This window comes from Phytohabitans kaempferiae, assembly GCF_042433955.1.
Classification (GTDB): domain Bacteria; phylum Actinomycetota; class Actinomycetes; order Mycobacteriales; family Micromonosporaceae; genus Phytohabitans; species Phytohabitans kaempferiae.
Genome location: NZ_JBHLUH010000049.1, coordinates 1 through 56,357 on the forward strand (window position 1 = coordinate 1; position 56,357 = coordinate 56,357).

At 71.6% G+C, this 56,357-nt stretch carries 55 protein-coding genes (1 of these 55 running past the window's edge); 26 read left to right on the forward strand and 29 right to left on the reverse strand.

The features are described 5' to 3' along the window. Positions 1-171 precede the first annotated feature (171 nt). Positions 172-885, forward strand: coding sequence for a FadR/GntR family transcriptional regulator (locus ACFFIA_RS23255; protein ID WP_377253742.1), 714 nt, complete (start codon positions 172-174; stop codon positions 883-885). A 54-nt stretch (positions 886-939) separates the two neighbouring features. On the opposite strand, the gene ACFFIA_RS23260 is transcribed toward ACFFIA_RS23255, so the two are convergent. The 3 genes from ACFFIA_RS23260 to sodN are packed head-to-tail and all read right to left on the reverse strand — an operon-like array spanning position 940 to position 2,280. After that, positions 940-1,347: an ATP-binding protein gene (locus ACFFIA_RS23260; RefSeq protein ID WP_377253743.1), complete on the reverse strand. Its 408-nt coding sequence runs from the start codon at positions 1,345-1,347 to the stop codon at positions 940-942. A 22-nt stretch (positions 1,348-1,369) separates the two neighbouring features. After that, positions 1,370-1,879: a GNAT family N-acetyltransferase gene (locus ACFFIA_RS23265; RefSeq protein ID WP_446686980.1), complete on the reverse strand. Its 510-nt coding sequence runs from the start codon at positions 1,877-1,879 to the stop codon at positions 1,370-1,372. Further along, positions 1,876-2,280, reverse strand: a complete 405-nt coding sequence (sodN, locus tag ACFFIA_RS23270) for a superoxide dismutase, Ni (RefSeq protein WP_377253744.1) — start codon at positions 2,278-2,280, stop codon at positions 1,876-1,878. Before sodN ends, ACFFIA_RS23265 begins: the two co-directional genes overlap by 4 nt. 84 nt (positions 2,281-2,364) lie before the next feature. Here sodN and ACFFIA_RS23275 point away from each other — a divergent pair, with 84 nt between their 5' ends. The 3 genes from ACFFIA_RS23275 to ACFFIA_RS23285 all read left to right on the forward strand — a co-directional run bounded on the left by ACFFIA_RS23275 (position 2,365) and on the right by ACFFIA_RS23285 (position 5,000). Beyond that, positions 2,365-2,676, forward strand: coding sequence for a S24/S26 family peptidase (locus ACFFIA_RS23275; protein ID WP_377253745.1), 312 nt, complete (start codon positions 2,365-2,367; stop codon positions 2,674-2,676). Positions 2,677-2,789: 113 nt separating this feature from the next. Beyond that, positions 2,790-3,974, forward strand: a complete 1,185-nt coding sequence (locus ACFFIA_RS23280; RefSeq protein WP_377253746.1) for an NAD(P)-dependent malic enzyme — start codon at positions 2,790-2,792, stop codon at positions 3,972-3,974. 72 nt (positions 3,975-4,046) lie between these two features. Next, on the forward strand, positions 4,047-5,000 hold the full coding sequence (locus ACFFIA_RS23285) for a zinc-binding dehydrogenase (RefSeq protein ID WP_377253747.1): 954 nt from the start codon (positions 4,047-4,049) through the stop codon (positions 4,998-5,000). A 24-nt stretch (positions 5,001-5,024) separates the two neighbouring features. On the opposite strand, the gene ACFFIA_RS23290 is transcribed toward ACFFIA_RS23285, so the two are convergent. The 4 genes from ACFFIA_RS23290 to ACFFIA_RS23305 form a co-directional block, all read right to left on the reverse strand. Then, on the reverse strand, positions 5,025-5,957 hold the full coding sequence (locus ACFFIA_RS23290; protein ID WP_377253748.1) for an alpha/beta hydrolase family protein: 933 nt from the start codon (positions 5,955-5,957) through the stop codon (positions 5,025-5,027). Beyond that, the gene (locus ACFFIA_RS23295) at positions 5,947-6,762 is read right to left on the reverse strand and encodes an NAD-dependent protein deacetylase (RefSeq protein WP_377253878.1); all 816 of its coding nucleotides are present in this window, start codon (positions 6,760-6,762) and stop codon (positions 5,947-5,949) included. The genes ACFFIA_RS23290 and ACFFIA_RS23295 overlap by 11 nt, the downstream gene beginning before the upstream one ends. Positions 6,763-6,845: 83 nt before the next feature. Beyond that, positions 6,846-7,703, reverse strand: a complete 858-nt coding sequence (locus ACFFIA_RS23300) for an alpha/beta hydrolase family protein (RefSeq protein WP_377253749.1) — start codon at positions 7,701-7,703, stop codon at positions 6,846-6,848. 75 nt (positions 7,704-7,778) lie between these two features. Next, on the reverse strand, positions 7,779-9,977 hold the full coding sequence (locus tag ACFFIA_RS23305; protein ID WP_377253750.1) for an MMPL family transporter: 2,199 nt from the start codon (positions 9,975-9,977) through the stop codon (positions 7,779-7,781). Positions 9,978-10,093: 116 nt separating this feature from the next. On the opposite strand from ACFFIA_RS23305, the gene ACFFIA_RS23310 reads away from it, so the two are divergent. Further along, a complete protein-coding gene (locus ACFFIA_RS23310; RefSeq protein WP_377253751.1) occupies positions 10,094-10,258 on the forward strand; it encodes a hypothetical protein in 165 nt (54 codons plus the stop codon). Here the strand turns inward: ACFFIA_RS23310 and ACFFIA_RS23315 are convergent. From ACFFIA_RS23315 to ACFFIA_RS23330, 4 genes are all read right to left on the reverse strand, one after another. Beyond that, positions 10,232-11,353: an acetate/propionate family kinase gene (locus ACFFIA_RS23315; RefSeq protein WP_377253752.1), complete on the reverse strand. Its 1,122-nt coding sequence runs from the start codon at positions 11,351-11,353 to the stop codon at positions 10,232-10,234. The genes ACFFIA_RS23310 and ACFFIA_RS23315 overlap by 27 nt on opposite strands. Beyond that, positions 11,350-13,428, reverse strand: a complete 2,079-nt coding sequence (gene pta, locus ACFFIA_RS23320) for a phosphate acetyltransferase (RefSeq protein WP_377253753.1) — start codon at positions 13,426-13,428, stop codon at positions 11,350-11,352. Before pta ends, ACFFIA_RS23315 begins: the two co-directional genes overlap by 4 nt. 83 nt (positions 13,429-13,511) lie before the next feature. Beyond that, positions 13,512-15,377 carry a sensor domain-containing phosphodiesterase gene (locus tag ACFFIA_RS23325; protein ID WP_377253754.1) on the reverse strand — a complete coding sequence of 622 codons (1,866 nt, stop codon included), beginning with the start codon at positions 15,375-15,377 and terminating at the stop codon, positions 13,512-13,514. Beyond that, positions 15,374-15,931, reverse strand: coding sequence for an RNA polymerase sigma factor (locus ACFFIA_RS23330; protein ID WP_377253755.1), 558 nt, complete (start codon positions 15,929-15,931; stop codon positions 15,374-15,376). The genes ACFFIA_RS23325 and ACFFIA_RS23330 overlap by 4 nt, the downstream gene beginning before the upstream one ends. A gap of 405 nt (positions 15,932-16,336) precedes the next feature. On the opposite strand from ACFFIA_RS23330, the gene ACFFIA_RS23335 reads away from it, so the two are divergent. The 7 genes from ACFFIA_RS23335 to ACFFIA_RS23365 all read left to right on the forward strand — a co-directional run bounded on the left by ACFFIA_RS23335 (position 16,337) and on the right by ACFFIA_RS23365 (position 23,404). Beyond that, complete coding sequence (locus ACFFIA_RS23335) at positions 16,337-17,239, forward strand: MurR/RpiR family transcriptional regulator (RefSeq protein ID WP_377253756.1); 903 nt, start codon at positions 16,337-16,339, stop codon at positions 17,237-17,239. A gap of 25 nt (positions 17,240-17,264) precedes the next feature. Next, positions 17,265-17,999 carry a sugar isomerase domain-containing protein gene (locus ACFFIA_RS23340; protein ID WP_377253757.1) on the forward strand — a complete coding sequence of 245 codons (735 nt, stop codon included), beginning with the start codon at positions 17,265-17,267 and terminating at the stop codon, positions 17,997-17,999. 126 nt (positions 18,000-18,125) lie between these two features. Then, entirely contained in the window at positions 18,126-19,514 is a 1,389-nt protein-coding gene (ngcE, locus tag ACFFIA_RS23345; RefSeq protein ID WP_377253758.1) for an N-acetylglucosamine/diacetylchitobiose ABC transporter substrate-binding protein, read from the forward strand. 17 nt (positions 19,515-19,531) lie between these two features. Then, positions 19,532-20,416, forward strand: coding sequence for a carbohydrate ABC transporter permease (locus ACFFIA_RS23350; RefSeq protein ID WP_377253759.1), 885 nt, complete (start codon positions 19,532-19,534; stop codon positions 20,414-20,416). Next, positions 20,413-21,231 (forward strand): carbohydrate ABC transporter permease, encoded by an 819-nt coding sequence (locus ACFFIA_RS23355; RefSeq protein ID WP_377253760.1) that lies wholly within the window; start codon positions 20,413-20,415, stop codon positions 21,229-21,231. The genes ACFFIA_RS23350 and ACFFIA_RS23355 overlap by 4 nt, the downstream gene beginning before the upstream one ends. A 42-nt stretch (positions 21,232-21,273) precedes the next feature. After that, a complete protein-coding gene (locus ACFFIA_RS23360) occupies positions 21,274-22,482 on the forward strand; it encodes a family 16 glycosylhydrolase (RefSeq protein ID WP_377253761.1) in 1,209 nt (402 codons plus the stop codon). Positions 22,483-22,489: 7 nt separating this feature from the next. Continuing rightward, complete coding sequence (locus ACFFIA_RS23365; protein ID WP_377253762.1) at positions 22,490-23,404, forward strand: N-acetylglucosamine kinase; 915 nt, start codon at positions 22,490-22,492, stop codon at positions 23,402-23,404. On the opposite strand, the gene ACFFIA_RS23370 is transcribed toward ACFFIA_RS23365, so the two are convergent. Next, entirely contained in the window at positions 23,376-24,065 is a 690-nt protein-coding gene (locus ACFFIA_RS23370) for a cellulose binding domain-containing protein (protein WP_377253763.1), read from the reverse strand. The two genes, ACFFIA_RS23365 and ACFFIA_RS23370, sit on opposite strands and share 29 nt — an antisense overlap. Positions 24,066-24,183: 118 nt before the next feature. Between ACFFIA_RS23370 and ACFFIA_RS23375 the strand changes: the two genes are divergently transcribed. After that, positions 24,184-24,366 carry an RlpA-like double-psi beta-barrel domain-containing protein gene (locus ACFFIA_RS23375; protein WP_377253764.1) on the forward strand — a complete coding sequence of 61 codons (183 nt, stop codon included), beginning with the start codon at positions 24,184-24,186 and terminating at the stop codon, positions 24,364-24,366. Positions 24,367-24,448: 82 nt separating this feature from the next. Here ACFFIA_RS23375 and ACFFIA_RS23380 read toward each other — a convergent pair whose 3' ends face one another. The 6 genes from ACFFIA_RS23380 to ACFFIA_RS23405 all read right to left on the reverse strand — a co-directional run bounded on the left by ACFFIA_RS23380 (position 24,449) and on the right by ACFFIA_RS23405 (position 30,704). After that, a complete protein-coding gene (locus tag ACFFIA_RS23380; RefSeq protein ID WP_377253765.1) occupies positions 24,449-25,486 on the reverse strand; it encodes a hypothetical protein in 1,038 nt (345 codons plus the stop codon). 80 nt (positions 25,487-25,566) lie between these two features. Beyond that, positions 25,567-26,154 carry a GTP-binding protein gene (locus tag ACFFIA_RS23385; RefSeq protein ID WP_377253766.1) on the reverse strand — a complete coding sequence of 196 codons (588 nt, stop codon included), beginning with the start codon at positions 26,152-26,154 and terminating at the stop codon, positions 25,567-25,569. Continuing rightward, positions 26,132-26,560: a DUF742 domain-containing protein gene (locus ACFFIA_RS23390; RefSeq protein ID WP_377253767.1), complete on the reverse strand. Its 429-nt coding sequence runs from the start codon at positions 26,558-26,560 to the stop codon at positions 26,132-26,134. The genes ACFFIA_RS23385 and ACFFIA_RS23390 overlap by 23 nt, the downstream gene beginning before the upstream one ends. A 52-nt stretch (positions 26,561-26,612) precedes the next feature. Next, positions 26,613-27,044 (reverse strand): roadblock/LC7 domain-containing protein, encoded by a 432-nt coding sequence (locus ACFFIA_RS23395; RefSeq protein WP_377253768.1) that lies wholly within the window; start codon positions 27,042-27,044, stop codon positions 26,613-26,615. After that, a complete protein-coding gene (locus ACFFIA_RS23400) occupies positions 27,044-29,641 on the reverse strand; it encodes a sensor histidine kinase (protein WP_377253769.1) in 2,598 nt (865 codons plus the stop codon). Before ACFFIA_RS23400 ends, ACFFIA_RS23395 begins: the two co-directional genes overlap by 1 nt. Continuing rightward, positions 29,628-30,704, reverse strand: coding sequence for a hypothetical protein (locus ACFFIA_RS23405; RefSeq protein ID WP_377253770.1), 1,077 nt, complete (start codon positions 30,702-30,704; stop codon positions 29,628-29,630). Before ACFFIA_RS23405 ends, ACFFIA_RS23400 begins: the two co-directional genes overlap by 14 nt. A gap of 592 nt (positions 30,705-31,296) precedes the next feature. Here ACFFIA_RS23405 and ACFFIA_RS23410 point away from each other — a divergent pair. Next, a complete protein-coding gene (locus ACFFIA_RS23410) occupies positions 31,297-32,700 on the forward strand; it encodes a sigma 54-interacting transcriptional regulator (RefSeq protein ID WP_377253771.1) in 1,404 nt (467 codons plus the stop codon). After that, entirely contained in the window at positions 32,697-34,649 is a 1,953-nt protein-coding gene (locus tag ACFFIA_RS23415; protein ID WP_377253772.1) for a vWA domain-containing protein, read from the forward strand. The genes ACFFIA_RS23410 and ACFFIA_RS23415 overlap by 4 nt, the downstream gene beginning before the upstream one ends. Before the next feature lie 178 nt (positions 34,650-34,827). Here the strand turns inward: ACFFIA_RS23415 and ACFFIA_RS23420 are convergent, their stop codons facing one another. Continuing rightward, a complete protein-coding gene (locus tag ACFFIA_RS23420) occupies positions 34,828-35,859 on the reverse strand; it encodes a potassium channel family protein (RefSeq protein WP_377253773.1) in 1,032 nt (343 codons plus the stop codon). Between the two features lie 128 nt (positions 35,860-35,987). Between ACFFIA_RS23420 and ACFFIA_RS23425 the strand changes: the two genes are divergently transcribed. Beyond that, positions 35,988-36,380: a cupin domain-containing protein gene (locus tag ACFFIA_RS23425; protein WP_377253880.1), complete on the forward strand. Its 393-nt coding sequence runs from the start codon at positions 35,988-35,990 to the stop codon at positions 36,378-36,380. 39 nt (positions 36,381-36,419) lie between these two features. Here the strand turns inward: ACFFIA_RS23425 and ACFFIA_RS23430 are convergent, their stop codons facing one another. After that, entirely contained in the window at positions 36,420-36,869 is a 450-nt protein-coding gene (locus ACFFIA_RS23430) for a hypothetical protein (RefSeq protein ID WP_377253774.1), read from the reverse strand. 95 nt (positions 36,870-36,964) lie between these two features. On the opposite strand from ACFFIA_RS23430, the gene ACFFIA_RS23435 reads away from it, so the two are divergent. From ACFFIA_RS23435 to ACFFIA_RS23445, 3 genes are all read left to right on the forward strand, one after another. Beyond that, the gene (locus tag ACFFIA_RS23435) at positions 36,965-38,932 is read left to right on the forward strand and encodes a phosphotransferase (protein ID WP_377253775.1); all 1,968 of its coding nucleotides are present in this window, start codon (positions 36,965-36,967) and stop codon (positions 38,930-38,932) included. After that, complete coding sequence (locus ACFFIA_RS23440) at positions 38,929-40,098, forward strand: hypothetical protein (RefSeq protein ID WP_377253776.1); 1,170 nt, start codon at positions 38,929-38,931, stop codon at positions 40,096-40,098. The genes ACFFIA_RS23435 and ACFFIA_RS23440 overlap by 4 nt, the downstream gene beginning before the upstream one ends. A gap of 149 nt (positions 40,099-40,247) precedes the next feature. Continuing rightward, positions 40,248-41,144: a hypothetical protein gene (locus tag ACFFIA_RS23445; protein WP_377253777.1), complete on the forward strand. Its 897-nt coding sequence runs from the start codon at positions 40,248-40,250 to the stop codon at positions 41,142-41,144. Here the strand turns inward: ACFFIA_RS23445 and ACFFIA_RS23450 are convergent. Both ACFFIA_RS23450 and ACFFIA_RS23455 read right to left on the reverse strand, forming a co-directional pair. Continuing rightward, positions 41,113-41,898, reverse strand: a complete 786-nt coding sequence (locus ACFFIA_RS23450) for an SDR family NAD(P)-dependent oxidoreductase (protein ID WP_377253778.1) — start codon at positions 41,896-41,898, stop codon at positions 41,113-41,115. The genes ACFFIA_RS23445 and ACFFIA_RS23450 overlap by 32 nt on opposite strands. After that, positions 41,895-42,119 (reverse strand): hypothetical protein, encoded by a 225-nt coding sequence (locus ACFFIA_RS23455; protein WP_377253779.1) that lies wholly within the window; start codon positions 42,117-42,119, stop codon positions 41,895-41,897. Before ACFFIA_RS23455 ends, ACFFIA_RS23450 begins: the two co-directional genes overlap by 4 nt. 138 nt (positions 42,120-42,257) lie before the next feature. Between ACFFIA_RS23455 and fxsA the strand changes: the two genes are divergently transcribed. The 4 genes from fxsA to ACFFIA_RS23475 all read left to right on the forward strand — a co-directional run bounded on the left by fxsA (position 42,258) and on the right by ACFFIA_RS23475 (position 45,751). After that, the gene (gene fxsA / locus ACFFIA_RS23460) at positions 42,258-42,431 is read left to right on the forward strand and encodes an FxSxx-COOH cyclophane-containing RiPP peptide (protein WP_377253780.1); all 174 of its coding nucleotides are present in this window, start codon (positions 42,258-42,260) and stop codon (positions 42,429-42,431) included. A gap of 7 nt (positions 42,432-42,438) precedes the next feature. Further along, positions 42,439-43,605: an FxsB family cyclophane-forming radical SAM/SPASM peptide maturase gene (locus tag ACFFIA_RS23465; protein ID WP_377253781.1), complete on the forward strand. Its 1,167-nt coding sequence runs from the start codon at positions 42,439-42,441 to the stop codon at positions 43,603-43,605. A 44-nt stretch (positions 43,606-43,649) separates the two neighbouring features. Beyond that, positions 43,650-45,383, forward strand: coding sequence for an HEXXH motif domain-containing protein (locus ACFFIA_RS23470; RefSeq protein WP_377253782.1), 1,734 nt, complete (start codon positions 43,650-43,652; stop codon positions 45,381-45,383). 116 nt (positions 45,384-45,499) lie between these two features. Further along, the gene (locus ACFFIA_RS23475; protein WP_377253783.1) at positions 45,500-45,751 is read left to right on the forward strand and encodes a hypothetical protein; all 252 of its coding nucleotides are present in this window, start codon (positions 45,500-45,502) and stop codon (positions 45,749-45,751) included. 11 nt (positions 45,752-45,762) lie between these two features. On the opposite strand, the gene ACFFIA_RS23480 is transcribed toward ACFFIA_RS23475, so the two are convergent. Then, the gene (locus ACFFIA_RS23480; RefSeq protein ID WP_377253784.1) at positions 45,763-46,305 is read right to left on the reverse strand and encodes a TetR/AcrR family transcriptional regulator; all 543 of its coding nucleotides are present in this window, start codon (positions 46,303-46,305) and stop codon (positions 45,763-45,765) included. A gap of 203 nt (positions 46,306-46,508) precedes the next feature. On the opposite strand from ACFFIA_RS23480, the gene ACFFIA_RS23485 reads away from it, so the two are divergent. After that, on the forward strand, positions 46,509-47,831 hold the full coding sequence (locus tag ACFFIA_RS23485; protein ID WP_377253785.1) for a cytochrome ubiquinol oxidase subunit I: 1,323 nt from the start codon (positions 46,509-46,511) through the stop codon (positions 47,829-47,831). A gap of 16 nt (positions 47,832-47,847) precedes the next feature. Beyond that, positions 47,848-48,867, forward strand: a complete 1,020-nt coding sequence (locus ACFFIA_RS23490) for a cytochrome d ubiquinol oxidase subunit II (RefSeq protein WP_377253786.1) — start codon at positions 47,848-47,850, stop codon at positions 48,865-48,867. Here ACFFIA_RS23490 and ACFFIA_RS23495 read toward each other — a convergent pair. Beyond that, a complete protein-coding gene (locus ACFFIA_RS23495; RefSeq protein WP_377253787.1) occupies positions 48,864-49,535 on the reverse strand; it encodes an SDR family oxidoreductase in 672 nt (223 codons plus the stop codon). The genes ACFFIA_RS23490 and ACFFIA_RS23495 overlap by 4 nt on opposite strands. Positions 49,536-49,597: 62 nt before the next feature. Here ACFFIA_RS23495 and ACFFIA_RS23500 point away from each other — a divergent pair, with 62 nt between their 5' ends. After that, the gene (locus ACFFIA_RS23500) at positions 49,598-50,020 is read left to right on the forward strand and encodes a MerR family transcriptional regulator (RefSeq protein WP_377253882.1); all 423 of its coding nucleotides are present in this window, start codon (positions 49,598-49,600) and stop codon (positions 50,018-50,020) included. Positions 50,021-50,278: 258 nt separating this feature from the next. Here ACFFIA_RS23500 and ACFFIA_RS23505 read toward each other — a convergent pair whose 3' ends face one another. The 5 genes from ACFFIA_RS23505 to ACFFIA_RS23525 form a co-directional block, all read right to left on the reverse strand. Continuing rightward, complete coding sequence (locus tag ACFFIA_RS23505; protein ID WP_377253788.1) at positions 50,279-51,256, reverse strand: pirin family protein; 978 nt, start codon at positions 51,254-51,256, stop codon at positions 50,279-50,281. Between the two features lie 79 nt (positions 51,257-51,335). Further along, complete coding sequence (locus tag ACFFIA_RS23510; RefSeq protein WP_377253789.1) at positions 51,336-51,518, reverse strand: DUF6104 family protein; 183 nt, start codon at positions 51,516-51,518, stop codon at positions 51,336-51,338. Beyond that, positions 51,505-55,212 carry a multifunctional oxoglutarate decarboxylase/oxoglutarate dehydrogenase thiamine pyrophosphate-binding subunit/dihydrolipoyllysine-residue succinyltransferase subunit gene (locus ACFFIA_RS23515; protein ID WP_377253790.1) on the reverse strand — a complete coding sequence of 1,236 codons (3,708 nt, stop codon included), beginning with the start codon at positions 55,210-55,212 and terminating at the stop codon, positions 51,505-51,507. The genes ACFFIA_RS23510 and ACFFIA_RS23515 overlap by 14 nt, the downstream gene beginning before the upstream one ends. Positions 55,213-55,385: 173 nt before the next feature. Continuing rightward, positions 55,386-56,216, reverse strand: a complete 831-nt coding sequence (locus ACFFIA_RS23520) for an ABC transporter permease (RefSeq protein ID WP_377253791.1) — start codon at positions 56,214-56,216, stop codon at positions 55,386-55,388. After that, positions 56,213-56,357 carry the 3' portion of an ABC transporter ATP-binding protein gene (locus tag ACFFIA_RS23525; RefSeq protein ID WP_377253793.1) on the reverse strand. 767 nt of this gene lie beyond the right edge of the window, so 145 of the gene's 912 nt are visible here — the last part of the coding sequence; its start codon lies beyond the right edge, outside the window — the gene reads right to left on this strand; its stop codon occupies positions 56,213-56,215. The genes ACFFIA_RS23520 and ACFFIA_RS23525 overlap by 4 nt, the downstream gene beginning before the upstream one ends.

Genomic DNA, 56,357 nt, shown 5'->3' on the forward strand with positions numbered 1-56,357 from the left:
CCACCCCGATTTTCACGCACGGCACGGGCGTCACGACAGAGTCATTGGGGACTAGGCTAGGCGCCCGCGAGGTCACCCCATCGAGTGCCAAAGCGCCTGCCTCGGCCGAACACGACACCCGAACGGATGGCTCTGCCGCCTTTCGCGCGCTGCCGCACCTAAAGTGTCGCCGTGGGTCCAGAGGGGGCAGTGCGGCCGCCGGCGTACCAGACGCTCGCCGAAGACATCCGGGCCGAGATCACGTCCGGGCGGCTCCGGCCGGGCGAGCGGTTGCCGACCGAGCCGCAGCTGTGCGTCCGTTCCGGGGTGAGCCGCAGCACCGTGCGGGAGGCGCTCCGCCTGCTCTCCAGCCAGCACCTCATCGTCACCACACGGGGCGTGACCGGGGGCAGCTTCGTCGCCCACCCCAGCCCGGAAGTCCTCTCCGACACGCTCACCACCGGGCTCAACCTGCTGATCAACACCTCCACGGCGGGGTTGCGCGACCTGCTCGAGGTACGCGAGTCGCTGGAGGTGCCGGCGGCCGCACAGGCGGCGCGGCGGCGCGGTGCGGAGCACCTGGCCGATCTGGAGGCCGCGCTCTTCGACCCGGAGCGGACGGACGTGCCGGGGATGCTCGCCGCGCACCGCGCGTTTCACACGGCGCTGGTCGCCGCTACCCGCAACCCGCTCTTCGAGCTGCTCAGCCGCCCGCTCTACCAGGTCTCCAACGAGCGTGACGTGGCCGCGGGGGCGCCGGCGGGCTTCTGGCGCCAGGTCGACGCCGACCACCGGGAGATCCTGCGTTTCGTCAAGGCCCGGGACGCCGACGGCGCGACCAAGGTCGCGCGCGAACACATCAGCTTCATCCGGACCGCGCTGGCACCGCAGGACGCTCCCCGCTGACCCACGCCGCAGAGGCCGGTCGGGCACGCTTGGGCCGGCAGCGGCCTGCAAAACCTACGGAGAACGGCGCGTCAGCAGGCGGATCGAGGCGCGGTGGCCTTCGACGGCGGCGGAGGCGGCCGTCGTGAGCGCGGTCAGGACCTTCCACGCGAAGGAGGACTCGGCCGGCAGGCGGGCCCCCCGCACCGTGTTGACCGCGACCTCCACGCTCAGCGCGTCTTCGGTGACGGAGAAGCGGCACTCCAGCTCGGCGTCGCGCCTCGCGATCGCCAGCAGCATCGCGCACGCCTCGTCGACCGCGATCCGCAGGTCTTCGATCTCGTCGAGCGCGAAATGCAGGCGCGCGGCCAGGCCAGCCGTCGCCGTGCGCAGCACCCCCAGGTAGCCGACGTCGGCCGGCACGGTGAGCAACACGACGTCGTCTTCGATCACCGGCTCCACATGCACAGTCAGCTGACTCACCCCGCCCAGCGACTCTACCGGTTCACGGTCGATCGGCGGGTTCCCGCATCCCCAGTTTGTGAAGGGCTGGCCCGGAAAGGCGGTACGGGATCCACTCGTCCATGGCAGCGGCGCCGAGCGCCCCGTAGAAGTCGCGGGCCGGATTCCAGTGCAGGACCCACCAGTCGAGCCGCTGGTACCCACGGTCGGCACAGATCCGCGCGAGGGTGGTGAGCAGCAGCCGGCCGGCCCCGGTGCCACGGGCCTCCGGGCGGACGTACAGGTCCTCCAGGTGGATCCCGTGCACGCCTTCCCAGGTGGAGAAGTTGAGGAACCACAGCGCGTATCCGACGACCTGACCGCCCCGTACGGCGACGTGGCCGAAGAGCGCGGGCTGGGGCGCGAAGAGGGCGGCCCGCAACTGCGGCTCGGTGAGGTGGCACTGCTCGGGCGCCCGCTCGAACTCGGCCAGCTCGTGCACCATCGTGACAACGGCCGGCACGTCGTCGGGACGCGCCGGCCGTATCGTGATCTCTGAGGGAGCTGGCGTCACGCCTGCTTGGTCTCCCAGAAAATCTTGGAGATCTCCTCGATCTTGCCCAGCAGCTCGTCGGCCTTGGCCGGGTCGGCCGAGCCCTTGGCGCCGGCTGCGCCCGCGAGCTTGGTGGCCTCGTTGAAGAGCTGGTGCAGGTGCGGGTACTTCTCGAAGTGCGGCGGCTTGAAGTAGTCGGTCCACAGCACCCACAGGTGGTGCTTGACCAGCTCGGCGCGCTGCTCCTTGATGATGAGGCAGCGCGTGCGGAACTCGGGGTCGGTGTTCGCCTGGTACTTCTCGGCGATCGCCTTCACCGACTCGGCCTCGATCCGCGCCTGCGCCGGGTCGTAGACGCCGCACGGCAGGTCGCAGTGGGCGCTTACTACCGTGCGCGGAGCAAGGATGCGTGGAAGTCGCATAAGGACCCTCCATGACGTTTGCGATGATCCGGGAAAGACCCTACTCCTCGTCCGACTGCCCCGAGCGGGAGAGGTGAAACACACATGGCATTCGCCGTACTCGTGCGGGGGCCGTCAATGGTGCCCACACTGCGCGACGGCGACGCGTTGATCGTGCGGCGCGGAGGCCGCGCGGTGCGCCCCGGCGACATCGTGGTGGCGAGATTCCGATCCCGCCCCGACCTGCTCGTGGTCAAGCGCGCGGTCCGCGCACAGGACGGCGGTTGGTGGATACACGGAGACAATGACCTGGTCAAGGATGATTCCCGGGCGTACGGGGTAGCAGACGTGGTGGGTCGGGTGGTGGTGCGCTACTGGCCCCGGCCGGGGTTTATGCTCAAGTTTCGGACCGGGTGACCCCCGCACCGCGCGCCGCCCCCTCGCGCACCCAACGTCGCGTGCAGAGCAGGGCGGGCCGCACCGTTCGACGCCAGGCGCGAGCGATGGATACACACGTGGGGAGTCATCGCATGTCACCGTCCTCTTCGGATCCCGTTTTCGAGCTGCACCGCGGCGGCAAGATGGCCGTCGCCGCCACCGTTCCGCTGACCAGCCGCGAGGATCTCTCGCTGGCGTACACACCCGGCGTGGCCCGGATGTGCGAGGCGATCGCGGCCGAGCCTGACCTGGCCGACGAGTACACCTGGGCCGGCCACACCGTCGCGGTCGTGACCGACGGCAGCGCCGTGCTGGGCCTGGGCAACATCGGACCGCGCGCCGCCATGCCGGTCATGGAGGGCAAGGCGGTGCTGTTCAAGCAGTTCGGCGGCGTTGACGCGGTGCCGATCTGTCTCGACACGCAGGATGTCGACCAGCTCGTCGCGGTCGTGACCGCGCTGGCGCCCTCGTTCGGCGGGATCAACCTGGAGGACATCTCGGCGCCCCGGTGCTTCGAGATCGAGCGACGGCTGGACGAGGCGCTGCCGATCCCGGTCTTCCACGACGACCAGCACGGGACGGCGATCGTGGTGCTCGCCGCGCTGCGCAACGCGATCACCCTGCTCGACCGGAAGATGGACGACCTGCGCGTGGTCGTGAGCGGCGCGGGCGCGGCCGGGGTCGCGGTGACCAAGATGCTGATCGCCGGTGGGGTCGACGCCGACCGGGTCGCGATCGCCGACTCGCGCGGCATCATCCACGGCGGGCGGAGCGACCTCACCCCGGTGAAGGCGGAGCTGGCGGCCACCACCAACGGTGCGTTCGGCCACGGGCCGGTCGTCACCGGAGGTATCGAGGAGGCACTGGCCGGCGCGGACGTGCTGATCGGCGTCTCCGGCGGTCAGATCCCGGAGCGGGCGGTGGCCGGCATGGCACCGGAGTCGATCGTCTTCGCGCTCGCCAACCCGACTCCCGAGGTGCACCCCGACGTCGCGTCCAAGTACGCGGCGCTGGTCGCCACCGGGCGCAGCGACTTCCCCAACCAGATCAACAACGTGCTGGCGTTCCCGGGCGTCTTCCGCGGCGCCCTCGACGCGCGGGCGACGACGATCACCGACGGCATGAAGGTGGCGGCGGCCGACGCCATCGCCGGCGTGGTGGTCGACGCGCTCCGGCCGGACGCGATCGTGCCCTCGCCGCTCGACCCGCGCGTCGCGCCGGCGGTGGCCGAGGCGGTGGCGGAAGCCGCCCGGCGTGACGGAGTGGCCCGCGCGTGACGGTTGTGGCCTCCGTCGCCCAGTGCGGCGGAGGCGTCCACCTGCCGCCACGCCTTTGCTAGCGTCACGATCATGCGTGCCGCCTACGCCTCCGCGTTCGACGACGACAACCCACTCGCCGTGCTCGGCGTGGGGGAGCGGCCCGAGCCGGCGCCGCCCGGCCCGGACTGGGTAACGGTCGAGGTCAGGGCCAGTTCGCTCAACCACCACGACCTCTGGTCGCTGCGTGGCGTGGGGCTCTCCGCGCAGCAGTTGCCGATGATCCTCGGCTGCGACGCGGCGGGCGTCGACCCGTCCGGCGCGGAGGTCGTGGTGTACCCGGTCATCGACGACCCGGGTGACCCGCGCGGCCACTCGATCCTCTCCGAGCGCTACCCCGGGACGCTGGCCGAGCGGGTCGCCGTACCCCGGGCCAACCTCGTGCCCCTGCCTGCCGGAGTGTCCTTCGCCGACGCCGCCTGCCTGCCGACGGCGTGGCTGACCGCGTACCGCATGCTCACCACGCGGGGCCGGGTCGGCGAGGGCGAGGCGGTGCTGGTGCAGGGCGCCGGCGGCGGTGTGGCGACCGCGGCGGTGGTGCTGGCGGCGGCCCTCGGCAAGCGGGTCTACGCCACGAGCCGCGACGCGGCCAAGCGCGAGCGGATCGCCGAGCTCGGCGCCACCGCGCTGGAGCCCGGCGCGCGCCTGCCCGAGCGGGTCGACGTGGTGATCGAGACGGTGGGCGCGGCGACGTTCGACCACTCGCTCAAGTCCACCGCGCCCGGCGGTCGCATCGTGGTCTCCGGCGCCACGTCCGGCCACGAGCCCAAGGTCAACCTGCGTCGTGTCTTCGCGATGCAGTTGGAGATCCTCGGCACATCCATGGGTACCCCCGACGAGCTTGCCGGCCTGCTCGCCCTCTGCCAGGAGCGGGGCATCCGACCGGTGGTCGACAGCGTCCATCCGTTTTCGTCGGTGGAGGAGGCGTTTGCCCGCCTCCACTCCGGCGAGGTCTTCGGCAAGGTGGTCGTCGACCACACGCGCTAGCCGCGCGTACGGTGGCGGGGCCGCTCATCCGAGCTGGTTGTCGAGGCGGGCGAGCCCGGACGCCCCCGCGTCCTGAGGCAGCCGGCGCTTGGCGTCCGCGTCCTGGTAGAGCGACCAGCGCCAGAAGTCGAGTGTCGCGCCGGCCACCACGTCGTACGCCCGGTTGCCCGTGTCCAGCAGCGTCTGCCCGTGATCGCCGCCGGGCAGCGTGAGGAACGCCTTCGGCCACGGCACGCTGTCGTAGGCGGCCTTGCCCGAGGCGTACGAGACGACCGAGTCCCGCTCGCCGTGTACGAACAGCAGCGGCGCCGGCGGTCCGGTGAAGCCGAGGCCCACGCCCAGCGCGCTGCCGGCGAGCACGATGCCCGCGTCGAGGCGCTCGTCCCGGGCGACGCTGAAGAGGCCGACCGTGGTGATGCCGCCCGCCGAGTGCCCCGCCGCGGCGACGTGGTCGGTGGCCAGCCGCCCGCGCAGCACGTCGCCGGCCCGCCGGTCGAGCGCGAGGACCTGGGTAAGTACGTACGAGGCGTCGGCCGGCTGGTTGATCACGTCGAGCGCGTCGAACCGTTCGGCGTCGCGGCTGGTGTGCGGGTACACGGGCGCGGCGACCACGAACCCGGCCGACGCCCAGTCCGCCAGCAGCGGCGCGTAGTCGGCCGGGCGACCCTTCAGCCCGTGGCTGAAGAGGATCACCGGGAAGCGGCCGGTGGCGGCGTCGGGGTACCAGATGGTCACCGGAAGCGGGCGGCCCTCCCGGTTGAGGCTGAGCTGCCGGGTCTCGACGCCGAACGTCTCGGCCGGGGCCCGACCGGTCGCGGCCGGCGCGGGCGCCGTCGTCGTCGGTGCCGGCGTGCCCGTCGGCGATGGTGCCGGAGTGCTCGCCGGTCGCGGCAGGGACACCGAGCAGCCGGCGAGGAGAAGCACCGCGACGAGCAGGGCAGTACACCTAGCGCGCAACGACGCCTCCCGCGCCCACCAGCCGGACCAGGTCGGGCAGCACCGTGCCGAGCGGCGCGTCGAGCGTGAGCGTGGCGTATCCGTCGCCGCGCGTCACGCCGCGGTTGACGATCGCGACCGGGATGCCCAGCTTCGCCGCTCGCAGTACGAACCGCCGGCCGGACATGACCGTCAACGACGAGCCGAGTACGAGCAGGAGCCGGGCGTCCTCCACCAGCGCGAAGCTCGCGTCGACCCGCGGCCGCGGCACCGTCTCGCCGAAGAAGACCACGTCCGGCTTGAGCGTGCCCCGCCCGCAGGCGCGGCAGCCGACCAGCCGGAACCGCTCCACGGCCGCCTCGGGCAGGTCGACGTCGCCGTCCGGATTGACCGCGATCACCTGGGCGTGGAACTCGGGGTTGACCAGGCGCAGTCGCCGGTCGAGGTCGTCGCGCCCGGTGCCGTCGCCGCAGTCGAGGCAGATCACCCGGTCGAGGTTGCCGTGCAGCTCGATCACCTCGGCGCAGCCGCCCGCCTGGTGCAGGCCGTCGACGTTCTGCGTGATCACGCCGCGCAGCAGCCCGCCGGCATGGAGGTCGGCGACCGCCCGGTGCCCGGAGTTGGGCGCGGCGCGGGCGATCGTGCGCCAGCCGACGTGGCTGCGTGCCCAGTACCGGCGGCGGGCGGCCGGGTCGCCCGTGAAGGTCTGGTAGGTCATCGGGGCGCGCCGGACCTGCGCGCCGTCCGGTCCTCGATAGTCCGGAATGCCGGAGTCGGTGGAGAGCCCCGCGCCGGTCAGGACGGCGACGCCACCTTCCGCGACCATCTCGGCCAGCCGCTCGGTCCCGTCGATCACCCATCCATGGTGCCTCAGCGTCCGCGCGCCCCGCCCCGCTTCGCGGCGCCTGGTCAGCGACCTCGGCGAGCCTGGCCGAACATCGCGGGCCGGGGCGAGCCGTAGAGCGTCCACCGGAGGAAGTCGAGCGTGGTCGCCACCACCTCGGCGAACCCGGGCCGCCCCGGGCTCAGGTAGGCACCGTGGTCTTGCCCGGGCAGCGCGAGGAACGCCTTCGGCCAGTGCACCCGGTCGTACGCCGCGCGGGCCGCCTCGATCGGCACGGTCGGGTCGTCGGTGCCGTGCACGAAGAGCATCGCGGCCGGCGCACCGGCGAACGCGCCGGCCATCCCCGCCCCGGCGATCACGATGCCGCCGCGCAGCCGCCGGTCGTGGCCGGCGGTGAAGAGCCCGGCCGTGGTGTAGCCGCCGGCCGAGTGCCCCGCAGCGCCGATCCGCCCGCCGTCGAGCCGGCCGGCGAACGCGGCGAGCGCCAGCACCTTGCGCACCACGTACCACGCGTCGGCGGGCTGGTTGCGCACGTCGGCACGGCTGAAGCGGGGGGCGCCCTCGCGGGTCCGGGGGTAGGCGGGCGCGGCGACCACGAAGCCGGCCGAGACCCAGCGGCTGATGATCTCGGCATGGTACGCGGGGAGGCTGTGCAGCCCGTGGCTGTAGATCACGAGCGGGAAGCGCCCGGCCGCGACCGGAGCGTCCCGGCCGGCCTGTACCGCCGGGTACCAGATGGTGGTGGGCAGCGGGCGGGCCGGCCCCCGGCTGAGCGCGATCATGCGGACCCCGACCGGAAACGGCACCTCCGGAGGAGGCACGTAGGAAGCCACATAAGTAGCGGCGTGTGGCGCCGAAACGCCACACGCCGCCGAAGCGAGCAGCAGGACCACGCCGACGAGCCCCGCTGTGAACCGCTTCATGTTTTGACGGTACGGACGGACCGCCGTACGGGGGCCGGCTTTCCGGTTCCCGTACGGCGGCCGTCAGGACGCAGTTCAGTTGTGCGAAAGGCGCGGCAGCCAGCCGAGCCAGCGCGGCAGGTACCAGTTGCGCTCTCCGAGCAGGGCCATCACGGAGGGGAGGAGCACCGCCCGCACGATCGTGGCGTCGATCAGCACCGCGATCGCGAGCCCGAAGCCCATCTCCTTCATCGCGGTCAACGGGGCGGTGGTGAAGAGCGCGAAGACCGCCACCATGACCACCGCGGCGCTGGTGATCACGCCGGCCGTGCTCTGGATGCCGCGCGAGACGGCGAGCTTGGTCGGCCAGCCCCGGTCGTACCCCTCGCGGATCCGGCTCAGCACGAACACGTGGTAGTCCATCGAGAGGCCGAACAGGATCACGAAGAGGAACAGCGGGATCCAGCTCGTGATCGTGCCGCGTTCCTGGAAGTCCATCAGCCCCGAGCCCCAGCCGTGCTGGAACGCGAGCACCAGGGCGCCGTACGCGGCGGCGACCGAGAGCAGGTTGAGCACGATCGCGGTCACCGCCACCACGACCGACCGGAACGAGACCAGGAGCAGGACGAACGCCAGCCCGAGCACGAACGCGAAGACCAGCGGGACGCTCCGGGTGAGCGCGTGGTTGAAGTCGACCGACTGGGCCGCCCCGCCGGTGACCGCCACCTCGGCGCCGTCGACGCTGCCGAGCGAGCCGGGGATGACGTCGTCCCGCAGCGTGCGTACCGCGTCTTCGGAGACCTTGTCGGTACCCGTGCCGGAGAGCCCGATGCCCACGCGGGCGACGGTCCGGTCGGGGTTGACCTCGACGGTGATCGGCTCGTGCAGTTGGCCGGTGGCCAGCGCCTTGACCTTGAAGTCGGCGATCGCCGCGGTGACCGCGGGGCCGGTGACGTCGGGCGCCTTGATTACCACGGTGGCGGGGTCGGCGCCGCCGGGGAAGGCGGCCTGGACCTGGTCGTACGTCTTGATCGCGGCCTTGTCGTGCTTGACCCCCTCGATGCCGTCCGAGGCGGGCCGCATGCCCAGCGCCGGCAGCGCCAGCGCGATCAGCGCGCCCGCCGCGAGCGCCGCGGAGATGCCGGGGCGGCGCAGCACGACGCGGAGTACGAAGCGCCAGAACCGGCCGTTGGACTGCCGCCGGTACAGGCCCGGGATGCGGCCGAGGTCGACCCGGTCACCGAGCTTGGCGAGGATCGCCGGGAGCACCGTCAGCGAGCCGATGGCCGCGACCGCGACGACGAGGATCGTACCGGTGGCGAGGCTGATGAACGTGGTGTCCTGGGTCAGGAACATGCCGGACATCGCGATGACAACGGTGATCGCCGAGATCAGCACCGATCGCCCGGAAGTGGCGGCGGCGGTGGCGAGCGCCTGCTCGGGGCTGGCGCCGGCGGCCCGCTCCTCGCGTTCCCGACGGATGTAGAAGAGGCAGTAGTCGACGCCGACGGCGAGGCCCATCAGCAGCATCAGGTGGGTGACGGTGGTGTCCGCCGGGAAGAGGCGCGAACTCGCCGCGAGCAGGCCGAGCGACGCCAGGAACGCGGTGACCGCCAGGCCCAGCGGGATCACGGCGGCCAGCAGCGCGCCGAACGCCACGAGCAGGATGCCGAGCGTCACCGGGAGGGAGAGCATCGACATCGTGGCGAGCGCGCCTTCGACCTGCGAGTCGATCGCCTCGTCGACGCTGACCTCGCCGGTCTGCGCGATCATCAGGTCGGGATGCCGCTCCTGCACGCCGCTCACCGCGTCGTGCACCGGTTCGATCCGGTCGGCGGCCGTCTCCGGGTCGCCCTTCATGGCGAACGTGACCAGCGCCGACCGCCCGTCCTCGGAGACCGCGTCGGTGTTGACGTTCTCCACCTGCCCGGTGGCCTCGACGGCGGCGGCGACGTCGCGGACCGCGGTCTGGAACTCGATCGAGTCGGCGGTGAGCGTGCCGCTCTGCACGATCACCATCTCGCCGGCCCGATCCGGGAAGCCGGCCGCGTCGATGATCTGTTGGGCCCGCTTGGATTCGCCGTTGCCGTAGTCGCTGTCCTCGGCGCCGATCGTGCCGATCACGGCGCTGAGCGCGGTTGCCACGACCACGAAGAGGAGCCAGCCGACAATCGCCGTGGCCCGGTGCCGCGCGCTGAAGCGGGCGATGGTGGCGGCCAGGTTGCGCGGCCGCCGGTGACTGGTCAGGTTTTCGTCCGGCCTGATGGCGGGCGGTCGCAACATGGATGTGGTCATGCCGATGACGCTATGAGCGGGGCTGATCCACTTCGATCCAGCGCGCACCCCACTTTCCGGTGGGGCACACCGCGCCTTCGTGGTAGGGGCAGCCCTACCACGCTATGGTCATGGCCATGTCTGACGAGTACGTGGACCCGAGTGGCAATACGGAGGCGTTCCGTTCCTTCGCACAGAACGCGGACGCGGACGCGGCGCCATCCCGCCTGCCGTTGATTGTCGGCATCGCGGTGCTGGCGGTCATCCTGATCGCACTAGTGGCTTACCTGGCCGTCGGCTGACGCGCCCCCGCCGGAGATCACACCGCGCGCCTGCACGGCGATCTCCAGCTCTTCGTCGGTCGGCACCACGCAGACCGTGACCGGCGCACCGTCCGGCGAGATGATCCCCTCGCGCACGCCTTCGTTGCGCTTCGCGTCGACCTCGATGCCCAGCCGCGCCATTCCGGCCAGGGACTCGGCACGCACCGCCGCCGCCCGCTCGCCCACCCCGGCGGTGAAGGTGATCGCGTCCAGCCGTCCCAGCAGCGCGTAGTACGCGCCGACGTACTCCTTGATCCGCTGGCAGTACACGGCCAGGGCGAGCGTCGCGGCCGGGTCGCCGGCGGCGCGTCGGCTCAGCACCTCGCGCATGTCGCCGGCGCCGGCCAGCCCTTTCAGGCCGCTGCGGTGGTTGAGCAGGTCGTCGAGGTCGTCCACGCGCAGCCCGGCGGTGCGGGCCAGGTAGATCAGCGCGCCCGGGTCGATGTCACCCGAACGAGTGCCCATCACCAGTCCTTCGAGTGGCGTTAGTCCCATCGAGGTGGCGACCGACCGTCCACCCTCGACAGCGCACGCGCTGGCCCCGTTGCCCAGGTGCAGCGTGATCGTGTTGACCGTCTCCAATGGACGCCCGAGGAGGGCGGCGGTGCGGCGCGAGACGTACGCGTGCGAGGTGCCGTGGAAGCCGTACCGGTGTACGCCGTGCTGCCGCGCCAGCTCGGCGTCGATCGCGTACGTGGCCGCCTCCGGCGGCAGCGTGCGGTGGAACGCGGTGTCGAAGACCGCCACCTGCGGCACACCGGGCAGCAGTTTGCGCGCCACCTCGATGCCGGCCAGGTTTGCCGGATTGTGCAGTGGCGCCAGCGGGATCAGCTCGCGTACGGCGTCGACGACCTCGTCGGTCACCAGAGCCGGCTCGCTGAACCGCAGTCCACCGTGGACGACCCGGTGCCCCACACCGTCGAGCCCGGACAGGTCGAGCCGCCGGGTCACCTCGGCCAGTGCCGCGTCGTGGTCGGTGACCCGCTCGACGATTCCCTTGTCTACGACCGTGTCGCCGTCGTACAGCCGGTACTTGACCGACGACGAGCCGCTGTTGAGCACCAGGATCTTCATGACGCCGCCTGGATCGCCGTGATCGCCACGGTGTTGACGATGTCCTTGACCGTGGCGCCCCGGCTCAGGTCGTTGACCGGCCGCCGCAGCCCCTGCATGACCGGGCCGACCGCCACCGCGCCGGCCGACCGCTGCACCGCCTTGTACGTGTTGTTGCCGGTGTTGAGGTCCGGGAAGATGAAGACCGTGGCGTAGCCGGCGACCGTGCTGCCGGGCAGCTTGGTGCGGGCCACGTTCGGGTCGATCGCCGCGTCGTACTGGATCGGCCCCTCCACGGGCAGATCGGGGCGGCGCTCCCGGACCAGCGCGGTGGCCGCCGCGACCTTCTCCACGTCGGCGCCGGTGCCGGACGCGCCGGTGGAGTACGACAGCATCGCGACCCGCGGCTCGATGCCGAACCGCGCGGCGGTCTCGGCCGACGACAGCGCGATGTCGGCGAGCTGGGCGGCGTCGGGGTCGGGGTTGACGGCGCAGTCGCCGTAGACGAGCACGCGGTCGGCGAGCAGCATCAGGAAGACGCTGGAGGCGACCGACACGCCCGGCACGGTCTTGATGATCTCGAACGCCGGCCGGATCGTCGCCGCGGTCGTGTGCGTGGCGCCGGAGACCATGCCGTCCGCCCGCCCGGTGTGCACCATCATCGTGCCGAAGTAGCTGACGTCGCGCACCACGTCGCGGGCCAGGTCGAGCGTGACGCCCTTGTGGCTGCGCAGCTTCGCGTACGCCGCCGCGAACTCGTCCAGCCACGGGCTCGCCGCCGGGTCGACGACCGACGCGCCGTCGATGGCGAGCCCGAGGTCCTTGGCCTTGCGGGCGATCTCGTCCGGGTCGCCGAGCAGCGTGAGACCGGCGACGCCCCGGCGCAGCAGCGTCTCGGTGGCGCGCAGGATCCGCTCCTCGGACCCCTCCGGCAGCACCAGGTGGCGGCGGACCAGCCGGGCGCGGTCGATCAGCTCGTACTCGAACATCAGCGGCGTCATCCGGGGCGCCCGCGCCACGTCCAGCCGCCGCATCAGCTCCTCGCTGTCCACACTGGACTCGAACGCGCCGATCGCCGCCTCCACCTTGCGCGGGCTGGCTGCGGAGGGGCGCCCCTCGATCCGCCCGACCGACTCGACCGTGTGGTAGCTGTCGGCCGCCACCGAGAGCACCGCCAGCCCGGCGCCGAGCGACTCCACGAGGCGCATCGCGCGCGGATCGGGCCGTACGCCGAGCGTCAGCACCACGCCGGCGATGGCGGGGGAGCCCGCGGCCCGGGCCGCACCGGCCGCGACCAGCAGGTCGTCGCGGTCGCCCGGCATGATCAGCAGGCATCCGTCGGTCAGGTGCCCGAGGACGAGCGGCACGTGCGCGGCGCCGACCACGAAGTCGAGCACGTCCCGGTCGAGCGCGGCGTCGTCGCCGGCCAGCCGGGTCGCGCCGAGTGCCGCCGCCACCTCGGCCACGGTCGGCGCCGAGACGGTCGGGACCTCGGGGATCGCGTACGCCGGCACGGGCAGCTCCGGCATCACCGTGCCGGGCGGCACGCGGTTGGCGATCACGGCCAGCACCGTCGCGCCCAGGTCGCGCAGGCTGTGGTATCCGCCACCGGCCGCCGCCGCGATCTCCGCCGGCTCCCGCTCCAGCCCGTCGACCACCGCCACGACCACGCTGCCGAACTCGTTGGCCAGCCGCGCGTTGAATGCCATCTCGTCGGTCTCGTCGTCGGCCCGCAGCCCGTTGCCGACGATCACCATCGCCTCGTGGCGCCGCTCCACCTCGCGGTAGCGCCCCACGATCAGCGCGATCAGCTCCTCCCGCCGCCCGCTGGTGAGCAGCTCACCCGCTTCGGCGTACGTCGCGCCGTACAGCTCCTCGTACGGGTCGCCGATCCGGTAGCGCTCGCGGAGAAGATCGAGGATCGGGTCGTGGCCGGTGGTCTCACTCCCCGCGGGGGAGCCTGCCGGCCCGGGGGCGAGTGGGCGGAACACACCGATCCCCTCGACCTGGCGGGACAGCAGCTCGGCCAGCCCGAGCGCGATCGTCGACTTGCCGCCGCCCGGGCCGAGGCCGGCGACGTAGACGCTTCGTGTCACCGCCCCAGTCTGTCGGGTCGGCCTGACCGCCCGCGCGCCGGCCAGGAAAAACTACCTCGGCGAGGTGCCGGACCGGCCGGTCGCTACGCCGTCGGGTCCATGCGCAGGTCGAGCTCGATGGACGTGCCGGACGAGGCCGGTGCCCCGGCGATCGGCATCGGCGGCCCGACCCGGTAGCCCTGCGCGAAGTCGACGCCGAAGCCGCGCAGCAGCTCGATGGTGGCGTCGTCCTTCACGTACTCGGCGGCGGTCAGCACGCCGTGCGCCTGGCACGCCTCCACAATGGAGCGCACCAGCGCCTGGTCGGTGGGGGAGTTGACGATGTCGCTGATGAACGTACCGTCGATCTTCACGAGGTCGATCGGAAACGCCTTGAGGTAGATCAGCGAGCTGTAGGCCGTGCCGAAGTCGTCGAGCGCGAGCTGGCAGCCGAGTTCGCGGATCGCGCGGGCGAAGTGCAGCGCGCCGGAGCGGTTGTCGATTCGCGCGGTCTCGGTGATCTCGAAGGTGATCCGGCGCGGGTCGACGTCGTGCTTGTCGAGCAGGTCGTGTACGCGGCCGAGCAGCCCCGGCTCGCCGAGCGACCGCCCGGAGACGTTGATCTGGTAGTGCGGCGTCGGCGGCCCCTGCGCGATCAGCTCGAACGCGTTGTCCATCACCCACAGGTCGATCGGCAGCGTCTCGTCGACCCGCTCGGCGATGTCGAGCAGCGCCGAGGGCGGCACCGGGTTGCCCGCGTCGTTGAGCGGCCGGAGCAGGATCTCCTGGCGGGTGATCTGGTTGAGCCGCAGGTCGAGGATCGGCTGCGTGTACAGCGTGAAGCCGTTGCCCGCGACGGCCGCGCGCACGCGCGTGCGCCAGGTCTCCTGGCGCTCGTCGGCCGGGGCTGGCCGGGGGAACGCCTTGAGGACCGCGCCGGTCTCCTTCGCGTGGCGCCAGGCCGACTCGGCGTCGATGAGCAGGTCGATGCTGCTGCTCTCGTCGTGCGCCTCGAAGCGGACCAGGCCGCCCCAGGCGTCGACGCGGGCGCCGTGCGGGCCGGCGACGAAGAGCTGGTCGCGGAGCTTCTCGACCATCGTCTCGGCGAGCGAGGTGGCCGGCCGCAGACCGGTGTCTGGCATGAGCACGCCGAGCTGGCCCGGCCCGAGCAGGCCGCAGATGTCGGTGCGGCGGGCCAGCGTCATGACGAAGTTGGCGATCACCTCCGACAGCCGCTCGGGCTCGATGCCCCCCTGCGGCTCGGTGGCGACGACGAGCAGTACGCCGCTGCCGGTGCGGCGCGCGCGGTCGATCTCGTCGGTGAACCCGCCGCGGGTGCGCAGGCCGTTGCCGGGGGTGAGGTTGCCCGACTCGCGCTCGACGATCGCCCGCCGGCGCGCCCGCCGCTCGCGCTCCCGCCGGGCCAGCTCCAGCTCGGTGACGTCCTGCGCGGTGCCGATGATCCCCTGGGGCGTGCCGTCGGCGCCGGTGAGGATCTCGATGTAGCAGTGGACCCAGCGCGTGATCCCGCCGGGCCGGATGACCCGGCAGGTCAGCTCGCTGGCGGACAGCTCGCGCCAGGCCGAGGCCGCCGCCCTGCGGACGCGGCGGGCGTCGTCGGGATGGATCAGCCGGTAGAGCGTCTCCACGCACGGACGGACCACGCCGGGCGGCCATCCGAAGATCAGCGACATCTCGTCCGACCAGGCCATCTCCCCGGTCGCCGCATCCCACCGCACGGTGCCCTGCTTTGCGACCTGTGCGGCCCGGGTGATCCGGGGCACCTCGCCCGTGTCGCCGCGCAGCGGGTCGTGCAGGTCGACATCGCCGACCAGGTCGCGGCCGTCGGCCTTGGCCCGCGCGTACTGCTGCTGGACCCAGCGCGTGTTGCGGCTGGCGCTGGCCCGCTCGAAGGCGGTGGGCTTGTGGCTGGCGGCGAGGGCCAGGATGTCGTCGAGGTCCACCGTCACCGCTCTCGGTCGGGCGAGGTGAACCCCGCCTCCTCGGCGATCTCGCGCAGGCGCCGGCGGGCCGCGGACTTGTACGACCGGACGGTGTTGTCGGCCATGCCGAGGATCCGCGCGACCTCCGGGTCGCTCCAGCCCTCGAAGAAGAGCGCGAACACGGCCGCCTGGCGGGGCGGGATGCGGCGCAGCCACTCGAGGAGCTGCTCCTGCGCCTCCCGTGAGTCGGTGGGCGGTGCCACGAGACGTTCGATCGGCACCTCGTCGAGCGGTGCGGCCGCCTCCCGGCGCTGGCGTGCCCGCTGGTTGAGCAGCTTGTACCGGGCCGTCTTGTACATCCAGGCCAGCGGCTTCTCGTAGCCGCTGATCTCCTCCCACTTGTCCCGGGCCGTGATGAACGTTTCCTGCACGGCCTCCTGGACCAGCTCGCGGTCACCGCACTGGCTCCGGAGGAACCGCTCGACCGCGACGATGTTGTCTTTGCAGAACTGCTCGAACGAAGCCTCCAGCTCGACCAGCCGCTGTTCGGCGGCGGTCGTGCTGGGCTCGACTACGGTCACGCCGCTTCCACCTCGTCGGATCCGCGCGCTGACACGCTGGTTCCCCCAAGCGTCAAAAGATTGATCATCGTTCGCTCCCCGCCCCTCATGGTCCCGCATATCACTGTCGGTAGGAGTTGGTTGAGAGGTGCGTTGAGCGGCACAACTTCCCTACAAGATCGGTGGTCATGCGTACTACCAGGGGTCATTAGGCTGAACGGCCAAACTAGACAGTACGAACGGTCGATAGTGGAGCTAGCGATGAACCATTACGGAATGTAGCCGCAGGCACACGCTTGGTCCTATGTGGTCAAACAGCTGGGTTGGGCCGCCCGTGCCCATCAAAATTTTTACGCTCGCTCTTGACGTGACCCGCTCGTCAATCGTAATTTTCTTCATCACTAGGCAACGATGAAAGGAATTACGGTGGCGGTGCAGACCCAGGGCGTCATCGGGCGGCTCCGGATGGAGCTGTCCTCGCTCCCCGACGCGCTCCAGCGCGTGGCGGAGCAGATCCTGGACGACCCGGCCGTGGCGGCGCAGGCGTCCATCGTGGACCTTGCCGAGCGGGCCGGCACCTCCACCGCGACGATCACGCGCTTCTGCCGCGTGCTGGGCTTCCGGGGCTACGCGGCGCTGCGGGTCGCGCTGGCCGCCGAGATCGGTCGGCAGGAGCAGGCCCGATGGGACACCGACATCGATCGCGAGATCGAGCCCGGCGACCCGCTCGACCGGGTCCTCGGCGTCATCGCCAGCGCCGACTCCCGGGCCATCCAGGAGACCGCGGCCGGTCTCGACCTCGACCAGGTCGCCCGGGTCGCCGACGCGATCGCCACCGCCGGCCGCGTGGAGCTTTTCGGGCTCGGCAGCAGCGGCACCGCGGCCCGCGAGATGGCCTTCCGGCTGGAGCGGATCCGCATCCCGGTGTGGTACCGGGAGGACGCGCACAAGGCACTGACCAACGCCGCCCTCCTCGGTCCCGGCGACGTCGCGATCGCCCTGTCGCACGGCGGGCGCACGCGCGAGGTGATCGAGATGCTCGCCGAGGCCGCCTCCCAGGGGGCGCTGACCGTGGCGGTCACCTCGTTCGAGCGGTCGCCGCTGGGCGAGACGGCCGACATCACGCTGACCACGGCAGTGCACGAGACGACGTTCCGGGTCGCGGCGCTCTCCGCGCTGCACTCCCAACTCGTCGCGCTCGACCTCATCTACGTCGCGGTGGCCCAGCGCACCTACGAGCGCACCACCGAGGCGTTCGAAGTGACCGCCCGCGCGGTCGAGGCACACCGGCTGCGCGACGAGCCCGGCACACGCCGCCGTCGCGGCTGACTCCACCGACCGACACGGAGGACAGATGACCGCCCAGGCGTACCTCTCGATGATCACTGAGCTCGTGGCCAAGGTCGGCACCAGCCAGGCGGACGGCGTCAAGAGCGCCGCGACCCTGATCACCACCGCCCTGGACCGCGGGGGCGTCGTGCAGGCGTTCGGCTCCGGCCACTCCGAGGCACTCGCCATGGAGATCGCCGGACGGGCCGGCGGGCTCGTGCCGACCAACCGCATCGCGCTCCGGGACATCGTGCTGTACGGCGGGCAGCCGCGGGCGGTACTCGAGGATCCTGGCCTGGAGCGCGACCCCACGGTCGCCCGGCGTCTCTACGACCTGGCTCCGGTCGACCCCCGCGATGTCTTCGTGATCGGTTCCAACTCCGGCGTCAACGGTGTCGTCGTCGAGCTGGCGCTGCTGGTCAAGGAGCGCGGGCACGGCCTGATCGCGGTGACCTCGCTGGAGCACAGCGGGCGCGTGCCCGCACCGCACCCCTCCGGCAAGCGCCTGCGCGACCTCGCCGACGTGGTGCTCGACAACGGCGCGCCGTACGGGGACGTGGCCCTGCCCGGCCAGGTCGGCGCGGTCTCTTCGGTCACCGCGGCGGTGCTGGCGCAGATGGTCGTCGCCGAGGTGGTCGCCCGCCTGGCCGAGGCGGGGCAGACGCCTCCCATCTACCTGTCCGCCAACATCCCCGGCGGGCACGAGCACAACCAGCTCCTCGAAGCGCGGTACGTCGGCCGCATCCGGCGCACCGCGTAACCGCTTCGGCATCCCCATCGCGGCCGCGTCCGGCGGACCGCCAGCCCGCCGTGCTCATCGGCGGATCCCCCATACCCGCCGGCCCGGGTCCGGCGAGACCGCACAGCCCTCGAAGGGAGGCACACCGTGAACGCACATCCCACCAGACGCACGCTCCTGCTCGGGACGGTCGCGGCGGCGGCGCTCAGCGCCTGCGCCACGAGCGGCGCCGACGACGACGATACGAGTGCCAAGGGCACCACCACGGCCGAGAACCCGCTCGGCGCGCCGGAGGACGCCCCGCTGGAGGTGGTCGTCTTCAAGGGCGGCTACGGCGACCAGTACGCCATCGAGGCCGGCACGCTCTACGAGCAGCGCTTTCCCAAGGCCACTGTGGACCACAAGGGCATCCAGCGGGTCGGCGAGGTGCTCCAGCCGAGGTTCATCTCGGACGACCCGCCGGACGTCGTGGACAACAGCGGCGCCGGCCGGCTCGACCTGGTCACGCTCGTGTCGTCCGGCAAGCTCACCGACCTCAATGAGCTGCTCGACGCGCCGAGCCTGGACGACCCGTCGAAGAAGGTGCGCGACACGCTCATGCCCGGCGTGATCGAGGAGGGCACGTTCGACGGGAAGGTGCTCGTGCTCAACTACTCCTCGGTCCTCTGGGGGATCTGGTACTCCAAGTCGCTCTTCGCCAAGCACGGCTGGACGTACCCGACCACCTGGGCCGACATGCTCGCCCTCGGCGACGAGATCAAGAAGGCCGGCATCGCGCCGTGGACCTGGCAGGGCAAGTTCCCCGAGTACATGAACGACCCGCTGGTGTCGCTCGCGGCCAAGGCCGGCGGGCACGAGCTGGTCAAGTCGGTGGACAACCTGGAGCCGGGCATCTGGAAGAGCCCTTCGATGCTCGCCGCGGCCGACGCCGTCTACCAACTCGCCGCGCGCGGCCACATCATGGCCGGCTCCGAAGCGCTCTCGCACACCGAGGCGCAGAACGCGTGGAGCAAGGGGCAGGCCGCGTTCATCCCCTGCGGCTCCTGGTTGGAGGGTGAGCAGCAGCAGGTCACGCCGGCCGGCTTCGACATGGTGCTGGGCACCGTGCCCGCGCTGACCGCCGGCGACAAGCTCCCGGCCGGTGCGGTGATGGCGGCCAGCAGCGAGTCGTTCCTCGTACCCGCCAAGGCTGGCAACGCCCGCGGCGGCCTGGAGTACCTACGGATCCTCTTCTCCCAGAAGGTGGCCCGCGGCTTCGCGCAGAACTCCAAGGCGCTGCCGGTCGTCGCCGGCTCCACCGACGGGCTGACGCTGACCAGCGGGCTCGCCTCGACGGCGGAGACCGCGAAGGCGGCCGGCGCCAACATGTTCGGGTACCGCTTCCGCACCTGGTACCCACCGCTCGCCAAGGCCCTCGACGACGCCACCGGGGAGCTGCTCACCAAGCGGCTCACGCCGGACAGGTGGGCGGAGCGCGTGCAGAAGGCGGCCGACGGTGTCGCCGCCGACTCCTCGGTCACCAAGCACAAGCGCTGAGCGCGGGAGGGTGACCCATGCGGCACGGCCGGTACCGGTTTCTGGCCGGGGCGATGCTCCCGCCCCTGCTGCTGTACGCCGTCTTCGTCGTGTCGCCGTACGCGCAGGCCTTCTATCTGGCCTTCACCGACTTCAACGGCGTGTCCAGCGAGGTGAACATCGTCGGGCTGGACAACTTCGCCCGGCTCTGGAGTGACCCGCTGTTCCTGTCGGCGTTGCGCCACAACGGCCTGATGCTCGTGGTCGTGCCGCTGGTCACCATCGCGCTGGCCCTCTTCTTCGCCGCCTCCACGCGGGGCAGCCGCCTCCTGCGGGCGTACCGCGTGGTGTACTTCTTCCCCCAACTCCTGTCGGTCGCCATCATCGCGGTGCTGTGGCAGTTCGTGTACACGCCCAACAGCGGGCTGCTCAACGGCTTTCTCGACCGCGTCGGACTGTCCACGCTGGAGCGTTCGTGGCTGGCCGAGCCGCGGTTGGCGCTCTGGTGCGTGATGGCGGCGGTCATCTGGTCGGCGGTCGGCTTCTACGTCGTGCTCTTCGCGGCGGCGATCGAGTCGATCCCGGCGGACATCACCGAGGCGGCGCTGATCGACGGCGCCGGGCCGTTAACGCTCTTCCGGCGGATCACGCTCCCGCTCGTGTGGGACAGCGTGCAGGTCGCCTTCGTCTACCTGGGGATCATCGCGCTCGACGGCTTCGCGCTCGTGCAGATCATGACCGTGGGGCCGGGCGGGCCGGACAACAGCACCGAGGTGATGGGGCTCTCGCTCTACCGCAACGCCTTCACGTACGGCAAGTACGGCTACGCGTCGGCGATGGGCGTCGCGCTCTTCTTCCTCACCCTCACGCTCGTCCTGCTGATGCTCCGCGTGACAAGGCGCGAGCGGGTGGAGATGGCATGAAGACAAGTCGCCTCGTACACGTGGTGCTGCTCGTCTGGGCGCTGCTGGTCACGCTCCCTCTACTGTGGGCGTTCGTCTCCTCGCTCAAGACCGACGAGGAGATCTTCGACAGCCCGTGGTCGCTGCCGGCCACGCCACAGTTCGACAACTGGGCCCGCGCCTGGGCCGAGGCGTCGATCGGCCGCTACCTGTTCAACACCGTGGTCGTGGTCGGCGGCGCGCTCCTCCTCACCATGCTCTTCGGCGCGCTCGTCGCGTACTGCCTGGCCCGCTATCCCTTCCCGGGCAACCGGGTCATCTACTACACCCTGGTCGCCGGGATGCTCTTTCCGGTCTTCCTGGCGCTCGTACCGCTCTTCTTCGTGGTCGACCAACTGGGCATGCTCGGCAGCTACCACGGGCTGATCCTCGTGTACGCCACGTACGCCCTCCCGTTCACCGTCTTCTTCCTGCACGCGTTCTTCCGTACCCTGCCGACCGCCGTCGCCGAAGCGGCGTTCCTGGACGGGTGCTCACACGCCGCGGTGTTCTTCCGCATCATGCTGCCGATGGCCCGCCCCGGGCTGGTCAGCGTGGGCATCTTCAACTTCCTCGGCCTGTGGAACCAGTACCTCCTACCGCTCGTGCTCAACCCGGATCCCGACCGGTACGTCCTGGCCCAGGGACTCGCCTCCCTCGCTGTCAGCCAGGGCTATCGCAGCGACTGGAGCGGCCTGTTCGCGGGTCTCGTCATCGCGATCCTGCCCGTCCTGGTCGCGTACATCCTGTTCCAGCGCCAGATCCGCGACGGCCTCACCGCCGGCGCGGTGAAGTGACGCGCCTTCCCCCAGAGTGTGTCCCCAAGAAAGGAGCACGCCGTGAAACGCCTCACCGCTGGTCTCGCCGCGACCGCGGCCGTACTCGCCACGGGCACCGTCGCCGCAGTGGCGAGCAGCAGCCCCGCCGTCGCCCTCGCCCCCTGCCAAGTGCTCTTCGACGACTTCAACTACAGCGGACCGGCTGACCCACTGATCAGTCAGCGGGGCTGGACGGTGCGTACCAACGCCGGCGGCCCGGGCGTGCCCGGCGCCTCCTGGCCGGCCTCCAACATCTCGTTCCCCACAGTGGACGGCGCCAAGTCGCTCCAGCTCCAGGCATCCACCGACGGTACGTCCGGCGGCACCAGCCAGGCCGAACTCTTCCACCAGCGCAAGTTCTTCGAGGGCACGTACGCGGCCCGGGTCAAGTTCACCGACACGCCGGTGAGCGGCAACGACGGCGACCGCCTTGTCGAGACCTTCTTCACCATCACGCCGCTCAACTCGGCCATGGACCCCAACTACGGCGAGATCGACTTCGAGTACCTGCCGAACGGCGGCTGGGGCGAGCAGGGTCCGATCTTCTACCAGACCACCTGGGAGACCTACCGGCCGGAGCCGTGGGAGGCGGTGAACACGCACACCGCGCAGCGGCAGAGCTTCGCCGGCTGGCACGACCTGATGTTCACCGTCTCGGGCGGCCACGTGAAGTACTACGTGGACGGTGTGCTCTTCGCCGACCACAGTGGCATCTACTACCCCGAGACGCCGATGTCCATCAACTTCAACCTGTGGTTCATCGACACGGTGGCGCACACGGGCGGCATGTCCACCTACCGCCAGCAGGTCGACTACCTCTACCACACCGTGAACGAGACGCTCACGCCCGCTCAGGCGGCGGCGCGGGTCGCGGCCTTCCGCTCGGCCGGCACCACGCACACCGACACGGTCGGCAGCGGCGGCTCCTGCCCGACGCCGAACCCCACCACCGCCTCGCCGAGCGTGTCGCCGTCGGTCTCGCCGTCGGTCTCGCCCTCGGTCTCGCCGACGGTGAACCCGACCGGTGGGCCGGGCTGCTCCACCGCCCCGTTCTGGAACATCAACTCGGTGTACCAGGGCGGCAACCTCGTACGGCACCAGCGCAGCGCCAACGGCGTGCCCGGCGGTCCGCCCTCCGGTGACGGCGTGCACCTGTGGCGGGCCCGCTGGTGGACGCAGGGCAGCGAGCCCGGCTGGACCCAGCAGTGGGAAGACCTCGGGCGCTGCTGACCCGTACATGACGCTCGTCCTCGGTATCGACATCGGTGGCACCGCGACCCGTGCGGTCGTCACCACCCTCGGCGGCACCCGTGCCGGCTCCGGCCGCGCGGGTGCCGCCAACCCCGTCACCGTGCCCGCCGCCGAAGTGGCTGCCAACCTGACCGCCGCCCTGACCGAGGCACTGTCCACTGTGGACCGTGCGGAGGTGGGGGCGGCGGTCGCCGGCGCCGCTGGGGCGTCCCGCCCCGCCGTGCTCCGGGCCGCGTTCGACACCCTGGGGGTACGGTGCCCGCTGCACGTCGTCGGCGACGCCGTGGTCGCCTTCGCCGCCGGTACGGACGCGCCGGCCGGGAGCGTGCTCATCTCCGGCACCGGCGCGGTCGCGGCGGAGGTGCGCGAGGGCGACCTCGTGCGTACGGCCGACGGCCTGGGCTGGCTCCTCGGCGACCTGGGCTCGGGCTTCTGGATCGGCCGCGCGGCCGCCACCGCCACCGCCCGCGCCCTCTACCGCGGCGCCCCGCCCGGCCGGTTGGTCGAGCTGGTCTGCGCCGAGGTGGGGGAGCGCGCGGGCGACCCCTTCGTGGCGGCCGTCTACGAGCGCCCGCCCCGCGAGCTGGCCGCGCTCGCCCCGCTCGTCACGACCGCGGCCACTGCCGGCGACCCGCTGGCACTCTCCATCATGGACGAAGCCGCCGGCCACCTCTGCCGGACTCTCGCCGGAGTCCGCGAGCCCGGCGACCGCAGCCCGATCGTGCTCGCCGGCGGCGTGCTGCGCCAATGCCTTCCACTACGGCAAGCGGTCCACGACCGGCTCACGGCGGCGTGGCCCGACGCACCGCTGCGCACCGCCGGCCCGGCCGAGGAGGGGGCGGCTCGCCTGGCCGCCCGCCTCCTGGAGGCTTCTAGTCGTCGTCGACCTGCCAGAAGTTGACGATGTCGGAGGCGTAGCCGTCGACAATGAGCGTGAAGACCGCGCGGTCGTCGACTGTGTCGGCGTCCTGCATGCTCATCACCGAGTAGGACTGCGGCGTGTGCCAGTTCGTCGGCGTGAAGATCAGGATCACGGGCGGCGATGCCCAGGTGCCCGTGCCGGTGATGGACATCCGTAGCGACACCTGCTGGGCCGGCGGGTGGCTCAACCGCACGGTGAATGAGCGGCTGGTGCCCTCGGGAATCATGATGAGGTCGGGCTCGGCGATGACAGCGGGTGCGCCCGGCGCGACGCAGGGCACCCCGTTGACCCGCCAGTCGACCGGTGGGTTGTTGGGTCCGAAGACGGAGGCGGTGAAGCCGAAGTACGCCGTCCCGCCGGGCGCCACCGGCGGTACCCAGGGCAAGCTGGTCGCGGTGACGGACTGGCCGGACTGGGTCCAGGTGTGGTTCCACATGGACGCGATGGTCTGGTTGCCGGTGAACCGGAAGCCGACGGTGGTCCCGTTCCAGGTTTCGTCGCCGGTGTTCCTGATCTGGACGTTGGCGGTGAAGTTGGGAGGCCAGCTGGAGATCGAGTAGCTGACCTCACAGGCCACCGCGGCGTGTGCGGCAGTGGCGGGAGCGACCACGGCAAGTGCCCCCGCGAGTGCCGCGACCACTACGCGACACCCGAGCTTTAGATACATGAGAATCAATATAGTTTTGGCTTGAGCTGTTGCGCCACGGCCGTTCGTACCAAGGGTCAGCAGCCAACAGAAAGGCTTGTTCCCAATGGCGGTGGAGTGGTTGGAAGCGGTCGGTACGCGACTGAAGGTCACCAACCTCGACAACGACAAGTCGATCACCGTGCGGGTGACCGGGCCGTCGGGGAGCTGCGTGCTGCTCAACAACGCGGCGTTCGAGAAGGTACGGGAGCCGGGCAAGTTTCTGATCCGCCGGGCGGTCATCGAGAAGGTGTGAACGCCTCACTCACGAAGCCGCCGAGGGCTCGGCCGGCTCGCCTGGAGAGCGGCCCGCCTGGAAAGCGGCAGTCGCGGAGGGCTCAGAGGTCGTCGGGGCTCGCCAGCAGCGACGGGTCTTCGCGGATCATCGCGGCGAGGCGGGCGGCGGCGTTGTCGTCGGTCTCGGCGGTCCAGGCGCGCGGGGCCGCCAGCCTCGGCGGCTCCCCGCCCCGGGTCGGCTCGGCCGGTGCCAGCCCGCCGGGGTCAGGCAGGAAGCCCGCGTCGGCGGCGTGGCTGGGCTCGGGGCGGAAGACCGGGTCGGTGGCGCGGCCCGCATCGGGGAGGACGCCAGCGTCCGCGGCGTGGCTGGGCTTGGCGCGAAAGCCCGGGCCGCCGGCACGGCGTTCGTCGAGAAGTGGATGTCCGCGCGGCCCGTGGCCGAGGTCATCGAAGCGCTGGCCGGGATCGGGCAGGAAGCCACCGCCCGCGGCGTGCCGGGGCTCGGCACCCCGGCCCTGCTCGGGGAAGAAGTCGCCCTCCGCGGCACCCCGCGCCTCCGCGTGAAGGCCGCCGTCAGCGGCGCGCCGCGCCTCGGCGTGAAGGCCGCCCTGCTCGGGCAGGAACTCGGCCTCCGCGGGTCGCCGGGGCTCGGCGTGAAGGCCCTGATCGGGGAGGAAGCCGGCGTCAGCCGTGCGGCGGCGGCGCCGGTCGGCCAGCCGTGGCTCGGGCATCGGCGAAGGCTCGGGGTGCCACGCGGCCGGATAGGCCTCGACTCGCGCGCGGCTGCCGTCGGTGATCGGCCGGGGCAGGTCGGACATGGGCGGGATCTCGGCGGGCAGCACCGGCATCGGGCCGTCGCTCGGGCCGAAGGCGGCGCCCTCCGGCCCTTCGACCGAGACGATTTTGGCCCGGACGACCCCGTCCTCCCAGCCGATCCGCACCTCGGCACTGCCCTCGCCCTGCTCGCCGTAGAGCGTGATGTTGAGGTCGGGATGCCGCTCGACCACGCGCCGCACCGCCTCGATCGCCTCGGCCAGGCCGTGTGCCGTCGGCAAGCTGCCGGACGTGCCCTCGGCACGCCGGCGTAGCTGGTCCATGCGGGCCAAGCGCTCCAGTGCGTCGTCGAGTCCACCGCGCACTCTCCGAACACCTCCCTAGGCCGTCTGGCGGTGTGGCCAGCGCCCTGTGTCGTCAAGGGGCCGGACGGCAAGCTCGCTCGCTATGCCGTCTGCCCGCGTACCGCGTCGTCCAACGCCCGGTCGAGCAGTACGAGCAGTGCGTCTCGTACGGAGATCCGATTTCGGGCGTCGAAGGCGACAACGGGAATCCGCTCGTCGACCGCGAGGGCCCAGCGGACCTCGTCCAGGTCGTGGGCGAGTCTCCCGTCGAACGCGTTGACGGCGACGACGAATGGGAGCTTCGCCCGTTCGAAGTAGTCCACCGCAGGGTAGCAGTCATCTAACCGACTGCTGTCAACTACGACGAGTGCGCCGAGTGCACCGTGGGACAAGTCATCCCACATGAAGCCGAAGCGGGATTGTCCGGGCGTACCAAAGAGATAGAGCTTCAGGCTGCGGTCGATGGTGACGCAGCCGAAGTCCATCGCGACGGTCGTGGTGGTCTTGCCGGTGGCCTGGCCCGGGTCGTCCACGCCGACGCCGGCGGAGGTCATGACCGCCTCGGTGGTCAGCGGGGATATCTCGCTGATCGCGCCGACGGTCGTGGTCTTGCCCACGCCGAAGCCGCCCGCGACCACGATTTTGACGGGGATGGGAGGTGCCTGTTCAGGAGATCGCACGAAGTCCACGGATCACTCGCAGGATGGTGTCGGGGTCGGGACGCGCGGCCTCCCGCGCGTGGACGTCGAGGTAGCCGGCGGCCCGTAGGTCGCCGACGAGGATGCGGGTCACGCCGAGGTGCAGCCGCGCCCGCGCGGAGATCTCCGCGACCGAGATCGGCTCCGCGCACAGGACCACGATCGCGCGCAGCTCGGGCGCGAGGTTCGCCACCGGTACGCCGGTTCGCAGCGGCCCGTCCGACCGGGCGGTGACCTGCGTCTCCAGCCCGATGTCCGGGTCCACGCCGTCCACGCGTCCCGAGGTGAGGACGAACGGCCGCAGCCCGGCAGGGGTGGCGTCGCCCGCCGACCCCAGACCGGAAACGCCCAGGAAGGGGCGGATGCGGGCCGGTCCGATCGGTTCGTCGGGCGGCATCGAGCTCACGGCATGTCCCCTCCCCGGCGGTTCGACGCGTGGCGGGGAGCGGTCACGACTGGGCGGCGTTCTTCAACTCGGCGATCAGGCGTGGGGTGAGCGCGCCGCCCGCCCGGCTGGCGAAGAGCGTCATCTCGTACGCGACCGTGCCGAGGCTCGCCGAGCGGTCCGCGATCACGCCCAGCACCGAGCCCGCGCTGATGGCGGTGACCAGCAGGTATCCGCCCGTCATGTCGATGACGACGCGGTTGAGCCCGCCGAGGGCGTACCAGTTGGCGGCCCCGCCGGCGAGGCTGGTGAGTCCGGAGACCACGGCGGCGAGCCGTTCGGCGTTCGCGCGGTCGGCGATGTTGGACATCGCCATCAGCAGGCCGTCGGCGGAGACCGCGATGGCCTCCCGTACCCCGGCGGTGCTGGAGGTGAACGAGTCCAGGAGCCAGTTGAAGGTCTGCGCCTCGGGGCTCAACTGGATTGAGTTGTTCACTACTGGGTTCCTTCCTGCTGCAAGGCGCGCGCGACGCCGGATTCGAACTGCTCGAGCGAGTCCCGGGCCGCCTCCGGGTCGGGCGACCACAGGTCGGGCAGCACCTGTGCCGGTGGCTGGGACGGGAGGTCCGCCGGCAGCGTGGCGCCCGGAACCCGGCGGGTGAGCGGGGCACGTTGCCCCGTCGCCGGCGGCGCGATCACGGGCGGTACTTCACTGTGGACGACCGGAGCGGACACAGTGGACTCGGCTCGCCGTACCCCCGCTTCGAATTCCTCGACAAGCGCGCGGGCGGTCGCGGCATCGACCCCCGTGGGCGTTGGCGCCTTGCTCTCCCTGGGCGACGTCCCCTCCGGGAGCTGCGCTCCCGGAACCCGCTGCCGGAGGCCACCAGGTCCGGTCCCGGTGGCCGGCGCGGTCGGGGCCGCCGTCGTGTGCGGCGGGGGTGCGACGGGAGCCGACCGGATCACCGGTGCCGGCTCCTCCGTGGTACGCGGGGCGAACGCGTTCCAGCTACGCCCACTGCCGATCGTCCGCGTGGCCCGGTCGAGCGCGACCACGTTGAAGGAGGTCTCCTGGTCGCTGGTGGCCACGATGGCTCGCGCCACCGCCTGCTGCACGATCGCCGGCTCGTCGCCGCCCTGCGGGGCCGCGTGCAACTGCCGTACCGAGGCCAGCCCGCGCGCGGGCTTGGGCGGCTGCGGCGGGGCTACCGTCTCCGGCTCGGGGATGGCGCTGCGGATCAGGTGGTCCTGTCCGATGTCGACGGTCACGGTCACGCCGCCGCCGGGCGTCTCGGCCAGCGCCACCGCCAGCCCGTGCTTGCGGGCCAGCCGGCCGACCACGAAAAGCCCCAGCACCTCGGTGGGCGCGAGGTCGAGCCGCTCGCGGTGGGCGAGGCGGTTGTTCTCCTCGGCGAGCCGTTCCGGCGGGAGCCCCAGGCCGTGGTCGACGACGCGGACGCGTACGACGTGGCCGGTCGCCATCGCGGAGACGGTGACTCGCGTGTGCGGCGGCGAGAAGACGGTGGCGTTCTCCATCACCTCGGCGAGCAGCAGCACCAGGTCGCCGGTGAGCGCGGGCGAGACCGCGATGCCGGCCGGCACCTGCACGTCGACCCGCGTGTACTCCTCGATCTCGCCGAGCGCGAGGCGTACGACGTCGGCGAGCGGCAGCGGCGTGATGTGCTCCTCCGCGCCGGAGACCCCGGCCGAGCCGGAGAGCACGACGAGGCTGCCGGCGTTGCGGCGCAGGCGGCTGGAGATGTGGTCGAGGCGGTACAGCTGCTGGAGCCGGGTCGGGTCGGTCTCGTCCTGCTCCAGCCGGTCGATGAGAGCGAGCTGGCGGCCGACCAGGTTCTGCGTACGGCGCCCGACGTGGCCGAACATCTGCGCCACGTTGCGCCGGCTGCTCACCTGCCGCTCGACCAGCCGGGCGGCGGTGACCTGCACGCGGTCGAAGGCGCGCGCCAGGTCACCGATCTCGTCGGCCGAGCGGACGTCGACCGGTTCGAGGTGGATCGGCTCGGCCTCGTCGTCCGCGTCCTCGTCGGCCACGCGCCGCAGCTCGGTCTCGGCGACGGTGGCGACGCGTTCGGCCGAGCGCGTCAGGCTGGTCAGCGGCCGGGCCACCGCACGGGCCACGACCACGCTCATCAGCACGACGCCGATCAGCACGAGGAGGGCGAGCGTGATGACGCCGTACGCGGTGGTGAGGACGACCCGCTGCTGCCGCTCGACCTCGGCAGTGACGTCGGTGACGATCTTGCGTTCGACGAAGCGGCCCAGGACGATGAACGACTCCAGCGACGGGTAGAGCTGCTCCACCTGGAAGCGGGCGAGCGACTGGAGCGGGTTGGTCTGCACGGTCACCGGGAGGTCGGCGCCCACGCGGTCGTTCAACGCCTGCTGCACGAGCTGGAAGAGTTCGCTCTGCTCCGCGGTGGCGTACGCGTTGAAGCGCGTGATGATCGCCTGGAGCGCGGCCAGGTTGGCGGTGTAGCCGGTCATCGCCGCGGGGCTGCGCTCGGCGACCATGACCACCATGAGCGCGGCGCCGGCGCTGATGAGGTCGTTCATCTGGAGGACGGTTTCGAGCGCGACCACCTGCCGGCCCTCGGTGGTGCCCACGTCGATGTTGTCGAGCAGCCGCAGCGAGTCGAGGATGCGCGCGGTCACCGCGCCGTACGCGGCGATCACCTGGTCGGCGCGGAGGGCCTGGCCGAGCACGCCGGCGCGCACCTCCTCCAGGCTGTCGATCGCGTCGATCGCGTCGGAGACCCCCTGCGGCAGGTCGCTGCCGAGGTTGGCGCGCAGGTCGGTGGTGCGGTCGCCGACCGCGGTGGTCTGGAGCGTCAGGCTGGAGCCGTCGACGGTGCCGAGCAGGTAGCCGACCGACAGCATCCGCTCCTGCTGGAGGTCGCCGACGAGACCGCCGACCTCGCTGGCGACCCGTACGGTGCGGGCGGTGTCCGCGGCACGACCGGCCAGGCCGGCCCGGTTGATCACGAGTGGGACGGTGAGCACACCGACCAGGAGCAGCGGCACCATGACCAGGACGGCCAGCTTGCCGCGGACGCGCAGCCTACCGAGCAGCACCGGTCGGCTCCCACCGGTACGCGACCGACTCGGGCGTTGCCGGCTCGGTGCCCGCGGGGCGGGGCGGCACCGTCCGCTGTGGATTGCCGAACGGCCGCCGGCGTCGCCGCCGCTTGCGCAGCGCGAGTGCCGTGGGTACGGCACAGCCGAGCACCGCCACGACCAGCGCGGTGAGCGAGATCAGCCGCTCGGTCTGGATGTTCGACTGGCGGTCCTCGATGAGGACGTCCAGCTCGGCGAGGATCGCGTTGGAGAGTTCGGAGGCGGCGGCCTGCACCTCGACGCGCGCGGTGTTGAGCCGGTCGGGCGCGGGCAGCGGCGCGCGCCCGTCGAGCGTGCCCGCCGAGGCGGCCAGCCCGTCCATGCTCCGCCGGAAGCGGTCCAGCCGGCTCAGCAGGTTGCTGCCGAGCCGCCGGCTCTCCGTGCTGTCCACAGCGGACTGGAGGCCGTCGGCGAGGTCGACCGCGGGGTCGAGGGCGATTTCGCGGGCCGCGTTCAGCTCGGCGATCGCGGCGGTACGCTCCGCGGCCGGCCGGGTCGAGGCGATGCCCACCAGGTCGGCGAACTGGCCGGCGGCGACCACCGCCTCGGGCAGCTCCTCGGCCGCGCCGTCCTGGAGGAAGTACGTGTCCGCCTCCGGGTCGCGGATCAGCTGCGAGTTCTCCCGGATCTTGCCGTACAGGGCGAGCAGCAGGTCGGTCACCTCGCTGTACGCCGCGTACACGCGCGTCTTGTCGCCCGTCGGTACGGAGGCGAGCGCCTCGATCTTGACGCGCAGGCCGGACCACCGCTCGCTGGTCCGCAGGTCGTCGCCGAGCCGGTCGTCCACCTTGGTCGTGGCGTCGACCGCGCGGGTGAGCGCGGTCCGGTCCACCGCCCGCCCGGCCACCGCCGCCGACTGCGCATTGGTGAGCGCGGTCGTGACCTGGCCGAGCGTGACGAGGTACTCGATGCCCTGCCGCTCCTTCGCCGCGAACGAGAGCCGTTCCGACTGCCCTTGCCACGCCTGCCCGAAGAGCACCCCGGCGGGGATCAGCAGCGCGAACACGAGCAGCGGTCCCACTAGGGATGCTCTCGCGGGCGCGTTCGGCGTGGCAGCGCTCATCGTCCACCCTCCCGGCGGCAGCGACGGATGGGATGGCAGGGCCCCCACAGCTCACGCGACCGGTATCGCGGTGCCACCCGCCGAGGAACTTAGGCCGGCTAACAGCCGTAGCGGAACCGTTCCAGAAGGTAGGTGTTGCAAACGGGAGCGCTCCCAGCGCAGAGCGTAGATGTTCGTTTATCGCAGCGTCGTTGCCTGGGCATGGCAAAGGTTTGCTGCACCTGGTCTGTCAGTAAAGGTCGGAATGTGCGACATCCGAATTGGTCTGTGCCGCGCTGTGTGTCCGGTCAGTCAGGGTGCGCCGCGAGTTGATCGATTACGCGCCTCTCGTCACCCTAGTCCGCCCGGCTGGCCGACGCGGGGTCAACCGATCCGCTTGGTGCCTGCCACGCTCCGTCGCTCGGCGCTCGTCCGCCGTCGTGCTCATGGTCCGTAGCCTCGCGACTCCCGCTTGGTGCCTGCCACGCTCCGTCGCTCGGCGCTCGTCCGCCGTCGTGCTCATGGCCCGTAGCCTCGACCGCTGGTAACAGACCCGAGCTAGCGTTGGCCGGTGACATCAACGCCTGAAACCATCAGGACGGTCGGTGAGCTGCGCGCCAGCGGCCACCGGCACCGCACGGTCAAGGAAGAGCTTCGCGACAACCTTCTGGCCCGGATGCGCGACCGCAGCCCCCGGTTCCCCGGCATCGTCGGTTACGACGAGACCGTGCTGCCCGAGGTGGAGCGCGCCCTCCTGGCCGGCCACGACATGGTCTTGCTCGGCGAGCGGGGCCAGGGCAAGACCCGGGTCATCCGCTCGCTGGTGGGGCTGCTCGACGAGTGGACGCCCGTCATCGCCGGCTCCGAGCTCAACGAGCATCCGTACGAGCCGCTCACCCCCTCGTCCCGCCGCCAGGCCGAGGAGCTTGGCGACGACCTGCCGGTCCGGTGGCTGCACCGGTCCATGCGATACGGCGAAAAGCTCGCCACCCCGGACACGAGCGTCGGCGACCTGATCGGCGACGTCGACCCGATCCGCGTGGCCCAGGGGCGCACGCTCGGTGACCCGGAGACCATCCACTTCGGACTCGTACCCCGTACCAACCGGGGCATCTTCGCGGTCAACGAGCTGCCCGACCTGGCCGAGCGGATCCAGGTCTCGCTGCTCAACGTGCTGGAGGAGCGCGACATCCAGGTGCGCGGCTACCAGTTGCGGCTCCCGCTCGACGTGCTGCTCGTGGCGAGCGCCAACCCGGAGGACTACACCAACCGCGGGCGCATCATCACCCCGCTGAAGGACCGCTTCGGCGCGGAGATCCGCACGCACTACCCGCTCGACCTGGCGCTGGAGCTCGACCTGATCCGCCAGGAGGCGCAGCTCGTGGCCGAGGTGCCGGAGCACGTGCTAGAGGTGGTCGCCCGTTTCGCCCGCGCGGTTCGCGAGTCGCCGTCGGTCGACGCGCGCTCGGGCGTCTCCGCGCGGTTCGCCATCGCGGCGGCCGAGACGGTGGCGGCCTCCGCGCTGCGCCGCGCCGGCATCCTCGGCGAGCCCCACGCCACCGCCCGCGTCGGCGACGCCACCTCGATCACGAGCACTCTGCGGGGCAAGGTGGAGTTCGAGAGCGGTGAGGAGGGGCGGGAGATCGAGGTACTGGCCCACCTGCTCCGCACCGCCACCGCCGAGACGTTCCGGGCCCGGCTGGCCGGGCTCGACCTCTCCGGCTTCACCGACCTGGTGGCCGACGGCGAGATCGTGGAGACCGGCGAGCTGGTCGGCGCCGAAGACCTGCTCCGCCAGGTCGGCACCGTGCCCGGCCTCGCCAAGGTGCTCGCGCGGCTCGGCTTCGACGACGCGCCGACCCCGGCGCAGGCGGCGGCCGGCGTGGAGTTCGCGCTCGAAGGGCTGCACCTGACCCGCCGCCTCTCCAAGGCCATGACCGACGAGGGGCGCACCCTCTACGGGGGCCGCGAGTGAAGTCCAACCGCTTCCGGTACGGCGCCTGGCGCGGCGGGCCCGACCCGCTCGCGCCGCCGTACGACGTGCGGGCCGCCGTCGACCAGGTCGGCGGCGAGGTGCTGGCCGGCGGCAGCCTGCGCGAGGCGCTGCGCAACCTGCTCCGGCGCGGCCCGGACGGCGGGCGGGGCCTCGACGACCTGGCCGCCCGGGCCCGGCGGATGCGCCGCGAGGCGATGCGGAGGGGCAACCTCGACGGTGCGGTCACCCGCGCCCAGGCGCTGCTCGACCAGGCTCTCGCCGCCGAGCGCGAGGAGTTGGGCCGGCGCACTGACGACGCGGCCCGGTTCAGCGAGGCGCGGCTCGACAGCCTGCCCCGCTCCACCGCCCGCGCGGTGGAGGAGCTGGCCGACTACGAGTGGGCCAGCGACGAGGCGCGCCGCACGTACCAGCAGATCCTCGACGGCCTTCGCGACGAGGTGCTGGAGCAGCGCTTCGCCGGACTGCGGGAGGCGCTCGGCAACCCAGACCCGGCCGCCCAGCGGCGCGTGGCCGAGATGCTCGCCGACCTCAACGCGCTGCTCGACCGGCACACGCGCGGCGAGGACACGACCGACGCGTTCAAGGAGTTCATGCGGCGGCACGGTGACTTCTTCCCGGAGAAGCCGGGCTCGGTCGACGAGCTGATCGACGCGCTCGCCCGCCGCGCCGCGGCCGGGGAACGGCTGATGCGCTCGCTCTCCCCGCAGCAGCAGGAGGAGCTGTCCCGGCTGATGGCGCAGGCGCTGGGCAACGCCGGCCTCGCCGACCAGATGGCCCGCCTCACGGCCAACCTCCGTACGCTCCGACCCGACCTGGGCTGGGACCGGCGGACACAGGTACGGGGCGAGCGAGGGCTGGGATACGGCGAGGCGGCCGGCGCGCTGGCCGAGATCGGCGACCTGGACGAGCTGCTCGACCAGTTGGGCCAGGAGCATCCCGGCGCCACGCTGGACGACATCGACGTCGAGTCGGTCGAGCGCGTCCTCGGCCGGGACGCGGCCGGTGACGTGCGGCGGCTCCAGGAGCTGGAGCGCGAGCTGCGCCGCCAGGGCTGGCTCGGCCGGGGCGCGGAGGGGCTCACGCTCAGCCCCAAGGCGCTGCGCCGGCTGGGCGGCACCGCCCTGCGCCGTGTCTTCGCCTCGCTGGAGACCGGCCGCCGGGGACAGCACGACCTGCGCGACGCGGGCGCGGCCGGCGAGATCACCGGCGCGTCCCGCCCCTGGGAGTACGGCGACGAGCAGCCCATCGACGTCGTACGTACGGTGGCCAACGCGGTCCGTCGAGGTGGTGGGGGCCGGGTCTCGCTACAGGTCGACGACTTCGAGGTGGTGGAGACGGAGCGGCGCGCCTCGGCGGCGGTGGCGCTCTGCGTCGACCTGTCGTACTCGATGGTCGCCGAAGACCGCTGGGGGCCGATGAAGCAGACGGCGCTGGCCCTCTCGCACCTGGTGGCGACGAAGTTTCCGCAGGACGCGTTGCAGATCGTCGGCTTCGGCCGGTACGCGATGCGACTCACGGCCGAGGAGCTGGCGGCGGTGGAGCCCGACTACGTGCAGGGCACCAACCTCCAGCACGCCCTTCAACTCGCCGGCCGCCACCTGCGCAAGCACTCCGGCTCCGAGCCGGTGGTGATGGTGGTGACCGACGGCGAGCCCACGGCACACCTGGAGGAGGGCGGCGAGGCGGTGTTCTTCTGGCCGCCGCTGGCCGAGACGGTGCAGGCGACGGTCGCCGAGGTGGACGCCCTGACCCGCTACGGCGCCACGCTCAACCTCTTCATGCTCGGCGAGGACGCGGGGCTGCGCCGCTTCGTCGACGCGGTGGCCCGCCGTAGCGGCGGCCGTGTCTTCACCCCCGACACCGAAGACCTCGGCCGCTACGTGGTCTCCGACTACATCCGCGCCCGCCGGGGCCGCGTGGCCCGCTGACCTCCGCACCGTCCGGGCTCGCGCGGGCGGCGAAAACCGGGTCGGCGTGCGGCGCCGGCTCGGGCGTGTGGACGCGGAGGGCGCGGCCGCGGGAGCGGCGGTCCGGACCACGACGGCCATCGCGGCAGCCCAAATGGATCTGGTGCGGGCGGGCCAGAGGCCGGCGGGTCCGCTTCGGCTAGGCGTGGTCGCGGGCGGGCTGCGTGTCGATCGTGGCCGGCGAGTCGTCGCGGACGTAGACGAGCAGGTCGCCGGTCTCGATCGTGGCGCACTCGGGCGAGGCGAGCGACATCACGCGGCCGTGCCGCACGATGGCGATCACCAGCTCGCTCACCTTGCGCGGCGACTTGCCCACCTCGGCGCGCTCGGCGGAGCGCAGCGCCAGCGCCATGCCCCGGCCGGGCGTGAGCAGGTCTTCCACCACGTCGATGAGTGGCGGTGCGGAGGTGGAGAGGCCGAGCAGGCGGCCGGCGGTCGCGGACGAGACGATCACTTGGTGGGCGCCGCTCTGCTTGAGGAGCGGCGCGTTCTCCGCCTCGCGGGCGGCGGCGATGATGCGTACCTTGCCGGCGGTGATCTGGCGCGCGGTGAGCGTCACCAGCACGGACGCCTCGTCGGTGTCGGTCGCGATGATCACGGCCTTGGCGTCTTTGATGTGCGCGTCGGCCAGGATGGACGAGCGGGTCGCCGACCCCTCCAGCGTGACCAGCCCGTCGGCCGTGGCCTGGCGCACCGCGCCCCGCTCCGACTCGACCACCACGATGCGCTTGATGTCGAAGCCGTTTTCCCGCAGCGCCGCCACGGCACTGCGCCCCTTGGTGCCGTATCCGCAGACGATCACGTGGTCCTTCAAATGCTTTCTCCACCGGGTGAGGCGAGCGTTTGTCCGGTACTGCTCGGTCAGCACCTCCAGTGTCGTGCCGACCAGGATGATCAGGAACAGCACGCGCGCCGGTGTGACGACGAGGATGTTGACCAGTCGGGCATCCTCCGACATGGGCGTGATGTCGCCGTAGCCCGTGGTCGAGAGGGAGACGACCGCGTAGTAGAAGCAGTCGAGCAGCGTGATGCCGTCGCCGTTGACGTCTCGGTAGCCGCCCCGATCCAGGTAGACGACGGCGACGACGCCCAGCACGAGGGCAACGGCGGTGAAAAGGCGCACGCCGAGGGCGCGCAGCGGTCCCCGCGTGGGGACAGGCAGATGGATCACGGTATGTCTCGGACCTGCACGCCTACACGATAGATCAGCCGCTCTGCCTCTGACCTGCACCCATCCGACTTCGGAGCGGTCATCGCGGACTTGCGTTGATCAAGGAGCAAATGGGGTACGAAGAGGACATGGAGCATTTCACGATCGCGACCGTCGCCGAGGAGAACCCGGACTTCCGGCGGGTGCTGTGGACCGGGCAACACGTGCAGCTAGTGATCATGACAATCCCGCCAGACGGTGAGATCGGCGAGGAGGTCCACGAGACCACCGACCAGATCCTCACGTTCGTCAGTGGCGTGGGCGAGGCGAAGGTCGGCGGCCAGATCCGCAAGGTGGCCCAGGGCGACCTGGTCGCCGTGCCGGCCGGCACCAAGCACAACTTCGTCAACAAGGGGCCCAATCCGCTGGTGCTCTACACCGTGTACGGCCCGCCCGAGCACGCCGACGGCGCCATCCACCAGACGAAGGAGGAGGCGGAGCAGGCCGAGGAGTCAGGTCAGGACGAGCCGCCCACCGCGTGACGCCGTTCGGACGGGCCGCCCGCTGGTCGGACAGGATCGTCAGTCGGTCTTGAGTTCGCGGCGTGCCGCCTGGATGAGCCGGCGCCGTGCCGCGCTCACCGCCTCCAGTTGGGCGGGACGGTCGGCCAGCGGTGCGTCGCGCAGCTCGCGATGCTTGATCAGCAGGTCGACGCCGGCCGTGCCGACCTTCTCGGAGGCGAACAGGCGCAGGCGGGTCAGGTTCATGCGCAGCTCGGCGAACGCGGCCTCGATGGCGCCGTCGAGGCGCGCCGCGGCGGCCGGGTCGAGCGGCTGGGGGCCCAGCTCGTGCCGGTCGTGGGCCGCGTCCGAGCTGCGCCAGCTCGCCTCCAGCAGGGCGACCAGCGTGTCCGAGAGAGCCTGGCGGGACCAGCCCGTGCGGTCGCGGCTGCGGGTCAGGAGTGTGGTCACGACGATGTTCGCCCCGCTGATGAACGCGGCCGTGAACGCCGCCCACTCGCCGAACCCCATCGCTGGCGATCCCTTCCAAGTACGCCGACCCGCAGAGTAGCGAAGCGGGCACGAGGCCGGTAGACCAGACAATCTGGGCGCGGCTAGCATCGGCCGTGACCCCCTCGTTCTTGTCGTCTGGAGACTTCGTGCCGCCCCGGCTGACCGTGATCGGCAAGCATTCCGAACTGACGGCCGGCGATGTCCGGCGCCTGGTCCACTTGGTGGTGGGAGAGCAGCAGCCGAAGAGTGATTCGAGAGCCGGCGCGACCATCGACGTGCGCGTGCTCCAAGGCGGTTACAGCGGCCTGCTGGTCGCGATGGTGTACGCACCGGGGCGCGGGCTGTTCATTCTGAAAGGCGGCCCGAGCGACGAGATCCGGCTCGAGCACCAGAACCGCGTCGCATTTCTCGGCTCCGCCGACGAATGGCTTGTCAACAACCAGCTCGACGGCATTTACGGCCCGGTCGACGTGGAAATCCGCGACCAGTCGGAGAGCTGGAGCGCGATGGCGTACCGCTATATCGGCAGCCGCACCTACCGCGAGCTGGCCGATTACAGCGAGTTCGGCGAATTCCTCCAGTCGTTCGTGCGGATGCCGATGGCGGAGGGCACGCCGCCGGAGCGCACGGTGCGGGCCTGCCTGTACAAAGTGGCCAGCCTGCTGGTGCGCAACGCCGACCTGCAAAACGAGGAGGAGGGGCGGCCGCTCGTCGAATACCTGCCGGACGTCGACTGGGATCGGGACATCAACGCCAGCCTCACCACCGCCGCCGCGCTCTGGTCCGACATCGAAGACCTGCGCGACTTCCGGGCCTGGTACACCGAGGCGGCCGCGGCGGTGCGCGTGGCGCCGGTGGCCGACCGTCGGCTGATCCACGGCGACGCGCATCTGGCCAACATCCTGGTCAACAGCGTGCGCGCGGAGGTCGACCTGATCGACTTCGGCAAGGGGCGGCAGGCGCACGTCTTCGAAGACCTGGCCCGCTTCGAGGTCGACCTGATCCTGCACACCACGCCCCGCCACGCGCACGGCGGCGCGCTGGTGCAGGACGAGCTGCTGGAGACCGTCAACCTGGTCGGCGACGACGACTTCGCGCTCCGCGACTCGCCCGACGAGCCGCGCCACCGCCGCGGCCTGCGGATGTGGCGGCAGGAGCTGTGTGCGGTGCTGCGCGGCACGTCGCTGCCGGGCGCCGCGATGATGTACCGCTGGTTCCTGCTCAGCGAGTGCCTCAAGCGGATCCGCTGGGTCACCAAGAACGGCCCGGTCGCCGCCGGCGTCGACATGCTCTCGCTGCTCCGGATGATCACCGCGCTGCGCCGCATGCTTGACGGCCATCGCTACGCTCCGGAGACGGTGATATCGACCACTGCCGAAGCGTTGACCCTGCTGCGCTGCACCGCCGCGTACGTACCGATGCACGGTCACGAGCTGTTGACGAACGAGAAGCGCAACCGCGCCAAGGAAACCGCACTGCACGCCTCCGCCGACCGCGGCGCGTCCGTGCGGATCACCGCCGAGACCGGTTACTCGTACCTGGCCACGCGGGGGGTCTTCAACTCCCGGATCAAGCGTCTGCTGGCGGCGGGAGCGAGCCTCCAGATGGTCATCTGCAACCCGTACTTCCTGGAGGCGTACGGGATCTCCGCCAGCTACGACCCCGACGGGCGCCGGCTCGGCTCGGTGGTCTCCGACCGGCTGGAGCTCCACGCCGACCTGGCCCGCAAGTTCGAGGCGAGCCTGCGCGGCTACGAGATCCTTCGGGAGGAGTACAAGAACCTCGTGGAGGTAAGGCTCGCCCGGTTCGGCATTGGCGCCACGGTGCTGCTGACCGAGCAGGCGTACTTCTTCGAGCCGTACTTCCACGCCTCGCGCAACCGCCGCGAAAGGGTGCTGTTCGACACGTTCGAGCTGCAGTTCGAGACCGGTGGGCTGCACATGAAGCGGCTGCTCGAAGAGACGTTCTCGTTCCACTGGAACAACGCGGACGCGGTCACCGACGCGAGCCAGTTGGAGGAGCGATGCAGGAGGGCACGCACGAGCGTCTTCGAGGCGTGGGAGGCGACGGAAAGCCAGTGACCGCCGCCGTCGTGCCGCTGGTGGCGGAGCACGACTCGTGGATCACGGTGGACCCGATCCTCGGATGCCCGGCGGACTGCGCGTACTGCTACCTCGGCCCGCTCGGCCTGCGGGCGGCCCGGCCGGCGGTGCGGGCCACTCCGGAGATGGTGGTCGCGGCCGTGGAGGACTACCTCTGCGGGCGGCGCGCCGGGGTAATCGACCCGGCGACCGACCAGACGCCGCTGTGCGTGGGCAACTACACCGACATGGTGCTGACCCGCCCCAACCGCGAGGCCCTGGTGCGGATTGTGGCGCTGCTCGCCGAGCGGATCCCGCGCCGGCCGCTCGTGGTGGTGACCAAGGGGCGGCTCGATCCCGACCTGCTCGCCGCGGTCGACGGGCACGGCTTCCCGATCTACTGGTTTCTCAGCCAGTCGCTGGGGCGGCACGCCGGGCTGCCGCTGGAGCGCGGCCCGATCGCCGACCTGGACACCACGCTCGACAACGCCCGCCTGGTGTCGCGCACCGCACACCAGAAGGCGGTGCACTTCTGGCGCCCGTTCGTGGCCGAGCTGCGGCAGAGCCGCGCCGAGCTGGAGACGCTGGTGGGGCGGCTGGCCACCGCCGACATGGCCTGCTCCGTCGTGGTCGGCCTGACGCGTGGTCCCGGGGTACCGACACGGGAGGAGCGCCTCGTCACGCTCCTGCCGGAGTCGATGGCGGCACCGGCGGGGCAGTGGGAGGTCTTCGACGAGGAGGGCTGGACGGACGCGCGGGCGACCGCACTGGCCGCCGGCTACCCGTTGTACCGCAACACCTCGTGCGCGCTGGCGTTTCTCGGCGGAGAGCCGGAGGCGCTGGGCACCTGGCGGCAGCCGTACAACGCGCACCGCTGCCTCCCCGCCGCCTGCCCGCTCGTCCAGCGGGGGCGGTGCGCCGTGGCGGCGGCGGGCGAGTGGACGGACGCTGCGACGCTGGCGGCCAGAGTGGCCGCGTATCTGGGTCTCGGCGCGGGACAGGTGTCGGTCACCGCGGGGGAGCTGGTGATCGGTGACATGATCGACGAATTTGACTACAATACACTCCTGCACGGCTACGGTCGGCATTTGGCGATTCGAGCCCAAGGAGTGCGGCGACAGAAGGCCTGGCTGGGGTCGTTTACCGAAGGGGGGCTCGCGGCGTGACGGTCGTTTCCCCTGTTTCGGTGCCCAGCGGTTACAGCACCGTTCGGGCGGTTCGTCGCTTGCGTCGCGTCACGGGTTTTGTTTCGGTGTATGGCGAAGATCGCGATCCGCGCACGTCGGCATTTGCTCGGATATGGCACGTCGGCCGCATGGCCTGGGTCGCTCGCCGCCTCGCCGAGCGCCAGCCCGGTGTCGATGTCGAGCGAGTCGTGCGGCTCTGCCTCCACCACGACCTCAACCGCTGGCCCTTCGCGCACAACACCGAGTTGGGGCGCTTCGACCAGGCTGGCAACATCCGCGTGTTCACCAAGTCCCTCGTCGACGCGCGGCTCTCCGACGAAGACTTCGCCGACCTCGAAGGCGTGCACCACAAGCGGATCGACGAGCTGAGCCCCGAGGGGCGCATCGTGCTCGGCGCCGACGCCATTACCGGCGTGGTCGAAGATCCGCTGCTGCTGGTGACCGGGCTCAACGTCCGGCCCGACTACATCCCCGACCGGGTCTCCCGCGTGCTCGGCTTCACGCTGCGCGCCGAGCCGTGGCGGGGTCGGGCCCGGCGGCTGGCCAAGGAGTTCCACGGCAGCGGCACGCCCGATCCGGCGCTCTTCCGCGCGGAGTTCGCCCGCCTCTTCCGCGACCTCATGGCGACGGTGCTGGAGCGCGAGACCCGTCCCGAGCGCCTGCTCGACGTCGCGGCCAGCGTCAAGACAGCCTTCGTCCGCCCGCACGTCTTCCCGGTCAACAACGAGATGGTGTGCCGGTCGAGCTGGATGCGCGAGCACGTGATGCCGCGATACCTCGCCCGATACGCCGACGTCGACCTTGTGCTCATCGACGAAGACGACTTCGTGCGGCGGGCGGTGCGGATCGGTGCCGCCGCCAGCGCCGACGACTTCCGCCCCCGGCTCGACGCGGTTCGCGAGCACTTGCCCGACCTGGCCTTCGTAGGCGGCCGGGCGGCGGTGGTCGAGCGCGGGCGGGTCGCCAGGGCCAGCCAGGTGCGCCGCCCCCGGCTCAGTCCCGTGCCGCGACTAGCGACTCGGTGAGCTGCCGCAGCCGCTTGCGAAAGTCCAGGTCGTATGCCTGGTCGAGCGCCCGCGATTCCTGCTCGCCGTTGAAGTAACGCCCGGTCACGCCGGCCAGCGCGGGGTCGATTACCAGTCGTAGCGTCGCGTGGAGACCGCGCTCCAGCGTGTCGACCTGACCCCGGCCCGCCTGCGCCACCATCGCCGTCGGCATCAGCGTCGCCGGATGCAGGCAGTTGACCGTCACACCGCTGCCGGCCAGCTCCTCGGCGAGGTCGAAGGTGTGCGCGACCAGGGCGAGCTTCGCCCGGCGGTACGCCTCGGTGCCGTCGTAGTCGCGCTCCATCATCGGATCGTCCACATCGAACGGTCGCTGACCGATCGAGGCCACGTTGACGATCCGGGCCGGCGCCGCCCGCTCGATCCGGGGGAGCAGGAGCCGGGTCAGCAGGTACGGCGCGAGGTAGTTGACGGCCAGCCGCAGCTCGTATCCGTCGGCGGAGAGCTGCCGTGGCTCGCCGGGCGGGCCGAAGCCGACGCCCGCGTTGTTGACCAGCACGCCGAGGTCGCCGTCGACCGACTCGGCCAGCCGCCGTACCTCCGCCAGCGACGACAGGTCGGCCCGGATCGCCTGTGCGCCGGTGCGCTCGGCCACCTCGTCCAGCCGGGCGGCGTCACGGCCGTGCACGATCAGCTCGTGTCCCCGCTCGGCGAGGGCGTACGCGAGCGCCCGCCCCAGCCCGTCCGACGCTCCCGTGATCAAGATCCGCGTCATGTCTCCACGTTATCCGGGTACTTGAGCCCGGTGCCGGTGTTGAGCACCACCGCCTCCTCGTCCTCACCCAGCCAGCCGGAGGCGCGCAGCGCGCGGGCGGCCGCCAGGTCGTACCGCGCGAGCAGCGGAGACCCGCACGCGCAGAGATTTCGCGGCCGGCTGGCGTCGTAGCGGGTCTCGCACCGCGGACACTCGAGGTCGAGTAGATAGGTGGCAGTCACCAGGCAATCTTCGCTCGACACGCATCGTCGTGTCTGGACGTTGGGTGAACGGCGGAGTAGGTTGGCGACGCGAAGGACGCTGTCCGGTGGACTGCCGTCGCCAGCGCACTCATCGTCCACAGAAGGATACTGGTCGGGATGGATGCCACCGCCGACGACAGCCAGTTCGACCTCGTCGATCTCAATGCCATCAGCCTGGCCGATCTGCGAGGACTCGACGGGTCGGCCTTCGGCCAGTCGCTGCGCCGCATCCTCGACGACATCGACCGCCCGCAGGACGCGGTCGCCGGCTGGAACGCCGCCATCGGCTGAGCCGGGCATGCGCGGGATCACCTGGCGTCCCACCCCGTTCCGGGAGTTCGTGCTCAAGGTGCATTCGCGGTGCAACCTCGCGTGCGACTACTGCTACATGTACGAGCTGGCCGACAAGAGCTGGCGCGGCACCAACGCGGTGATGGGCGACGACGTGCTCGACGCCGCGTGCCGGCGGATCGGGGTACACGCCACCACACACGCCATCCCGGCACTCCGCATCGTGCTGCACGGGGGAGAGCCGATGCTGCTCGGCGCGACCCGGCTGGCGCGCGTGGCGGAGCGGCTGCGTGCGGCCGTGCCGGCAGCGACCACAGTGGACGTTCTGGTGCAGACCAACGGCCTGCTGCTCACCGACGCCGCGCTGGCGACCCTCGCCGGGGCGGGCATCCGCGTCGGTGTCTCGTTCGACGGCGACCGCGCGGCGACCGACCGGCACCGCCGGTACGCCAACGGGCGCAGCAGCTACGACGCCGTCGACCGGGCACTGCGGCGGCTGCGTGACCGGCCCGCGGCGTTCGCCGGCATCCTCTCCGTCGTCGACCTGGCCAACGATCCGGTGGCGACGTACGAGGCGCTGCTGGCGTACGAGCCGCCGATGGTCGACTTTCTGCTCCCGCACGCCAACTGGGGCAGCCCGCCGCCGGGCAGCTCGGCCGGGGCCGGCGCGCCGTACGGCGACTGGCTGGTGGCCGCGTTCGATCGGTGGTACGGCGCACCGGTGCGGGAGACCCGCGTGCGCTTCTTCGAAGAGGTGCTCAACCTCGTCCTAGGTGGACAGAGCCGCACCGAGGTCGTCGGGCTGAGCCCGGTCGCCACGCTCGTGTTCAATGTAGACGGTTCGTACGAGCAGGTGGACACGCTCCGCTCGGCCTATCCGGGCGCGGTCGACACCGGGCTCAACGCCTTCGCCCACGACCTGGACGAGGTGCTGCTCCATCCCGCGATCGTCGACCGGCAGCTCGGTGTGGTGGCGCTCTCCGACACCTGCCGCTCGTGCGCGCTGCACCGGGTCTGCGGCGGCGGCTACTACCCGCACCGCTACCGGCCCGGCAGCGGATTTCGCAACCCGTCGGTCTACTGCGCCGACCTGGGACGGCTCATCACGCACGCGGCGGGGCGGCTGCGGGCCGACGTCGACCGCCTTCGTGGCCGAGCGAAACAGCCCGCATGAGCGGGGGTCGCGAGGCCGGAAGGGTGCACCAGCTCGCACCCTCCATGTTGGACGCTCTCGGTGCCGGGCACGGTGACGCGGAGACCGTGCGGCGGCTGCGGGCGGGACAGGTCAGCAAGCGGCTGCTCCTGCTCCGTACGCTTCTGGAGGCGGCCTCCGCGCCCCGCCTCGACGACCACTTCGCGCTGCTGGCCGAGGCGCAGCGCCGCTCGCCCTCGGCGGTCTCGGAGGTGCTGGCCGAGCCGCACGTCGGCGCGTGGCTGGCGTCGTCGCTGCGCCGGCTGCGCGGTGCCTGGACCGGCACGGAGCCGATCGAGACCGACCTCGGCCACCTGGGCGGCATCGCGGCGGCGGCCGCGGTCCGAGCCGGGCTGGAGTTCACAGTGGACATACCGGCGCGCGGCGGCTGGGTCACGCTGCCCTCGCTCGGTCGCGCACGGGCGGGCGGAGCCGGCGAAGTCGCGGTGCGGCACGCGGGCGGGCGGCTGACGGTCGGCGCGGTGCCGGCCGACCCCGGTCCCGACTGGCAGGAGCTGCGCGTCCTGCACTGCACGGCCGACGGCCTCGACCTGCGCGTACGGCTCGACGACATCGACCCCTTCCGCGACTGCCACCGCCTCTCCGCGGCCGGGCGGCTGACCGACGAGGCGGCCGGGGAGTGGCAGCGGCTGCTCGCCGAGGCGTGGCCGGTGCTGGCCGCGCACCACCGCCGGTACGCCGAGGGGATCGCCGCCGGGCTCGTCACGCTCGTGCCACTGCACACCGAGCGCACCAACCACGGGGTCAACGTCACCAGCCTGGACGCGTTCGGCGCGGTGTCGCTGACCCGCCCGGTCGACGGCATCTCGCTGGCGGTGGGGCTGCTCCACGAGTTCCAGCACGCGAAGCTCGGCGCGCTCATCGACCTCGTACCTCTCCACGAGCGGGACGACCGTCCCCGCTACTACGCGCCCTGGCGCGACGACCCCCGCCCACTCGGCGCGCTGCTCCAGGGCGTGTACGCGTTCCACGGCGTCACCGACTTCTGGCGCGTGCAGCGGCACCTGGCCAGCGGCGGGCAGGCCCGGTACGCGCAGGTGGAGTTCGTGCGGTGGCGCGACCGCGTGTGGCGCACGCTGGGCGTGCTGGAGGAGTCGGAGCGCTTCACCGGCGTGGGGCGGCGCCTGCTGGCCCGGATGCGCGCCGTGCAGCGGGAGTGGTGGGACGAGCCGGCGCCCGCCGACGCGGTGGAGCTGGCTCGCGAGGCGGCCGAGGACCACCTCGTCGGCTGGCGGCTGCGCAACGCGCGCCCCGACGCGGCGGCGGTGTCCCGGCTGGCCGAGGCGTGGCGGGCCGGGCGCGCGTGCCCGGCGGAGGCGGTCGCGGTCGAGGTGGCGCCCAGCGCGCGGGCGCTCGCGCAGAGCGTCCGACTCGACCTGGTGCGGCTGCGCGTGGTCGACCCGAGCCGCTTCGCGAGTCTCGTGGCCGATCCGCGGGGACTGGGCCGGGTCGTATCCCATGCGACCGGTGCGGACCTGGCGCTGGCCGGCGGTGATGCGGTGGCGGCACGCGATGCCTACGCGGCCGAGCTGGCCGCGGACCCGGACCGGCTGGATGCCTGGATCGGTCTGTCGCTGGCGTGCCAGCGGCTGGAGCCGCGGCTGTTCGACTTTCCGGAGCTGTGCCTCGCGGTGCACCGTCACCTGCGCGAGTCGGGCGATCCGGCCCCTGACCCGGTCGCGCTCGGCCGGTGGCTGGTGCCCGTACGAAGGACCGACGCGGCGGGGCGCGGCCACTAACATCGACGCGTGCGCCTGAGAGCCGGCTCGTTACTGCGCGGCAAGCGCCGGATCATCTACCAGAACACGTGCGACCGCGCCCGGGGCCAACCCCGCGCGGGCCGGCACGCCGGGCGGTGGCAGCGGCGGCGCGATGTACTTCGACGGCGACCGGATCACCGTCCGGGTCGCCGGCACGCTCATGGAACGCAACCACGCGCGAGGGCGGCGGCGCGGTCTTCTTCGTCAGCAACGACCGCACGGGCAGCCTGAAGATCGAAAACTCCACGCTGCGGCGCAATCCGAGCGACGGGTTCGAGACGCTGCCGGGGATCTTCTATCTGGGTACGGCCGAGCGTCCCTCGATCACCGGTCCCAAGCCGAGCTGATGCCTTCGGGCTCAGCCGGCGCGGTGCCGTAGCCCGTCGACGAGCAGGTCGAGGAGGCGCCCTGCCTGCGCACGCTCGCCAGCAGCCATCGACACGCCGCCGAGGCCGACGAGCACGTCGCCGGGCTGGGCGTCCGGCCGGATCACGCCGGCCGCCACGCCTGCCTCCAGCAGCGCCGACATCGCCGAGGTGAGCCGGTCGCGGCTCTGCGAGTACGGGTTGACGCCCGACGCGATGACCACGCGAAGCGCGTCCGACATGCCGCGTTTGGTGGCCATGTAGTCGACGAACCGGTCCATCCAGGTGCGCAGCGCCTCGTCCGGCGGCTGGGCGGTGAGCAGATCGGCGACCGAGTCGCAGAGGCGGGCCAGCTCGTTGCGGTATGCCGCCTCGATCAGCGCCTCCCGGGTCGGGAAGTGGCGGTAGAGCGTGCCGATGCCCACGCCCGCGTCCTTGGCGATCGCGTCGAGTGTGACCTCCGGTCCGTCCTGCGAGAACGCCCGCACGGCGGCGTCGAGCAGCCGCTCCCGGTTGCGCTGTGCGTCCGCGCGCACGATGCTCCTTCCCCCGTATGCGGTGCAGGTCACTCGGTGACCGGAGGAGGCTCCGCTTAAGGTCGCGGTGAAGTGGAGGCTCCTCCGTTTTAGCCTACTACTGCCCGCGCCGGAGGCAGCCGCAACCGACCACCTCGGCCGCGGTTGGGCCTGCCCCCGGGGGGTAGCTCTGCGGCGGAGGTGGGTCACATGCGGGCGGAGCCGTGATCGAGGACCTGGCCGCGGCGCGGCTTCAGATGGCGCTCTCGCTGGGCTGGCACATCATCATCGCCTCGTTCGGGGTCGGCATGCCGGCGGTGACCGTCTTCGCGGAGTGGCGCGGATACCGCACCGGCGACCCCGCCTACACGCGGCTGGCACACCGCTGGGCGAAGGCGATGGGCGTGCTCTTCGCGGTCGGCGCGGTGTCCGGCACGATCCTGTCGTTTGAGATGGGGCTGCTCTGGCCCGGGCTCATGGGCCAGTACGGCGACGTGATCGGGATGCCCTTCGCGCTGGAGGGCATCGCGTTCTTCATCGAGGCGATCTTCCTCGGCATCTACCTGTACGCCTGGGACCGCCTGCCGCCCCGCGCGCACATCCTCTCCGGCATCCCGGTGTGCGTGGCGGGCGTGGCGTCCGCTTTCTTCGTCGTCTCGGCCAACGCCTGGATGAACCAGCCGCGCGGCTTCGACCTGGTCGCCGGCGAGGTGACCGACGTGGATCCGTGGGCGGCGATGTTCAACCCGGCGACGCCGCCGCAGACCGTACACATGATCGTGGCGGCCTTCATGGTCACCGGCTTCGGCATCGCCAGCGTCTACGCGGTCGCGTACCTGCGCGGGCGGCGGGACCGTCACCACAGGCTGGGCTTCGCACTGCCGTTCACCATCGCCGCCGTACTCGCGCCGGTCCAGGTCGTCGTCGGCGACTGGGCGGCGCACTTCGTCGGTACGAACCAGCCGGCCAAGCTCGCCGCGATGGAAGGGCTCGCCACCACGCAGCGCGGGGCGCCGCTCTCGCTCGGCGGCGTGTACGTGGACGGCGAACTCCGGTACGCCATCGAGATCCCGAACGCGCTCTCGCTGCTCGCCCACTGGGACCCGAACGCCGAGGTCACCGGCCTCGACCAGGTACCGGACGACGCCGAGCCGCCGGTGACGGTGGTGAAGTGGGCGTTCCAGGTGATGGTGGCGATCGGCTTCGGGCTGCTCGGGCTCGCCGGCTGGTGGGCGCTGGCCTGGTGGCGGCGGCGCGGTCCGCCGCGCTCCACCTGGTTCTGGCGCGCGGCCGCGCTCGCCGGGATCGGTGCCGCCGTCGCGGTCGAGGCCGGTTGGGTCGTCACCGAGGTGGGGCGCCAGCCCTGGGTCGTGTACGGCCAGCTCCGCACCGCCGACGCGGTCAATCCCGCGCCAGGGCTGGCCGCCGGCCTGGCACTGGTCGCCTCCGTCTACGTGTTCCTCACCGCCGCCACGGTGGTGGTGCTGCGCCGGATGGCCCGCCGCAACGCCGAGGAGCCGGTGGCGCCGCAGGAGGAGACACCGTGATCGATCGGGGACGGCGATGAGCGCCGCGGTCGCGCTGCTCGTGGTGCTGTGGCTGGGGCTGACCCTCTACACGCTGCTCGGCGGCGCCGACTTCGGCGGCGGCATCTGGGACCTGGTGGCCGGTGGCGCGCGACGGGGCGCACCGCAGCGGGCGCTGATCGAGCACTCGATCGGCCCGGTCTGGGAGGCCAACCACGTGTGGCTGATCCTGGTGGTGACGCTCTTCTGGACCGCGTTCCCGCCCGCGTTCGCCGCGTTCGCGTCCACCTTGTACATCCCGCTGACGCTCGCCGCGCTCGGCATCATCGGGCGGGGCGCGGCGTTCGCCTTCCGCAAGGCCAGCGACACGCTCGCCGAGCGCCGCCTCTACGGCGCCACCTTCGCCGCCTCCTCCGTCCTCACCCCCTTCTTCCTGGGTACGGTCGTCGGGGCGGTCGCCTCCCGCCGGGTACCGCGCGGTGTGGCGGCCGGCGACATCTGGACGAGCTGGCTCAATCCCACCTCTCTCTACTGTGGACTGCTGGCGGTCGGCGTCTGCGCGTACCTCGCCGCCGTCTACCTGCTCGAGGACGCCCGCCGCGCCGGCCGGCCCGAGCTGGTCACCGCGTTCCGCCGCCGGGCGCTGGTCACCGGTGTGGCGGTCGGCGCGGTCGCCCTCGCCGGGCTGGCCGTGCTCGCGGCGGACGCCCCGGACCTCTACGCCGGACTGCGTGGCCAAGGGCTGCCGGTCGCCGCCCTCTCGGTGGTCGCCGGGCTGGCGTCGCTGGTGCTGATCGCGATGGGGCGGCATCTGCTGGTCCGGGTCACCGCCGCCGGTGCGGTCACCGCGATGCTGTGGGCGTGGGCCGCTGCGCAGTATCCGCTGCTCCTGCCCCCGGACCTCACCGTGGACGAGGCCGCCGGCGCCCCGGCCGTCCTCGCCGCCGTGCTGGTGGTGCTGGCGGCGGGCGCCGTGCTGCTGGTCCCGTCGCTGCTGTGGCTCTTCGCCATCTTCCAGCGCACGCCCGGCGCCCACCGCCGCCCCGATCCGCGTTAGCCGGCCAGCGCCGCCTTGGCCTGGGCGCTCGCCTGGTCGAAGAGCACCTCGGTGCGCCGCGCCTGGATGCCGTCGAGCGCCGCGCGTACCACCTCGGCCGGGTCGTGCTTGGGCACGTCCCAGCCGGCCATCATGTCGGTGTCCGCGGCGCCGAGGTGCAGCGCGGTGACGAGCGTGCGCTGGGCGGCCAGCTCCACGCGTACGGCGTTGGTGAGGCTCCACTGCGCCGCCTTCGCCGCGCTGTACGCGTTCGCCCCGTCGAACGGCATCCACGACAGCGCCGAGAGCACGTTGAGGATCGCGCCACCGCCGTTCGCGGCCAGCGTCGGGGCGAACGCACGGATCATCCCGAGCGTGCCGAAGAAGTGGGTACCCATCTCGAGCTGGATCTTCGCCAGGTCGCCGGTGACGAGGTTCTGCGCGGTGGCGATGCCGGCGTTGTTGATCAGGAGGGTCACGTCGGGCGCTGCCGCGGCGGCGGCCGCCACCTGTGCCGGGTCGGTGACGTCGAGGGGGAGCACCTCGACGCCGGGCAGGTCGACCCGCTCGGGGTCGCGGGCGGTGGCGTACACCTTGGCGGCGCCGCGGTCGAGCAACTGCCGGGCGAAGTGCCGCCCGAGCCCGCGGTTGGCGCCGGTGACGAGTGCGGTGGAACCGGAGATCTGCATGGCGGCTACGCTAAAACCTGACGTTGACGTCAGAGGCAAGTAGCGTGAGGGCGGTCACCACGGTGCGGATCGGCGAGGTCGCGGCACGGGCCGGCGTGAGCGTGCGGGCGCTGCGCTACTACGAGGAGCAGGGGCTGCTGGCGGCCACGCGCAGCCCGAGCGGGCAGCGCACCTATCCGAGCGGCGCGGTCGAGCGGGTCCGGCTGATCCAGCAGCTCTACGCCGCGGGCCTCTCCAGCGGCCGGATCCGCGACCTGCTCCCGTGCATCCACACCGGGGTCAGCACGCCGGAGTCGCGCGCCCTGCTCGCCACCGAGCTGGCGCGGATCAACGAGCAGATCAAGGGCCTGGTCGAGACCAGAGACCGGCTAGAGAGCGTGATCGCGGTGGCCGAGCGCGCGACGGCCGGGCGCGGCCAAGCTGCCGGGTCGTGTCATGCCGGCAGCTGCCCTGCGTCGTCCTCGGATGTGGGCACGTCCAGGTAGCACCGAGCGGCGGACCGACCCTTGATCGGCGTCTACATCGGCTGTTCCGAGCGGATCGTGGTTGGTAGCTGCCCGTGTCGAGGCAGCCGGATACCACGATCTGCGCCCTGAGTTGACCTCGGACCGGCATACCATCCTGATTCGGGCAAGCCGGCGAAGGCGTCGTTTGCCGTCTCCGACCCGGGCCGTGGCTGGGCGCGTCGGTGCGCCCAGCTCGACAGCTTCTCCAACATGCGACCGCCTCGACCCCGAAAGGCCTCAGTAGGTGTTGCCGTGGCGGTCGCGCGACTTGAGGCGCGTGATGGGCATCGCCGGCGCGGGCAGGCGGTCACCGGTGTAGCCACGCACCTCGCCGAAGCGGGCCGACGCCGCCGCCCACTCCTCACGCGCCGCGGCGATCTCCTCGTGCGAGCGGCCGACGAAGTTCCACCACATGACCAGCGGCTCCTCGAACGGCTCCCCGCCGAGCAGGAACAGCCGCGTCTCGTCTCGCGCGGAGAGCGTGAGCGACCCCCGCCCCGAGCCGAGGTAGAGCAGCGCGCCCGGATCGAGCGAGGTGCCGCCGACGTGGGCGGTGCCGGTGAGCGTGATGGCCGCGTACTCGAAAGCGGGCTGGAGGGGCAGGGAGATCTCGGCGCCCGCGGCGAGCGCGATGTCGGCGCCGAAGAGTGGGGTGTGCACCTGCGCCGGCGAGCGGAGGTCGCCGAGCTCGCCGACCACGACGGTGATCGTCGCGCCCTCCTCGCGGAGCACCGGCATGGTCGCGTGGTGCTCGAAGCGCGCCGCGCCGGCCCGGGCGCCGTCGGGGAGCGCGACCCACAGCTGGAGGCCGTGCAGGCCCGGCGGATGGCCGGGCGGCGACTCCTCGGAGTGCGCGATGCCGTGGCCGGAGGTCATCAGGTTGAGCTGGCCGGGCACGATCGTCTGGAGGCTGCCCAGGCTGTCGCAGTGCAGCACCTCGCCGTCAAGCAGCCAGGTCACGGTCTGCAGGCCGGTGTGCGGATGCGGCGGCACCTGCATGCCCGGACCGGCGCCGATGTCCTCCGGGCCGAAGTGGTCGACGAAGCACCAGGCGCCGACCATGCGCCGCTCGCGGTGCGGGAGGAGCCGGCGCACCACCGTGTACTTGCCGATGGGCACGTCATGGCCGGGCAGCAGCACGTTGGTCGGGGCCGCGATCACCGTCGCGGTGTTGCCGCTGAGCGTCTCCTCCGGGTCCGCCTCCAGGTTGCTCACGGTCCCGACTGTACGCCGGCACGACGCGAGTAGGCCCGGACCGCTGGGATCCGGGCCTACCAGGTGGAGCGGCTGCCGCTTACTCGTCGTCGAGGTCGTCGTCCAAGCGGGCGAGCCAGGTGGCGAACCGCTCGATCGGCGTCTCGAACTCGGGGTTGAGGTCGACGAAGTCGCGCAGCCGCTCGGCGACCCACTCCATCGTCACGCTCTCGTCGCCGCGCCGCTCGGCCAGCTCCTCGATGCCACGGTCAGTGAAGTACATGGAGGGCGGCCTCCATCAGCGAGGCCTGCTCGGCCTCGTGGAGCTTGGCCGAACCGACCGCCGGCGCGGCTGCCGCCGGACGGGAGATCCGCCGCAGCCGCACGCCCTCCAGGTGCTCCAGGAGGTTGAGCGCGACGAACGACCAGGCGCCCTGGTTGGCCGGCTCCTCCTGGACCCAGGCGAAGTCCTTCGCGTTCGGGTACGCCGCCAGCGCCGCCTTGAGCTCCTCCACCGGCAGCGGGTAGAGCTGCTCCATGCGGAGGATCGCGGTGTCGGTGACCTTGCGCTCGGCACGCGACTGGAAGAGGTCGTAGTAGACCTTGCCGGTGCAGAGCAGCACGCGCCTGACCTGCTCGGCCGAGGGCGCGCCGGGGTCGGCGAGCACCGGCTGGAAGGTGCCGGTCGTGAAGTCTTCCACCGCGGAGACCGCGAGCCGGTGGCGCAGCAGCGACTTGGGCGTGAAGACCACGAGCGGCTTGCGCTTGGGCGAGAGGCCCTGGCGGCGCAGCAGGTGGAAGTAGCTGGCCGGCGTGGTCGGGTTGGCCACGCGCATGTTGTCTTCCGCGCAGAGCTGGAGGTAACGCTCCGGCCGGCCCGAGGTGTGGTCGGGGCCCTGGCCCTCGTGGCCGTGCGGGAGCAGCAGCGTCAGCGACGACGGCTGGCCCCACTTGACCTCGCCGGACGACACGAACTCGTCCACCACCGACTGGGCGCCGTTGGCGAAGTCGCCGAACTGCGCCTCCCACACCACCAGCGCCTCGGTGTTCTCCACCGAGTAGCCGTACTCGAAGCCCATCGCCGCGAACTCGGAGAGCAGCGAGTCGTGCACGAAGAACCGGGCCTGGTCTTCGGCGAGCGCGGAGAGCGGCAGGTGCTCTTCGCCGGTGCGGGCGTCGATGATGTTGGCATGCCGCTGCACGAAGGTGCCGCGCCGTGAGTCCTGCCCGGCGAGGCGCACGGTCACCCCGTCGTGGAGCAGCGCGCCAAACGCGATGATCTCGCCGAAGCCCCAGTCGATCGTGCCCTCGACGGACATCTTGGCCCGCCGGTCGAGCAGCTGCTGGATCCGCTTGTGCGGCGTGAATCCCTCGGGCAGGTTGACGTGCGCGTCGCCGACCGCCTTGACGACCGAGGCGTCGACGGCGGTCTTCACCTCCGGCTCCGGTACGGGCTGGCGGGTGCGGGTCGGGCGGGTCTCCGACACCGCCGCGTCGCGGGTCGCCTTGAAGACCTGCTCGAGCTGGGCCTGGTAGTCGCGGAGCAGCTCCTCGGCATCGGTCACCGTGATGTCGCCCCGGCCGATCAGCTCCTCGGTGTACAGCTTTCGCACCGAGCGCTTCTTGTCGATGATCGCGTACATCAGCGGGTTGGTCATCGAGGGGTCGTCGCCCTCGTTGTGGCCGCGCCGGCGGTAGCAGACCAGGTCGATCACGACGTCCTTGTTGAACGCCTGGCGGTATTCGAACGCGAGCCGGGCGACCCGCACGACCGCCTCAGGGTCGTCGCCGTTGACGTGGAAGATCGGCGCCTGGATCATCCGGGCGACGTCGGTGGAGTAGAGCGAGGAGCGGCTGTACTCCGGCGCGGTGGTGAAGCCCACCTGGTTGTTGACCACCACGTGCACCGAGCCGCCGGTGCGGTAGCCACGGAGCTGGGAGAGGTTGAGCGTCTCGGCCACCACGCCCTGGCCGGCGAACGCGGCGTCGCCGTGCACCAGGAGCGGCAGTACGGTGTAGCCCTCCAGCTTGAGGTCGATCCGGTCCTGCTTGGCCCGGACGATGCCCTCCATGACCGGGTCGACGGCCTCGAGGTGGGACGGGTTGGCGGTCACCGAGACGGGGATCGTGTGCTCGCCGTCGGGCGTGGTGAACTTGCCGACCTGGCCCAGGTGGTACTTCACGTCGCCGGAGCCGTGCGCGGTCTTGGGGTCGATGTGCCCCTCGAACTCGGAGAAGATCTTCTCGTAGGGCTTGCCGACGATGTTGGCCAGCACGTTGAGCCGGCCGCGGTGGGCCATGCCGATGACGACCTCGTCCAGCTCCGCCTCGGCGGACGCCTGGAGGATCTCGTCGAGCAGCGGGATCAGCGACTCGGCGCCCTCCAGCGAGAAGCGCTTCTGCCCGACGTACTTGGTCTGGAGGAAGGTCTCGAACGCCTCGGCCGCGTTGAGCCGGTTGAGGATGTGCTTCTGCTCGCCGGCGTCGGGCTTTTCGTAGCGCAGCTCGATCCGCTCCTGGATCCAGCGCCGCTCCTCCGGGTCCTGGATGTGCATGTACTCCACGCCGACCCGGCGGCAGTAGGAGTCGCGGAGCACGCCGAGGATCTCGCGCAGCTTCATCCGCTGCTTGCCGCCGAAGCCGGCGACCGGGAAGTTGCGGTCGAGATCCCAGAGCGTGAGGCCGTGCTCGAGTACGTCGAGATCCGGATGCTTGCGGATCTGGAACTCCAGCGGGTCGGTGTCGGCCATCAGGTGGCCGCGCACGCGGTAGGCGTGGATCAGCTCGTGCACGCGAGCGGTCTTGTTGATCTGGCCCTCGGAGCTGGCCTGCACGTCGCGGACCCACCGCACCGGCTCGTACGGCAGGCGGAGCGAGGTGAAAATCTCGTCGTAGAAGCCGTGCTCGCCGAGCAGCAGCTCGTGCACCGTCTTGAGGAACTCCCCGGACTGCGCGCCCTGGATGATCCGGTGGTCGTACGTGCTGGTCAGCGTGATGATCTTGCTGACAGCCAGGTCGGCGAGGGTCTCCTCGGACATGCCCGAGTACGGCGCGGGGTACTCCATCGCGCCCACGCCGATGATCGCGCCCTGCCCGGCCATCAGCCGCGGCATCGAGTGGACGGTGCCGATGCCGCCCGGGTTGGTCAGCGAGATCGTGGTGCCGGAGTAGTCCTCCATGGTCAGCTCGTTGCGGCGGGCGCGCCGGACCACGTCCTCGTACGCCTGCCAGAACTGCCGGAAGTCCATCTGCTCGCTGCCCTTGATGCTCGGCACCACGAGCATGCGCGAGCCGTCGGACTTGGCGAGGTCGATCGCGATGCCGAGGTTGACGTGGGCAGGCTCGACGAGGGCCGGCTTGCCGTCGACCTCCGCATACGAGTTGTTCATCTCGGGATGCGTGCCGAGTGCCCTGATCAGCGCGTATCCGATCAGGTGGGTGAAGCTCACCTTGCCGCCGCGCCCGCGGGCGAGGTGGTTGTTGATCACGATGCGGTTGTCGACCAGCAGCTTGGCCGGGATGGCGCGGACGCTCGTGGCGGTGGGCACGGCGAGCGAGGCGTCCATGTTCTGGGCGATGCGGGCGGCGACGCCACGCAGCGTGGTCGTCTTCCCGTCACCCGAGACGGGTGGCTGCTTGGCGGGCTGCTTCGGGGTCTCCTTGGGGGCGGGCTTGGGCGGCGCCTTCACACTGCCGGTCACCGCTGCCTTCGCGTCGGTGGCGGGCTTGCCCCCGTCGGCCTGGACCGTGTCGACCTTCGCACCGGCGGTCGCCTTCGCCCCGGTGGGCTTCTCGGCGGGCTCGGTGGCAGCCGGCTGGGCCGGAGTTTCCGGCTTGTAGTCGGCGAAGAAGTCGTGCCAGGCGGGGTCTACGCTGGCTGGATCGGCGAGGTAGCGCTGGTACATCTCCTCGACAATCCACTCGTTTGGGCCGAAGCCGGCCAGCGGGTTGTCCTGCGATGCCTGTTGGGTCGACACGGCCAGTAATCGCCTCTTTCACGCGGTGGACGCCTCGGGCGGGAGTCAGAAGTCGGCATCAAGGCTACGCCGTGCGCATTCCAGGTGCGTGACCGCCGTCTTCCCGTGTTGTGATTCACAAATGTCACATCACGATCGGGGCGCCCCGTGGTAACGGAGCGCCCCGAAAGTGACTACGAGACGTCGCGCGTACGGGTGATCAAGGTGCCAATCGTGCCCGTGATGGCCGCCCAAGCGACGAGGATCACCGCCCCGACCCAGAAGACGGGTTGGCCGGGAAGGTTGGTGCCGCTGACCATCAGGCCGGACGCGATGGACGGCAGGCCGTACTGCAGGTCCTGGATCCAGTCCGCGTCGAGCCAGGTGGCGAACAGCGTGAAGAAGATCGCGCCGGCCGCCGTGCCCAGCAGGTAGAGCGCCACCGCCGTCACGGTCGCGCCGATCTGGCTGCGGATCAGCACGCCGAAGCCGACGCCGAGGATGCCCCACAGCACGTACGCGAGCAGGTTGAGCAGGATCGACCGGATCACCGCCCACTCGCCGAGCTGGCTGGAGAGGTCCTGCGTGTTCAGGAAGATGATCGTCGCCGGGACGTTGAGCGCGGTGGTGACCAGCCAGAACCCGGCGCCGGCGAGGGCCGCGGCGACGAGCTTGGCGAGGATCACCGCGGTGCGGTGCGGCGTGGTGAGGAACGTGGTGGTCACCGTCTGGTGCTGGAACTCGCTGGTGATCACCACGATGCCGAGCAGCAGTACGAAGAGCAGCCCGAAGAACTGCCCCGAGGTGTACAGGTTGGCCGCCTGGTAGACCACGTCCCGCGTGGCCTCGAAGGTGGCCGTGTCCTGCGGCGTCATGCCCTCGGGCGTCGGCTCGTTCAGCGAGAAGTGCGCGCCGACCGCGTTGACCAGGAAGGTCAGCGCGAGCATGACGAACGCGCCGAGCCCGAAGAGCCACCACGCGTTGGTCGTACGGATCTTCAGGAACTCGCTGCGGACGAGGTTCATCGGATGGCCGCCTTTCCCGCGGTGAGCTCCAGGAACACGCGCTCCAGGTCGGGCCGTTCGAGGGTCAGCTCGTGCAGCTCGACACCGGCCTTGAGGGCGGCCCGCCCCACGCCCGGCGCGTCGATTCCGGCGACCAGCAGG

Coding starts and splice junctions, on each gene's coding strand:
- ACFFIA_RS23340 (WP_377253757.1), top strand. CDS start 17,265: ATGACCGCCCAGGCGTACCTCTCGATGATCACTGAGCTCGTGGCCAAG.
- ACFFIA_RS23425 (WP_377253880.1), top strand. CDS start 35,988: ATGGAGCATTTCACGATCGCGACCGTCGCCGAGGAGAACCCGGACTTC.
- ACFFIA_RS23365 (WP_377253762.1), top strand. CDS start 22,490: ATGACGCTCGTCCTCGGTATCGACATCGGTGGCACCGCGACCCGTGCG.
- ACFFIA_RS23315 (WP_377253752.1), bottom strand. CDS start 11,353: ATGAAGATCCTGGTGCTCAACAGCGGCTCGTCGTCGGTCAAGTACCGG.
- ACFFIA_RS23465 (WP_377253781.1), top strand. CDS start 42,439: ATGCGCGGGATCACCTGGCGTCCCACCCCGTTCCGGGAGTTCGTGCTC.
- ACFFIA_RS23520 (WP_377253791.1), bottom strand. CDS start 56,216: ATGAACCTCGTCCGCAGCGAGTTCCTGAAGATCCGTACGACCAACGCG.
- ACFFIA_RS23275 (WP_377253745.1), top strand. CDS start 2,365: ATGGCATTCGCCGTACTCGTGCGGGGGCCGTCAATGGTGCCCACACTG.
- ACFFIA_RS23490 (WP_377253786.1), top strand. CDS start 47,848: ATGAGCGCCGCGGTCGCGCTGCTCGTGGTGCTGTGGCTGGGGCTGACC.
- ACFFIA_RS23510 (WP_377253789.1), bottom strand. CDS start 51,518: ATGTACTTCACTGACCGTGGCATCGAGGAGCTGGCCGAGCGGCGCGGC.
- ACFFIA_RS23300 (WP_377253749.1), bottom strand. CDS start 7,703: ATGAAGCGGTTCACAGCGGGGCTCGTCGGCGTGGTCCTGCTGCTCGCT.
- ACFFIA_RS23445 (WP_377253777.1), top strand. CDS start 40,248: ATGGCCTGGGTCGCTCGCCGCCTCGCCGAGCGCCAGCCCGGTGTCGAT.
- sodN (WP_377253744.1), bottom strand. CDS start 2,280: ATGCGACTTCCACGCATCCTTGCTCCGCGCACGGTAGTAAGCGCCCAC.
- ACFFIA_RS23470 (WP_377253782.1), top strand. CDS start 43,650: ATGTTGGACGCTCTCGGTGCCGGGCACGGTGACGCGGAGACCGTGCGG.
- ACFFIA_RS23350 (WP_377253759.1), top strand. CDS start 19,532: ATGCGGCACGGCCGGTACCGGTTTCTGGCCGGGGCGATGCTCCCGCCC.
- fxsA (WP_377253780.1), top strand. CDS start 42,258: ATGGATGCCACCGCCGACGACAGCCAGTTCGACCTCGTCGATCTCAAT.
- ACFFIA_RS23495 (WP_377253787.1), bottom strand. CDS start 49,535: ATGCAGATCTCCGGTTCCACCGCACTCGTCACCGGCGCCAACCGCGGG.
- ACFFIA_RS23430 (WP_377253774.1), bottom strand. CDS start 36,869: ATGGGGTTCGGCGAGTGGGCGGCGTTCACGGCCGCGTTCATCAGCGGG.
- ACFFIA_RS23280 (WP_377253746.1), top strand. CDS start 2,790: ATGTCACCGTCCTCTTCGGATCCCGTTTTCGAGCTGCACCGCGGCGGC.
- ACFFIA_RS23310 (WP_377253751.1), top strand. CDS start 10,094: ATGTCTGACGAGTACGTGGACCCGAGTGGCAATACGGAGGCGTTCCGT.
- ACFFIA_RS23390 (WP_377253767.1), bottom strand. CDS start 26,560: ATGCCGCCCGACGAACCGATCGGACCGGCCCGCATCCGCCCCTTCCTG.
- ACFFIA_RS23305 (WP_377253750.1), bottom strand. CDS start 9,977: ATGACCACATCCATGTTGCGACCGCCCGCCATCAGGCCGGACGAAAAC.
- ACFFIA_RS23295 (WP_377253878.1), bottom strand. CDS start 6,762: ATGGTCGCGGAAGGTGGCGTCGCCGTCCTGACCGGCGCGGGGCTCTCC.
- ACFFIA_RS23450 (WP_377253778.1), bottom strand. CDS start 41,898: ATGACGCGGATCTTGATCACGGGAGCGTCGGACGGGCTGGGGCGGGCG.
- ACFFIA_RS23355 (WP_377253760.1), top strand. CDS start 20,413: ATGAAGACAAGTCGCCTCGTACACGTGGTGCTGCTCGTCTGGGCGCTG.
- ACFFIA_RS23285 (WP_377253747.1), top strand. CDS start 4,047: ATGCGTGCCGCCTACGCCTCCGCGTTCGACGACGACAACCCACTCGCC.